53 protein-coding genes and 2 pseudogenes (1 of these 55 only partly in view) are annotated in these 57,033 nt (G+C 64.1%); 15 read left to right on the top strand and 40 right to left on the bottom strand.

All coding sequences use genetic code 11. The features are described from left to right. Together G520_RS23720 and G520_RS0120765 are read left to right on the top strand one after the other, a co-directional pair. Positions 1–2 carry a 2-nt sliver of a molybdopterin-dependent oxidoreductase gene (locus G520_RS23720; RefSeq protein ID WP_051229563.1) on the top strand. Its footprint begins 2,422 nt before the window's first position, so just 2 of its 2,424 coding nucleotides fall inside the window; its start codon lies beyond the left edge, outside the window; its stop codon straddles the left edge of the window (only 2 of its three bases are visible, at positions 1–2). A gap of 137 nt (positions 3–139) precedes the next feature. Beyond that, positions 140–712 (top strand): LOG family protein, encoded by a 573-nt coding sequence (locus tag G520_RS0120765; protein WP_028537336.1) that lies wholly within the window; start codon positions 140–142, stop codon positions 710–712. Here G520_RS0120765 and G520_RS23715 read toward each other — a convergent pair whose 3' ends face one another. Then, positions 713–1,678 (bottom strand): Gfo/Idh/MocA family protein, encoded by a 966-nt coding sequence (locus G520_RS23715; RefSeq protein WP_169449868.1) that lies wholly within the window; start codon positions 1,676–1,678, stop codon positions 713–715. A gap of 81 nt (positions 1,679–1,759) precedes the next feature. Continuing rightward, positions 1,760–3,175 carry a sugar porter family MFS transporter gene (locus G520_RS0120755; RefSeq protein ID WP_084637737.1) on the bottom strand — a complete coding sequence of 472 codons (1,416 nt, stop codon included), beginning with the start codon at positions 3,173–3,175 and terminating at the stop codon, positions 1,760–1,762. Between the two features lie 235 nt (positions 3,176–3,410). Here G520_RS0120755 and G520_RS23710 point away from each other — a divergent pair, with 235 nt between their 5' ends. Beyond that, positions 3,411–4,217 carry a TatD family hydrolase gene (locus G520_RS23710; protein ID WP_051229561.1) on the top strand — a complete coding sequence of 269 codons (807 nt, stop codon included), beginning with the start codon at positions 3,411–3,413 and terminating at the stop codon, positions 4,215–4,217. Positions 4,218–4,275: 58 nt separating this feature from the next. Continuing rightward, entirely contained in the window at positions 4,276–5,901 is a 1,626-nt protein-coding gene (locus G520_RS24180; protein WP_051229560.1) for a methyl-accepting chemotaxis protein, read from the top strand. Here the strand turns inward: G520_RS24180 and G520_RS23700 are convergent. Beyond that, positions 5,891–7,339, bottom strand: a complete 1,449-nt coding sequence (locus tag G520_RS23700) for a TolC family outer membrane protein (protein ID WP_051229559.1) — start codon at positions 7,337–7,339, stop codon at positions 5,891–5,893. The genes G520_RS24180 and G520_RS23700 overlap by 11 nt on opposite strands. A gap of 137 nt (positions 7,340–7,476) precedes the next feature. Between G520_RS23700 and G520_RS23695 the strand changes: the two genes are divergently transcribed. Together G520_RS23695 and G520_RS0120730 are read left to right on the top strand one after the other, a co-directional pair. After that, complete coding sequence (locus G520_RS23695) at positions 7,477–8,178, top strand: transglutaminase-like cysteine peptidase (protein WP_084637736.1); 702 nt, start codon at positions 7,477–7,479, stop codon at positions 8,176–8,178. A gap of 11 nt (positions 8,179–8,189) precedes the next feature. After that, the gene (locus tag G520_RS0120730; RefSeq protein WP_028537334.1) at positions 8,190–10,085 is read left to right on the top strand and encodes a bifunctional diguanylate cyclase/phosphodiesterase; all 1,896 of its coding nucleotides are present in this window, start codon (positions 8,190–8,192) and stop codon (positions 10,083–10,085) included. Between the two features lie 37 nt (positions 10,086–10,122). Here the strand turns inward: G520_RS0120730 and G520_RS0120725 are convergent, their stop codons facing one another. From G520_RS0120725 to G520_RS0120710, 4 genes are all read right to left on the bottom strand, one after another. Continuing rightward, positions 10,123–12,810, bottom strand: coding sequence for a VCBS domain-containing protein (locus tag G520_RS0120725; RefSeq protein ID WP_028537333.1), 2,688 nt, complete (start codon positions 12,808–12,810; stop codon positions 10,123–10,125). Between the two features lie 88 nt (positions 12,811–12,898). Next, on the bottom strand, positions 12,899–13,471 hold the full coding sequence (locus G520_RS23690; protein WP_051229558.1) for a response regulator transcription factor: 573 nt from the start codon (positions 13,469–13,471) through the stop codon (positions 12,899–12,901). Between the two features lie 4 nt (positions 13,472–13,475). Next, complete coding sequence (locus G520_RS0120715) at positions 13,476–14,852, bottom strand: HlyD family type I secretion periplasmic adaptor subunit (RefSeq protein ID WP_036666730.1); 1,377 nt, start codon at positions 14,850–14,852, stop codon at positions 13,476–13,478. Further along, a complete protein-coding gene (locus G520_RS0120710; RefSeq protein WP_246542714.1) occupies positions 14,852–17,053 on the bottom strand; it encodes a type I secretion system permease/ATPase in 2,202 nt (733 codons plus the stop codon). Before G520_RS0120710 ends, G520_RS0120715 begins: the two co-directional genes overlap by 1 nt. A gap of 125 nt (positions 17,054–17,178) precedes the next feature. Here G520_RS0120710 and G520_RS23685 point away from each other — a divergent pair, with 125 nt between their 5' ends. Then, complete coding sequence (locus tag G520_RS23685) at positions 17,179–17,688, top strand: hypothetical protein (protein WP_036666727.1); 510 nt, start codon at positions 17,179–17,181, stop codon at positions 17,686–17,688. Positions 17,689–17,786: 98 nt separating this feature from the next. On the opposite strand, the gene G520_RS23680 is transcribed toward G520_RS23685, so the two are convergent. The 17 genes from G520_RS23680 to bioD form a co-directional block, all read right to left on the bottom strand. After that, positions 17,787–18,176, bottom strand: a complete 390-nt coding sequence (locus tag G520_RS23680) for a DUF2069 domain-containing protein (protein WP_036666725.1) — start codon at positions 18,174–18,176, stop codon at positions 17,787–17,789. Further along, entirely contained in the window at positions 18,160–18,897 is a 738-nt protein-coding gene (gene tatC / locus G520_RS0120695; protein WP_028537330.1) for a twin-arginine translocase subunit TatC, read from the bottom strand. Before tatC ends, G520_RS23680 begins: the two co-directional genes overlap by 17 nt. Then, positions 18,894–19,445 carry a twin-arginine translocase TatA/TatE family subunit gene (locus tag G520_RS25770; protein WP_051229557.1) on the bottom strand — a complete coding sequence of 184 codons (552 nt, stop codon included), beginning with the start codon at positions 19,443–19,445 and terminating at the stop codon, positions 18,894–18,896. Before G520_RS25770 ends, tatC begins: the two co-directional genes overlap by 4 nt. 14 nt (positions 19,446–19,459) lie before the next feature. Beyond that, on the bottom strand, positions 19,460–19,660 hold the full coding sequence (tatA, locus tag G520_RS0120685; protein ID WP_028537329.1) for a Sec-independent protein translocase subunit TatA: 201 nt from the start codon (positions 19,658–19,660) through the stop codon (positions 19,460–19,462). Between the two features lie 27 nt (positions 19,661–19,687). After that, positions 19,688–20,017 carry a histidine triad nucleotide-binding protein gene (locus G520_RS0120680; RefSeq protein WP_028537328.1) on the bottom strand — a complete coding sequence of 110 codons (330 nt, stop codon included), beginning with the start codon at positions 20,015–20,017 and terminating at the stop codon, positions 19,688–19,690. A gap of 12 nt (positions 20,018–20,029) precedes the next feature. Continuing rightward, complete coding sequence (locus tag G520_RS0120675) at positions 20,030–20,356, bottom strand: phosphoribosyl-ATP diphosphatase (RefSeq protein WP_028537327.1); 327 nt, start codon at positions 20,354–20,356, stop codon at positions 20,030–20,032. An 85-nt stretch (positions 20,357–20,441) separates the two neighbouring features. Then, a complete protein-coding gene (gene hisI, locus G520_RS0120670) occupies positions 20,442–20,825 on the bottom strand; it encodes a phosphoribosyl-AMP cyclohydrolase (RefSeq protein WP_028537326.1) in 384 nt (127 codons plus the stop codon). A gap of 17 nt (positions 20,826–20,842) precedes the next feature. After that, complete coding sequence (gene hisF, locus G520_RS0120665) at positions 20,843–21,610, bottom strand: imidazole glycerol phosphate synthase subunit HisF (RefSeq protein WP_028537325.1); 768 nt, start codon at positions 21,608–21,610, stop codon at positions 20,843–20,845. Positions 21,611–21,766: 156 nt separating this feature from the next. Next, positions 21,767–22,510, bottom strand: coding sequence for a 1-(5-phosphoribosyl)-5-[(5-phosphoribosylamino)methylideneamino]imidazole-4-carboxamide isomerase (hisA, locus tag G520_RS0120660; protein ID WP_028537324.1), 744 nt, complete (start codon positions 22,508–22,510; stop codon positions 21,767–21,769). Positions 22,511–22,533: 23 nt separating this feature from the next. After that, positions 22,534–23,175 (bottom strand): imidazole glycerol phosphate synthase subunit HisH, encoded by a 642-nt coding sequence (hisH, locus tag G520_RS0120655; RefSeq protein ID WP_028537323.1) that lies wholly within the window; start codon positions 23,173–23,175, stop codon positions 22,534–22,536. Then, a complete protein-coding gene (hisB, locus tag G520_RS0120650; RefSeq protein WP_028537322.1) occupies positions 23,172–23,765 on the bottom strand; it encodes an imidazoleglycerol-phosphate dehydratase HisB in 594 nt (197 codons plus the stop codon). Before hisB ends, hisH begins: the two co-directional genes overlap by 4 nt. A 43-nt stretch (positions 23,766–23,808) precedes the next feature. After that, positions 23,809–25,107, bottom strand: coding sequence for a histidinol dehydrogenase (hisD, locus tag G520_RS0120645; RefSeq protein WP_028537321.1), 1,299 nt, complete (start codon positions 25,105–25,107; stop codon positions 23,809–23,811). Positions 25,108–25,127: 20 nt separating this feature from the next. Then, a complete protein-coding gene (gene hisG / locus G520_RS0120640) occupies positions 25,128–25,769 on the bottom strand; it encodes an ATP phosphoribosyltransferase (RefSeq protein ID WP_028537320.1) in 642 nt (213 codons plus the stop codon). Between the two features lie 182 nt (positions 25,770–25,951). Next, complete coding sequence (locus G520_RS0120635; RefSeq protein ID WP_028537319.1) at positions 25,952–26,716, bottom strand: flagellar brake protein; 765 nt, start codon at positions 26,714–26,716, stop codon at positions 25,952–25,954. Positions 26,717–26,759: 43 nt separating this feature from the next. Beyond that, positions 26,760–27,350 (bottom strand): SCO family protein, encoded by a 591-nt coding sequence (locus G520_RS0120630; RefSeq protein WP_028537318.1) that lies wholly within the window; start codon positions 27,348–27,350, stop codon positions 26,760–26,762. Between the two features lie 16 nt (positions 27,351–27,366). Further along, entirely contained in the window at positions 27,367–27,939 is a 573-nt protein-coding gene (locus tag G520_RS0120625) for a xanthine phosphoribosyltransferase (protein ID WP_028537317.1), read from the bottom strand. A 34-nt stretch (positions 27,940–27,973) separates the two neighbouring features. Next, positions 27,974–28,624, bottom strand: coding sequence for a dethiobiotin synthase (gene bioD, locus G520_RS0120620; RefSeq protein ID WP_028537316.1), 651 nt, complete (start codon positions 28,622–28,624; stop codon positions 27,974–27,976). Between the two features lie 117 nt (positions 28,625–28,741). Between bioD and G520_RS0120615 the strand changes: the two genes are divergently transcribed. After that, positions 28,742–29,191 (top strand): hypothetical protein, encoded by a 450-nt coding sequence (locus G520_RS0120615; protein WP_156877026.1) that lies wholly within the window; start codon positions 28,742–28,744, stop codon positions 29,189–29,191. A gap of 252 nt (positions 29,192–29,443) precedes the next feature. Here G520_RS0120615 and G520_RS0120610 read toward each other — a convergent pair whose 3' ends face one another. From G520_RS0120610 to ilvB, 6 genes and pseudogenes are all read right to left on the bottom strand, one after another. Next, entirely contained in the window at positions 29,444–31,234 is a 1,791-nt protein-coding gene (locus tag G520_RS0120610) for a 2-isopropylmalate synthase (protein ID WP_028537314.1), read from the bottom strand. A gap of 523 nt (positions 31,235–31,757) precedes the next feature. Further along, entirely contained in the window at positions 31,758–32,513 is a 756-nt protein-coding gene (gene pssA, locus G520_RS0120605) for a CDP-diacylglycerol--serine O-phosphatidyltransferase (protein WP_036666720.1), read from the bottom strand. A gap of 50 nt (positions 32,514–32,563) precedes the next feature. Beyond that, positions 32,564–33,202: pseudogene (locus tag G520_RS0120600) on the bottom strand (phosphatidylserine decarboxylase); the annotation flags it as partial. A gap of 110 nt (positions 33,203–33,312) precedes the next feature. After that, positions 33,313–34,329 (bottom strand): ketol-acid reductoisomerase, encoded by a 1,017-nt coding sequence (gene ilvC, locus G520_RS0120595; RefSeq protein ID WP_028537311.1) that lies wholly within the window; start codon positions 34,327–34,329, stop codon positions 33,313–33,315. Positions 34,330–34,382: 53 nt separating this feature from the next. Next, positions 34,383–34,874: an acetolactate synthase small subunit gene (ilvN, locus tag G520_RS0120590; protein WP_028537310.1), complete on the bottom strand. Its 492-nt coding sequence runs from the start codon at positions 34,872–34,874 to the stop codon at positions 34,383–34,385. A gap of 9 nt (positions 34,875–34,883) precedes the next feature. Beyond that, positions 34,884–36,644, bottom strand: a complete 1,761-nt coding sequence (gene ilvB / locus G520_RS0120585; protein ID WP_028537309.1) for a biosynthetic-type acetolactate synthase large subunit — start codon at positions 36,642–36,644, stop codon at positions 34,884–34,886. A gap of 193 nt (positions 36,645–36,837) precedes the next feature. On the opposite strand from ilvB, the gene G520_RS0120580 reads away from it, so the two are divergent. After that, complete coding sequence (locus G520_RS0120580; RefSeq protein WP_246542713.1) at positions 36,838–37,407, top strand: RDD family protein; 570 nt, start codon at positions 36,838–36,840, stop codon at positions 37,405–37,407. On the opposite strand, the gene guaD is transcribed toward G520_RS0120580, so the two are convergent. Beyond that, entirely contained in the window at positions 37,386–38,696 is a 1,311-nt protein-coding gene (guaD, locus tag G520_RS0120575) for a guanine deaminase (protein ID WP_028537307.1), read from the bottom strand. The two genes, G520_RS0120580 and guaD, sit on opposite strands and share 22 nt — an antisense overlap. 223 nt (positions 38,697–38,919) lie before the next feature. On the opposite strand from guaD, the gene G520_RS0120570 reads away from it, so the two are divergent. After that, positions 38,920–39,417: a MarR family winged helix-turn-helix transcriptional regulator gene (locus G520_RS0120570; protein ID WP_028537306.1), complete on the top strand. Its 498-nt coding sequence runs from the start codon at positions 38,920–38,922 to the stop codon at positions 39,415–39,417. A 15-nt stretch (positions 39,418–39,432) separates the two neighbouring features. Here G520_RS0120570 and G520_RS0120565 read toward each other — a convergent pair whose 3' ends face one another. Both G520_RS0120565 and G520_RS0120560 read right to left on the bottom strand, forming a co-directional pair. After that, positions 39,433–40,050, bottom strand: coding sequence for a lytic transglycosylase domain-containing protein (locus G520_RS0120565; protein ID WP_156877027.1), 618 nt, complete (start codon positions 40,048–40,050; stop codon positions 39,433–39,435). After that, on the bottom strand, positions 40,010–41,719 hold the full coding sequence (locus tag G520_RS0120560) for a proline--tRNA ligase (protein WP_028537304.1): 1,710 nt from the start codon (positions 41,717–41,719) through the stop codon (positions 40,010–40,012). The genes G520_RS0120565 and G520_RS0120560 overlap by 41 nt, the downstream gene beginning before the upstream one ends. Positions 41,720–41,999: 280 nt before the next feature. Between G520_RS0120560 and kup the strand changes: the two genes are divergently transcribed. Beyond that, positions 42,000–43,862 (top strand): low affinity potassium transporter Kup, encoded by a 1,863-nt coding sequence (gene kup / locus G520_RS0120555; RefSeq protein WP_028537303.1) that lies wholly within the window; start codon positions 42,000–42,002, stop codon positions 43,860–43,862. Between the two features lie 22 nt (positions 43,863–43,884). Here kup and ampD read toward each other — a convergent pair whose 3' ends face one another. The 3 genes and pseudogenes from ampD to G520_RS23665 all read right to left on the bottom strand — a co-directional run bounded on the left by ampD (position 43,885) and on the right by G520_RS23665 (position 45,272). Beyond that, positions 43,885–44,460 (bottom strand): 1,6-anhydro-N-acetylmuramyl-L-alanine amidase AmpD, encoded by a 576-nt coding sequence (gene ampD / locus G520_RS25610; RefSeq protein WP_425516763.1) that lies wholly within the window; start codon positions 44,458–44,460, stop codon positions 43,885–43,887. A gap of 21 nt (positions 44,461–44,481) precedes the next feature. Beyond that, positions 44,482–44,898: pseudogene (locus G520_RS25605) on the bottom strand (GNAT family N-acetyltransferase); the annotation flags it as partial. A 104-nt stretch (positions 44,899–45,002) separates the two neighbouring features. After that, positions 45,003–45,272 (bottom strand): hypothetical protein, encoded by a 270-nt coding sequence (locus tag G520_RS23665; protein WP_036666717.1) that lies wholly within the window; start codon positions 45,270–45,272, stop codon positions 45,003–45,005. Positions 45,273–45,415: 143 nt separating this feature from the next. On the opposite strand from G520_RS23665, the gene G520_RS0120540 reads away from it, so the two are divergent. The 3 genes from G520_RS0120540 to G520_RS0120530 all read left to right on the top strand — a co-directional run bounded on the left by G520_RS0120540 (position 45,416) and on the right by G520_RS0120530 (position 48,177). Beyond that, on the top strand, positions 45,416–46,864 hold the full coding sequence (locus G520_RS0120540) for an ATP-binding protein (protein WP_028537301.1): 1,449 nt from the start codon (positions 45,416–45,418) through the stop codon (positions 46,862–46,864). Next, positions 46,861–47,529: a response regulator gene (locus G520_RS0120535; RefSeq protein ID WP_028537300.1), complete on the top strand. Its 669-nt coding sequence runs from the start codon at positions 46,861–46,863 to the stop codon at positions 47,527–47,529. The genes G520_RS0120540 and G520_RS0120535 overlap by 4 nt, the downstream gene beginning before the upstream one ends. Positions 47,530–47,646: 117 nt before the next feature. Further along, positions 47,647–48,177: a hemerythrin domain-containing protein gene (locus tag G520_RS0120530; protein WP_028537299.1), complete on the top strand. Its 531-nt coding sequence runs from the start codon at positions 47,647–47,649 to the stop codon at positions 48,175–48,177. A 34-nt stretch (positions 48,178–48,211) separates the two neighbouring features. On the opposite strand, the gene tal is transcribed toward G520_RS0120530, so the two are convergent. From tal to phoB, 3 genes are all read right to left on the bottom strand, one after another. After that, complete coding sequence (gene tal / locus G520_RS0120525; RefSeq protein ID WP_028537298.1) at positions 48,212–49,270, bottom strand: transaldolase; 1,059 nt, start codon at positions 49,268–49,270, stop codon at positions 48,212–48,214. Between the two features lie 143 nt (positions 49,271–49,413). Continuing rightward, the gene (gene phoR, locus G520_RS0120520) at positions 49,414–50,724 is read right to left on the bottom strand and encodes a phosphate regulon sensor histidine kinase PhoR (RefSeq protein WP_028537297.1); all 1,311 of its coding nucleotides are present in this window, start codon (positions 50,722–50,724) and stop codon (positions 49,414–49,416) included. A gap of 9 nt (positions 50,725–50,733) precedes the next feature. Beyond that, positions 50,734–51,423, bottom strand: a complete 690-nt coding sequence (phoB, locus tag G520_RS0120515) for a phosphate regulon transcriptional regulator PhoB (protein ID WP_028537296.1) — start codon at positions 51,421–51,423, stop codon at positions 50,734–50,736. Between the two features lie 422 nt (positions 51,424–51,845). On the opposite strand from phoB, the gene G520_RS0120510 reads away from it, so the two are divergent. Next, positions 51,846–52,289 (top strand): Lrp/AsnC family transcriptional regulator, encoded by a 444-nt coding sequence (locus G520_RS0120510; RefSeq protein WP_028537295.1) that lies wholly within the window; start codon positions 51,846–51,848, stop codon positions 52,287–52,289. A gap of 20 nt (positions 52,290–52,309) precedes the next feature. On the opposite strand, the gene G520_RS24175 is transcribed toward G520_RS0120510, so the two are convergent. After that, positions 52,310–57,033, bottom strand: a 4,724-nt coding sequence (locus G520_RS24175; RefSeq protein WP_169449867.1) for an AIDA repeat-containing protein, incomplete at its 5' end; no start/stop codon positions are given.

Below are 57,033 nucleotides of genomic sequence, written 5' to 3'. Positions count from 1 at the left end.
GAGTCCGGGGCCGGGCATCGTACCGCCGCCCCCTCCGGCCCGACCCCCGACACGGCGCCGCGTTTCGCGCCGACCGCTTTTCCGCGACAATAGCGGATCGCGACAATGAGGCTTTGCCTCCACACAGATTGGGGAATGTATGAAAATCGCCGTTTTTTGCGGGTCCAGCTCCGGCAATAATCCCGAATTCACGACCGCCGCACAGGCGCTCGGGCGCACGCTGGCGGCGCGCGACATCGAACTGGTCTACGGCGGCGGCAAGGTCGGACTCATGGGCACGATAGCCGACGCGGTGCTGGCGGCCGGCGGCAAGGTCACCGGCGTGATTCCGCGCGCGCTCGAGGCGCGCGAGGTCGCCCACACCTCGCTGAGCGCCTTGCATGTGGTGGGGGATATGCACGAGCGCAAGGCGCTGATGGCGCAGATGGCGGACGGTTTCATCGCCATGCCGGGCGGCGCCGGCACGCTGGAAGAAATATTCGAGGCCTGGACCTGGGCCCAGCTCGGCTACCATCGCAAGCCCTGTGGCTTTCTCAATGTCGCCCGCTACTACGACAAGCTCATCGCGTTCATGGACGATATGGTCGACCACGGTTTCATGAAGTCGCCGTACCGGGAGATGGTCAGGGTCGAGCATGCGCCCGAGCCCCTGCTCGACGCGCTGCTCACCTACACCCCGCCGCTGGAAAAATGGGCGACGGCCCGTCCCTGATCAGCGTCCGTAGATCCGCAGGATCAGTTCAACGGTGCGCCGTGCCGATTCGGCGTCGGCCAGCGGCGCCCGGCCGTCGCGCACCGCGGCCTCGAAATCCCGCAGGATGGCCTGGTGGCGAGCGCTGTCGCCGAGGGTCGCCACATTGGGAGCCGCGGCGATGGCCGCGCCCTGTCCCGGATTGGCGACTCCGTCGATGTCCCAGTTGACGATGCGATCGTCGAGAGTGACGACGATGCCTTTTTCGCACACGACTTCCAGACGCGCCGGCAAACCGGGCCGGGCCGCCGTCGAAGCGACGATGGTGCCGATCATTCCGTTTGCGTGGCGCAGCAGTACGGCGCCGTGATCCTCGGCCTCGATACGGTGCGCAAAGGTCGCACGGTGGGCGACAAGTTCGTCCGGCAGGCCAAAGAACCACTGATACAAATCGATGTTGTGGCAGGCTTGCTGCATGAACGGCCCGCCGCCGTCGATGTCCAGCCCCCCGCGATAGGGGGCGCTGTCGTAATACGCCTGGTCGCGCCAGAACTTGCATGACAGATCCGCGGCATAGATACGCCCGAGCGCTCCCGCCTCGAGCAGGCGCTTGAGCGCGAGGACATCCGGATGGGTGCGGTGCTGAAAGGCGACGGCCAGGGTGACGCCCGCGCGAGCGCAGGCCTCGATCATGGCGCTCATTGCGGGGCGGGTGATGGCAAGCGGCTTTTCGGTCAACACATGCTTGCCGAGGCGTGCGGCGGCCAGCGCGCCGTCCTGATGCAAACCGTTGGGGGTCGTGATGATGACCGCATCGAAAGGAGCGGCGACGGCATCCAGCGAACGGCAGCACTCGATGCCGGGAGCGGCCGACGGGCGGCGCCCGGAGCGCGAGACGCAGGCGACCAGCTTGCTGCCCTCCAGGCCGGACAGCGCCGCCACATAGGTGTTCGAGATGGAACCCGTACCGATCAGAACATAGCGCATCGCGCCTTCTCCCCGCCAGACCATGCCGTACAGCATAGCGCTGGCCGAACTTGAGGTCTAGCGGCCTGATGGTCTGACCTGTCAGCGACCGATGTCGACCAGCGCCTTGCCGGCCATCAGCTTGCCTTCGATCTGTTCCAGCGAGACGCCGCGCGTTTCCGGGATGAAGTAGCGGGTGACCACGATGAATGCGGCATTGAATCCGGCATAGAGCCAGAAAGTATGCGCGCCGCCCAGGCCGTGCAGCAGGCTGAGGAAGCTCGCACCGACGATCATGTTGGCGATCCAGTTGGTGAACGTCGAGCAGGTGATGCCGAAGTCGCGCCCCTGCAGCGGCTGGATTTCCGAGCACAGCACCCAGATCAGCGGGCCGGCCGACATGGCAAAGCCGAGGATGAACAGCAGCAGCATGGCGACGGTAAAATATTGCTCGCCCACGCTCAGTTGCGTTTGCCCGAGCATCATGGCAACCGCCCCCATGCCCGCCGCCATGATGAAAAACCCGGCGTACAAGATAGGCTTGCGCCCCCAGCGGTCGACAAAGCCGATGGCGATGAAGGTCGACAGGACATTGACCAGTCCGACGATCACCGTGCACCACATCTGGTCTCGGGTCGAATGGAAGCCGGCCTCTGCGAAGATGCGGGGGGCGTAGTACATGATGACGTTGATGCCGGTCAGCTGCTGCATGACCTGCAGCGCCAGGCCGAGGCCGACCGAGCGCCGGAAATTCGCGTTTTCGCGGAATAACTGAAAACCGCGCTGTTTCACTTGCAGCGAGGATTCGATTTCGGCCAGCTCCGCTTCCACCTGTTCGTCGGAACCGCGCAAGCGCTGCAGGACATGGCGCGCTTCCGCCTTGCGCTGGCGGATGACCAGCCAGCGCGGACTGTCGGGCAGGCACAACACCCCCAGCAGGAACAGCACGGCCGACACGGCAACCACCCCCACCATCGCGCGCCAGTTTCCGCTGGCGCTGAGCTGCGTATTGCTCAGGTAGACCACCAGAATGCCAATGGTGATCATCAGCTGATAGACCGAGATCATCGCTCCGCGAATGCGCTGCGGCGCGATCTCGGACAAATACAGCGGGGCGGTATAGGAGGCGATGCCGACAGCCAGACCGAGCACCACCCGTCCGGCGATCATGATGTTCGCCGACCACGCGAGCGCGCACAGCGCCGAGCCGGCGACAAACAGCACGGCGCCCAGCAACAGCGATTTCTTGCGCCCGAGACGGAAAGACAGCCAGCCGCTGCCGACAGCCCCCAGCGCCGCGCCGAACATCATCGAGCTGACTATCCACTCCTGCATCACATCGCCGAGACGGAAGGTCGCGGCGATGAACGGCAAAGCGCCCGAGATCACGCCGATGTCGAGGCCGAACAGCAGCCCGGCCAGGGCCGCCAGGATGCCGACACAGGCGACCTGAAAATTGACGGAGGATGGCGCGCGCGTCAACGGCAGCGCCGTGCTCGATGTATTGGGTGTAACCATCGTGTTCACCAAAGAAAACCGGCGCTTTCGCGGCGGCGATTGTGAGCTGCTGGCCGGCGGCTCGCGACCGCCCCGAATTGGCCGCTATGCTACACCATTTGCTCGTAGCTAAGTACATTTACGTAGTCGCTGCGCTCGGCGGGGGCGGGTATCATCCGGTCATGACACATTTCGCCTGGCCGAGGACCCACGGCCCGACCATACTGCAAGGATGGTTTTGCCGGATTTCCCGCCGATGAAGACAGCCGCCTTCGCCCATTGCCCGCCGACGCCCACCCTTGTCGACACGCATTGCCATCTCGATGCCCCCGAGTTCGACGCCGATCGCGACGAGGTGGTCGCGGAGGCACAGGCGCTCGGCCTCGGGCAGATTCTCGTTCCGGCGGTGGATGTCTCCCGTTTCGAGAGCGTGCTCGAACAACGCAGACGCTATGGCTGCTGGATCGCTTTCGGCCTGCACCCGCTCTATCTTTCCAGTCATCTGGACGATCATCTGGCCGTTCTGGAGCAGGCATTGACGCGGCATGCGCCGGTGGCGCTCGGCGAGATCGGTCTCGATTTCCATGTCACCGGCCTCGATCCCGCACGGCAGCAGGCGCTGTTTATCGAACAACTGAAGCTCGCGCGCCGCTACGATCTGCCGGTGCTGCTGCACGTGCGCCGCGCCCAGGATAAAGTGCTGCGTTTTCTGCGCGAGCAACGCATCGAACGCGGCATCGCCCACGCTTTCAACGGCAGCGAGCAGCAAGCGCGTGCGTATATCCGGCAGGGGATGCTGCTGGGATTCGGTGGATCGATGACATACGACGGATCGTTGCGAATCCGCCGCCTGGCGGCCAGCCTGCCTTTGGACAGTATCGTGCTGGAAACCGATGCGCCCGACATCCGCCCCGCTTGGGCACAGCAAACGCCCAACCGGCCGGCGCAACTCGCGCGCTATGCGCAGTTGCTGGCCGCGCTGCGCGGCGTGAGCCATGACATCGTCACTAAAACAGTATTTAATAATATTATTAATACATTGAAATTCAGCGGTATCCTATAAGGCTTGACTATTTAACAGCGCCTGCGCGCGTTTAAAATCACTGTCGGAGTAGATACGCATGAAGAACATGACGGTTGCACTGCGCATCAGCGCAGGGTTCAGCATGCTCATCATATTGATGATCATGATCGGAGCGACCGGACTCATCGGTCTCGGTCGCATGTCGGACACGGTGCACACCATGACGTCGCGCGACGTCAGCTTCTACCAGCATATTTCCGAAGTCCGCTACCACATGGGCAATTTGCGGCGCTTCGAAAAAGACTATTTCATCAATATCGCCGTCCCCAAGACCCGCGCAGACTACCTGAGCAAATGGCGCGACTCGATGGGCAAGACCGAATCCGAGCTCAAGGCCTGCGCCGACGCCGACCCGGCGCAAAGCGCGAGCCTGGCCGCGCTCGACGCGAAGCTCAAACAGTATGGCGACGGGCTGCTCTCCGTTTCCGCCCGTATCGAGGCCGGCGCCATCGCCGGCACGGCCGACGCCAATGGCGCGATGGGGCAATTCAAGGACAGTGTCCATGCCATGGAAGATGCGCTCAAACAGATCGCAGGGCGTTCGCATGACACGATAGACGGGCTCGGCGCGGCAATCGATACCACCCGCCTCACGGTGCGCACCGAATTGATCGCCTTGCTGATTGTCACCTCGTGCGCCGCCGCCGGCTTGTCGCTGCTGATCATTCGCTCGATTGCGGGGCCGCTGCGCCAGATGGCGGCAAACAGCCATACCCTCGCCGCGCGGTGCGACCTGACCCTGCCGTGGCCGGACTATGGCCGCAACGAGGTCGGCGCGGTCTCCCGCTCCTTGCGCGAACTCGTCGAGAGTGTGCGCTCCGTGATCCGCGATTCGCACCGGCATTCATCGCAGCTCCTCGCGGCCGCGGAAAACCTGAGCACGGTCAGCCGCAAAGTCGCCACCGACTCGCTCGCGCAGGCCGAGGCCGCCTCTTCCGGCGCGGCGACGCTCGAACAGATATCGGCCAGTGTCAATGTGGTCGCCGAGCATGCGGCCGAGGCCAGGGAAAAGGCCAGTCAAGCGACCGATGCGGCCCTGCGCGGCAGCGAGCTCGCCCAGCGCGCCACGCACGAAATCCAGCAAGTCGCCGGCAACATCGAAACCACGTCGGCGGTGATTGCCGGACTCAATCTGCGCTCGGGCGAGATCGGCAACATCGTCCAGGTCATTCGCGAAATTGCCGAGCAAACCAATCTGCTGGCTCTGAACGCCGCCATCGAAGCGGCCCGCGCGGGCGAAGCCGGGCGCGGGTTCGCCGTGGTCGCGGATGAAGTGCGCAAACTCGCGGAACGGACGAGCCAGTCGACAGCCGAGATCGCGGCACTGATCACGGCGGTGCAGAACGATACCCATAACGCGGACCAAAGCATGCGCGAAGCCGGCGCGCTGATCGATGCCGGCGTCAGCAGCGCATCGAGCGTGGCCGGGGCACTGGAAGCGATACGGCAGGGCACGGCCGATGCGACCCGGCGCATTCACGACATCGCAGGCGAAATCAAGGAACAGGGTGCGGCCGGGCACCAGGTCGCGCAGAACATCGCCCACATCGCCGACAAGAACGAAAGCACCAGCCAGGCAATACAGCAGGCCACGGCTCTCGCCGATGATCTGCATCGCCTGGTCGATGCCTTGGATGCGACGCTGAACCGCTTTACTGCGTGATGCTGGGCGGTGCGTCGTTGCCGGCCGGGATATAGGGCTGAGCGATGATCGCGTTCTTGTCCACGACCGGGGTCTGCGGATATTCGGTGTTGCAGCTGGCCAGGTCGTCGGCCGACGGACCCGCGTAATCGGCCGTATAGTCCTCGGCCGCCTTCAGATGCAGGGCTTGCAGCAAATCGCCGTCACCGGCCAGCACCCGCAGATACGCGAGCTTCTGGTCGTTTTCGGCATTGGCTATCGCGCGTTTCGCTTCTAGCAGTTCGTTCTCGCTATCGAGTACGTCCAGCAGCGTGCGCTGGCCGATATCGAACTGCTTGCGGTAAGCGTCGCGCGCTTTTTCGGTCGAGAGCGCGTGCTGGCGCAGATAGGTCAGTTGTTCATCCAGCTTGGCCGTGTCGTTGTAGGCGATGCGGACCGTCTGACGCATATCCCGGCAGGCTTTGTCGCGCAGATCGAGCGCGCCGTTCAAGCCTTCGGCCGCCATGCCGAGCCGGGCACGGTCGGCGCCGCCGCGCGACAGATTGATGTTGAACACCACCTCGGCCATTTTTTCGCTATAGGCGCCGGTGGTCCCGTTGATGCCGTTGCCCTGATCCTGGCGCAGATGCAGATCCAGCGTCGGCGAAAAGGCCCCGCGCCGCACCGCCACTTCGCTTCGCGCCGCCAGCACGTTTTCCAGCGCCGACAAGTAGGCCGGGTTGGCGTGGGTGGCGCGACCGAGCACATCGCGATCCAGCGGCAATTGCGCCTTGAGCGAAGGCACGTCGGCCATGTCGGCGGGCGGCTCGACGCCGACCACGCGCTCATAGCGCACCGACACGTCATGCAGGTTGCTGCTCTCGGTCAGCAAATTGGATTCGGCCAGCGCCAGGCGACCGGCCGCCTGTTCGAGATCGACGCGGCGGCCGACGCCGGCGCCGACTTTTTGCTGGATCTGGCTGTAGATGCCCTTATGTGTCGCATAGTTGGCCTTGGCCACCTCCAGCAATTGCCGGTAGCGCAACACGTCGATGTAGGCGCGCACGGCTTCCAGCGCCTGAGTCTGGGAACTGTCCAGAAAATCGAAGTACTTGGCGCGCATGGTGTGGTCGAGCTGATGCAGCGAGTACGTGGTCTGCATGCCGTCGAACAGATTCTGCGTCAGCGTGACAGACCAGCCATGTCGCTGGAAATTCTCGTACTGCGCCGGCCCGTTATAAACGCCGGGCAGAACATTGTGCTCGTGTCCCTGGGTGTAGCTCGCATCAACGGTCGGAAAATAGCCCGCGCGCGCGACGCCCTTCTCCTCCATCGCCGCCTTGAATTCGTGCAGCTTGAAGCGGACTTCGGGATTGTGCAGCAGTGTCTGTTCTACAGCCTGTCCCAAATCGACTGCCTGCGCCGGACCGACAAGCAGTGCGGTGCAAACAGCAACAGACAGTTTCGCAACAACATTCATGGTGATCCCCCAAGCAATCAGTCTGACCGCATAGATTGTGATAACAATTTCTGTTAATACTTTACAATATCTCGAAACACTATGTGAATAAACTGTTTTACGTAAATAATTTAAGAACGATGCAATAATGTGCATTGATGCCGACTTTTCTCTCCTCTCTCGCGACCCTGTGCCGTGCCGTGCGGCGGCAAGGTCGAATCGGCCGGTTACTCGCCGGAGGGGTGGTGCTTGCCTTGAGCGGCATGCTGTTCGCCGTCGCGCGCGACCTGCCCGCGCCACAGGTGGCGGTGCGCTACGGGCCACAGGCCGTGCGGCTGTATCAGGACTGGACGGTCTTGCTCAATCGTTTGCACGACAGTCCCGATCCGGTGCGCCTCGCCGCGGTCAACCAGTTCATCAACCGGCGCATCCGGTATGCCGATGACGAGTCGATCTGGCATCAGCCCGATTATTGGCCGACGCCGCTGGAGACCTTCGGCAAGGCCGCCGCGAACTGTCAGGGCTTCACCATTGCCAAGTATTTTTCGCTGCGCCTGGCCGGCATGGCGCCGGACAAACTGCGGCTCACCTACGTCAAGGCCCGCATCGGCGGGCCGGACAGCACGCTGAGCCAGGCGCATATGGTGCTGGCCTATTACCCGACGCCGACGGCCGAGCCGCTGATTCTGGACAGCCTGATCACGAGCATCCTGCCGGCCTCGCAGCGACCGGATCTGACGCCGGTGTTCTCTTTTGACGCGGAAAGGTTGTGGGTGGGTTCGACGCGGACCACGATCGATAAATTGACCCGTTGGCGCCAGGTGATGGACAAAATGCGCGCCGAAGGCTTTACCTTCTAGTGGCTTAACTTATGAACAGACTCTCTCTGGTACAACGGCTGTGGATATTGCTGTCGGTGGCGATGCTGGCCGTGGCCGGCGCGCTGGCCACGGATCTGCTCGCCGCACGCCACTATATCGAGCAGCAGCTCGGCGCCCAGAACACCGATACGGCGAACGGCCTGGCCTTGATGATCACGCAGTACAAGGCCGAACCGGCGATGGCCGAGACGCTGATCAACGCCGCCTTCGATCAGGGCCACTATCACAGCATCCGCTGGCTGGACGCCGATGGAAAACCCCGCATCGAGCGCATCAACCGCGACCAGACCGGGCACACCCCGGGCTGGTTTGCCCGGCTCCTGCCCTTGCAGCCGCCAAGCGGAAACGCCAGCGTCTCCAAGGGCTGGCTGCAGGCCGGCCAGATCAGCGTCGACAGCGATCTGGGCTTCGCCTACGTCTCGCTCTGGGAGGGTGCGGCGCAAACCCTGGCATGGCTGGCCGTGGTCGGACTGTTGAGCGCCACGGTCGGCTCGATCTCGATCCTGCAACTGCGCACCCACCTGAACCGCATGGTCGAGCAGGCGGACGCCATCGCCGAGCAACGCTTCATCCGCATTCCCGAGCCGCCGACCCCCGAGCTGTCCCGCGTCGTCGCGGCCATGAATCGCATGGTCGGCACCCTGCAGCGCCATTTGCAGGCCAGCAGCGCCGAGCTGGAGCGCTTGCGGCGCGAAACACTGACCGATGCCGCCACCGGCCTGCCCAATCGTGTTGCCTTCCTGCAACAGTTGAATGCCCTGCTCGGCAGCCGCGAGCAAACGCAGGCCGGCGAGTTGTTGCTGCTGCGCGTCGCCAATCTGACCGAGCTCAACCAGCGCCTGGGGGGGGCCGCGACCGATGCCCTGCTCGACCGGCTGGCCGCCGATCTGCGTGCGCTCGCCCATCCGCGCAAGGGCTGGCTGGCCGCGCGTCTGCGTGGCGCCGACTTCGCGCTGTTGTGCCCCGAGATCGAGGCCAGCGAAGCGCTGACTCTCGCCCAGTCGCTGTGCAATCAGCTGGCCAGCTATCAGCAGATGGGGTTGGTCGACTGCGCCGGGCTCGGGCATATCGGGCTCAGCTGCTACCACAGCGGCGACAGCGCCGACGCCTTGCTGCTGCGCGTGAATCAGGCGCTGGCCGAAGCCGGGACACAGCCGGCGAATCATTTCCGGCGCAGCGACCGCGATCTGCCGCAGCAAAGCGAGCACGACTGGCTGCAGTTGATCGTGGGGGCCAGCAAGGAGAAGCGCTTGCGCCTCGACTGGTATCCGGTCAACAGCCCGGCAGGCGTCACCTTGTGGCGCGAGGGCATGCTGTATCTACCGGATGGCGACGGCAAGATCAACGCCTTGCGCCTGGTGTCGCACGCGCTCCGCCTCGGCATTTCGGCGCAGCTCGATCTGGCCGCGCTCCACCAGGCCGTGCTGGAATCCGGGCGCGGGCTCTACGCGATCAACGTCTCGCCGGCCTCGCTGGCCGATGGCGACTTCCTGCCCGCCATCGAACAGGCTATCCGCCATCTGGCGCGGCAGTCGCTGACCTTCGAATTTCATGAAACCGGGCTCGCCGAGCACTGGGACGCCTTCACCTCTTTCTGCGACGCGGTACGCCGGCGCGGCCAGCGCGTCGCGGTCGAGATCGCCGGCAACGACCTCGAGCTGGTCGCCCGTCTGTACGAAATCGGCATCGCCTATCTGGTGATTGATAGCGGACTGACGCTAGGCATCCACCACGACCCGGGGCGGCAAGCGCTGCTGCGCGGTTTGTTGCGCATGTCGGGACTGATGAATATCGCGCTGGTCGCCAAGGGGGTGCAGAACGCGGACGATGCGGCCAGCCTGGTAGAGCTGGGCATCGATGCCATGACCGGTACGGCCATCCACTGACAAGGCTCCCCGCCCCGCAGGGGGCGGGGGAAGCCCGCTAGGGGTGGACGACGATCTGGTGCTGCGCGAGCAGGGCATCCAGGATCTGGTGATCGCTGAGCGCGGCCCCGTTGTTCGTCACCGCCACGCCGGGCAGCAGAATCTGCTTGGTGTCGAGCATCGCGTCCTGGGCGGCCGAATCGCCGGCATTGTACTGGCCGGTCGCACTGACATGAACCAGCAGACCGTTGGCCGTGTTTTCGAAGTGCAGATATTTTTCGAGCGAGGCATCGGTGTTGTGCTCGCCGGAGAGCAGATTGCGCAGGTCCAGGGTGTCCTTGTTGCCGCTCGTTTCCTGAAAACCGTACAGCACATCGTAGGTCGGATGACCGGCGCTGCCCGGATCGCCGCTCTGCCAGGTGAAGGTGCCGTCGCCGCTGCTGTCGAAGGTCTCGGTAAAGATGCCGCCGAAGCCGGTGCTCACCGTCGGCTGCTGGGCGCTGTGATCGACGCCGTTGATGGTGATGCTGACCACCTGCGTGGTGTAGCCGTCGATCGCGGTCAGCACGAAGGAGTCGGACAACGACTGCCCGCCCTGCAGGCTCTGGATCTGGGCGAGCGAATTATTGACCTGATAGCTCCAGTGGCCGGTCGCATCGACGGTCAGCGCCCCGAGGTGGGTCTGCCCGCTCTGGCTCGCCAACTGCCAGGTATCCATCTTGTCGCGTACGGCCAGTGCGCTGTCGGGCTCGGTAAACGTCAGCGTGCCGCTCGCAACGAGATAGCCCGAGCTGTCCACGGCCGTGTTCTCGGTCACCGTGGCGTGGGTATCCCCGCCCAGGACCAGCGGCTGCCCGAGGTCGACGGTAATGATATGCGGCACATTGTCGGCCGTGGTCACGACAAAGCTGTCGACATGAATCTGCCCGGCCGCCAGCGCCGCGACCTTGGCCGGATCGACGCTGTAGCTCCACGCCCCCTGGCTGTCGATGGTCAGGCTGCCCCAATCCTGCGCCGTGGAGATCACCGTGGTGCTGAAGTCGGTCTCGCCGTGATTGCCCTGGCTTTTCTCGGCCCATACCTGCCCGCTGGTGGTCAGGTAATTGGCGGCGTCGTGCGGTGCGGCGCTCGAGACGAAGCCGGTGTCGGTCAGCGGCCGGCCCGCGCTGTCGAAGCCGCTGGCGAGCACGACCGAGGGGTGGGCGACACCGTCGATTTCCATCGTCAGGGTATGGGTGGTGCCGTCGACGCCGCGGACCAGATAGGTTTCGGTCAGCGATTCGCCGGCCGTCAGCGCCTGTACCTGGCTCTCGGCATTGTTGACGCTATAGCTCCAGCTGCCGTCGTCGTTGACGGTCAGCGTGCCGAGGGCAGTCCCGCCGCCGAGCAGGGTCACGCTCGTGGTGTCGATATGGTTGCGGCCGATATGGTCGGGGTCGAGCAGCACCATCTGTCCGCTGGTCACCAGCATGCCGGCCGAATTGACATTCGTATCCTCGACCACGGTGCCGCCGGTGCCGGTGATGCTGACCGCGTGATTGATGCCGTCGATCTCGATGGTCACCGTATGCACGCTGCCGTCGACGCTATGCACGAGATAGGTTTCGATCGCATCCTGCCCGGCGCGCAGGTCCTGCACCGCGCTGTCGGCCACGGTGTAAGTCCAGTGCCCGGCGGCGTCTATCGTCAGGACCCCGCGCGCGCCGTCGGGAGCCGTCACCGAGCCCGGCACAAAGGCGGACTGGCCGGCATCGGCATCGCTGATGCTCAACGTTCCGCTGGTCACCAGCGTACCTTGCGCCGTGACGTTCTGGTCTTCGGTCACCAGCCCGTGGTCGTTGCCGCCGATCGCCGCGACGGAATTGGTGCCGGTGATATTGATATCGACCGTGGTCTGCCAGCCATTGGCCAGAGTCACGGTGAAATTGTCCGTCGCCGCCTGGTTCTGCGCGAGCGCCAGCGAACGATCGTCCAGGGTGTAACTCCAGTTGCCCTGTGCATCCAGCGTCAGGCTGCCATAGGCGCCCTGCAGCACTCCCGCATCGAACGGCAAGGCGTGGCTCGCGCTGTCGACCGCGACCAGATGGCCCGAGGTCGAGACTTGCGTCTGCTCGACCACGGAACCGCTGCCATTGTCCACCCGGGCACCGTGGTTGGGATTGTCGTTGCCGGCGGAGAAAGCCCGCGGCTCGATGGCTTGCGCGTTTTGCAAGCCGGTCCCCGTGCTCAGCGGACTCAGGTTTTCGCTGATGCGCAACAAGCGGACAAAGCTGTGGCTGCCTTCTTCCGCCTGCTGTCCGGCATCGAGACCCGCTTCGGCCGGCGCAAGGCCGGCGGTCGGATCGAGCCCCGCCTGCAGGTTGGCCAGCACGCGCGCGGCATCGGTGCCGGGCCCGGCATTGCCTATGCTCTGCCCGACGACGGGGTCCAGCCCCGCCTGCAGATTGGCCAGCACGTGTGCGGCATCGGCATTGAGCTGGGCGGCGTCATGCGAACTCGCGTCGGTCGGGTCGACCGCCTGCGGCGCCAGCGTATCCTCCGACAGCAAAATGTCGCGCGGCCCGTCTATGGTCACCGTCTGGCCGTCGGCCCTCAGCAATTGGACTTCGGCCCCGTTGGCCAGGATGAGATGCGAACCCGGAGGCACCGTCCCGCCTGCGGCGATGACATGGATATGTCCGTGCGCATCGACGATTTTGACGTCGCCATGCAGTCCGACGATACGACCCAGGTTTTGCTCGCTCATAACATTTCCTTATGACATATATTACTTGTTTTGTCATAGTAGCGACGGCAATGGGCGCTGACCATTGTACTGAAGTCCACCTGTGCCCTCAGCGCGTGAGCCGCAGCAGCAATTGTAGACGATCCGCGACATCGAACTTCTGGAAAATCGAAGTCAGGTGCGCTTTGACCGTGCGTTCGGTGATGGCCAGCACCTGTGCGATTTCTTTATTCGAGCGGCCAAGGCGCAAAGCGTCGACCACCTGCAGCTCGCGCGCCGACAGGTCCGCCGGCAGCGGCGCACTGGCGCCGATCGCGCCGAGCTGCCGGCACAGCCGCTGCATGATGCTGACGCCGAACCAGATGCCGCCGGACTCGACCGCGGCCAGGGCCTGCCGCAGCAGCTCGGCGCTGCTGTAGGCATGCAGGTAGGCGACCGCCCCATGCTGGAGCCACCGCAGCCCCTCCTCATCGCCGGGTACGCTACTCAATGCCAGCACACGATGCGTCGCGCAGAGCGACAACGGCGGCCCGCCTCCCAGGTCCAGCAGCAAGGGCAGCTCGCGGCAGTCCGCATCCAGCGCGGCGACCGAGCCCGCACACACGCGCGGGCTGCGCTGCAGCGATTCGCGCCAGTACGCGGCCAGAGCGGGACTGGCGGTCAGAAAGGCGATGTCGGGCATGATCTCAGCGCTCGGTCATCGCTTCGGCCTTGGCCCGCAACACGGGCTTGAGCAGATAGGACAAAATGCTCTTTTTGCCAGTCATGATATCGACTTGCGCGACCATGCCGGGAATGATGGGCAGGTGCCCGCTTCCCAGCGCACGCCGGTTGGTGCGCACTTTGACGATATAGAACGCGTTGCCCTTGTCATCGGCGACGGTGTCGGCGCCGATATCCTGCAGCACCGCCTCCATGCCGCCATAGATGGTGTAGTCGTAGGCGCTGAAACGCACAAAGGCATGCTGGCCCGGATGCAGGAAGGCGATATCGCGCGGCGAAATGCGCGTCTCCAGCAGCAGGGACTCTTCCGAAGGGACCAGCTCGATGATGTCCTTGCCCGGCTGCACCACGCTGCCGACGGTATTGACATACATCCGCTTGACCTCGCCGGCGGCGGGCGCGCGGACTTCGGTCAGCCTGACCTTGTCCTTCAGGGCGACGCTGCCCTCGGACAGGCTGTTGAGTTTGGAAAGGGTATCCGACAATTCGACGCTGGCCGCATTGCGGAACGTCAGTTCGACTTCTTGTATCTTGCGGCTCGCTTCGGAGATCGCCGCGTGCAGCTTGGCGATCTGGGCAGTCGACTGCCCGAGTTCGCCCCTGGCCTGCGCCACATCGCGATCGAGCCGCAGCAGGTCGACGTCGGACACGGCGCCGGTTTCTTTCAGCGGCCGGGTCACCGCCAGTTCGCGCGAGGTCAGCTCGAACGTGCGCTTCGCCCCTTCCTGCCGCGCCTGCGCCTCGCTCAGCTCATGCGAGCGCTGCTCGAGCTCCTGCCGCGCGATCGCCACCGTCGCCTCCAGCTCCTGGCGCTTGGAGGTATACAGTGCGAGCTCGTGGGTCGCGATGTCGGGCGCAAGCTGCATCACTTGCGCGGGGGGCACATAACTGGCGCCGGAGGTCAGCGCGCGCAGGCGCGCCGCCTTGGCCAGCAGGGAGAGATACTGCGCCTGGTTTTCCCGCAGCGAAGACACGGCGCGGGTATTGTCTATCTTCAGCAAGAGTTGATCGCGGCGCACGCGGTCGCCTTCGCGCACCATGATCTGGGCGACGATACCGCCGTCCAGGCTCTGGATATGCTGGTTCTGCAGATAGGGCACGACCTTGCCGTCGCCACGGGTGACTTCATCCACATGGGCCAGCGCGGCCCACAGCAGCGCCACCAGGAAAAAACCGACGATACTCCACACCAGCAGGCGCGGGCGGGCGGGGTTCTGCTCCAGCATCGCCCATTCGGCATCGGTGGCAAAATCGATCCGTTCGTTCAGATCGCGCGCCGCCGCCCAGTCCATCAGCCATTCCAGCGCGCGCCCCGATTTTTCTTTCCAGCGTCTCCACATCAGCCCTTCCTCCCCACGGTCCCCTGCTGCAGCGCGCGCATCACATCCGCCTTCGGGCCATCGGCCACGATATGCCCGCGATCAACAACGATCAGTCTGTCGACCAGGGTCAACAGCGCCTGGTTGTGCGTGACCAGCACGACGGTGCGCCCGGGAAGCAGGGACAGCAGGGTCTGGCGTATATGCGCCTCGCTGGTCTGATCCATCTGCCCGGTCGGCTCGTCGAGCAGCAGCATGGGCGGCGTTTCCAGCAGCGCACGCGCGATCGTGACCGCCTGTCTCTGTCCGCCGGACAAAGTTTCGCCGCGCTCGCCTATCACCATGTCGAAGCCGAGCGGATGGCCGTTGATAAAGCCGGACAGGCCGGCCGCCTCGGCGGCCGCCGCAATGCTCGCATCGTGGGCATGCGGCGAGCGCATGGCGATGTTCTGGCGCATCGAACCGTAGAACAGAACCGGGTCCTGCGGCACATAGCCGATATGGCGCCGCAATTCGGCCGGGTCGATCTGCTGGATATCGATGCCATCGATGCGGATGGAGCCGCTGCCGGGCCGGTACAGACCCATGATCATTTTTTGCAGCGTCGTCTTGCCCGAGCCGACCTTGCCGACGATGGCGACACGCTCGCCTGCGCGCAGTTTGAAGCTCACATGCTCGAGCACCGGCACCGGATTGCCCGGGTAGGCGAACGTCACGTCCTTGAATTCGATATCGCCGCTGAAGCCGGTGCGATGAAAAAAGGCGGCATCGGCTTCACGCTCGACCGGCAAGCGCATCAGGCTCTCCAGCGAGCTGAGCGAACTCTTGGCATTGTGATATTGGGTCATCAGCCCGACCACTTGCGCAAGCGGCGCCATGCAACGTCCGGACAGCATCACGGCGGCGATCACCCCGCCTTGCGAGACATCGGTCGCGATGATCAGATACACGCCGACGACCAGCATGGACACATAGACCGTCTGCTGGATGAAGCCGGTCACGCTGGCGGTCGATGCGGCCAGCATCTTGAGGCGGGCGCCGACCTGAGCCAGATAGAGCGTCGACTGTTCCCACGCGCGCTGCTGCTGGCCTTCTGCACCGAGAATCTTGATCGTTTCCATCGCGCCGAGGTTTTCGATCAGCAGCGCGTTGCGCTGGGCGGCCGCGCGCAACGTGGTATCGGATAGATCCTTCATTTTCTCCTGCACGACCCAGGCATAGCCGAGTGTCAGGGCCGATCCGAGCAGCACCGGCAGCGTCAGCCACGGCGACACCCACAGAATGACCAGCAGAAAGATGAGCAAGAACGGTAAATCGATCAGGGCCGCCACCGAGGCCGAAGCGATGAAATCGCGTATCGACTCGAATGCGCGCAGATTGGCGGCAAAAGCGCCGACCGAGCTCGGGCGCCCTTCCATGCGCAGCCCGAGCACACGTTCCATGATCAGCGCCGACAGGCTGATATCGACGCGCTTGCTGGCCAGATCGAGCAGGTAGGCCCGCGTCATGCGCAGCAGAAAGTCGAACACCAGAACCACCATGGCGCCGACCGCGAGCACCCACAGCGTCTCGGTCGCCATATTCGGCACCACGCGGTCGTAGACGTTCATCGACAGCAGCGGCAGGGCCAGCGCAAAGATATTGATCATGAATGCGGCCGCCATCGCATCGCGATACAGCGGCCAGCCTTGAAACAGGGTCTGCCAGAACCAATGGCGGGAACGAATCTGCGAGAGTTCGGGCGCGCGGCGTTCGAAGCGGTATCGCGGCCGGACAAACAGGGCGAGCCCGCCGTACCGCGTCGCCAGCTCGCTCAGGGGCATGGACACTTCGGATTCGATCAGTTCGGGAAAACTCACCCGCGCACTTCCGCTCGCAGCATCGATGGAGCGCAAGATGCAGGCCTCGTCGCCATCGAGCAGGAGCACGGCCGGCAGCAGGCTGTCGCGCACCCGCTCGAGCGGCAGGCGCAGCAGACGCGACGCCAGCCCGATCCGCCGCGCCGAGCGTCCGAACAGGGACGGGGTCAGGCGATTGTCGCGCAAGGGAATCCCGGCGGTCAGCGACTCGCGCGTGGCGTGGATGCCGTAACCGCGCGCCAATGCAAACAGACAGTCGAGCAAGGGATCGAGGTGCGTGGCATGCGATGGAATATCGTCGTTGCCGCCGGCTGCCGCGGCCGTCATCGCTGCGGCGGGGGCACGGGTTTGTAGTGGGTCCATTGTCATGGTCGCGGATGTTTTACAGAACTGAACAATCGAATTGGCTATTCTAGACTAATAAAATAATACGTGTAGTGTTTGTGCAAAGTCTTACCACTTTTTGTTAACAATAGGGGCTGCACTGTATGCCATACGCACTTATCGACGCCAACGGACACGTTGATGCCTTGCTCGGTCATGCGGTTGCGCAAGGGGTCTTTCTTCCGGCGACAGACCCACGCGTACTCGATCTGCTGCTGGCCGGCGATCGCGGCGCCGAGCAGCGCCTGCTTGATGCCAGCGATAACGCGCAGCATTTCCTGCTCGACAGCCTGCTGCTCGCGCTGGCCGAGAGCAGGCTCCTGGCGCCGGATGATATCGAGAGCCTGGCGGATTCACACCCGGGAGTGCGGCCGATGCGCTTGCATAATCTGCGGGAAAGGGTGGAGAGCGATGAAGACGCCGCGCGTCAGAGTCTGCGCGAATCGGATCCCGGCGCGGTGCGCCTGATCGAAGACGTGATCGATGTGCTGGAAAAAAAGGGCTTGCTGCACCAGACCGACTTGCCGCAAGGCGCGCAGACCCTGCTGCGGCTACGCCGCGAACTGCGCGCCTATCTCAGCGACGACGAAGCCGACGAGAGCGGGCCGGACTAGCGACGACGAAACCGATGTGCGCGGGCCGGACTAGCGACGACGAACCCGATGTGCGCGGGCCGGACTAGCGACGACGAAACCGACGAGAGCGGGCCGGACTAGCGACGACGAAGCCGATGTGCGCGGGCCGGACTGACGCCGATCGGCTTGAAATGGTGGGCATAGGCGACCGCGGCGGCAAAATAGGCGACGCTCAGCACGATTTCGACTCCGGCCAGGCCGCGCGACAAACCATGGTCGGCCCAGCTGCGCATCACGCCTTCGGCGAAAAACAGCAAGATGAACATCGACGACCACTGAAAAGTGTAGAGGTGGCCGCGCAGGATGCCGCGCAGCGGCAACAGCAGCAGCACCGCCTTGAGCACCAGCAGCGAGCCGCCCGGCCGCAGCGGTGCGAGCCAGCGTTCCCAGAGCAGCGACAACAGCGTCAGGGCGACGAGGCTGGAGATAGCCAGCCATTGCAGCGTACGGTCAGGACGTAGCGGCATGTTTCCGTTTCCTCCATGCCATGAACAGGGCGGCCCAGATCCCCGCCTCGTACAGCAGGCACAAGGGCAGCGCGAGCATCAGTTGCGACAGCATGTCCGGCGGGGTGATCATCGCCGCCACCACGAAAGCCGCCACGATGATATAGGGCCGCGCGCGCTTGAGCTGGGGGATGTCGACCACCCCCATCCGTGCGAGGACCACGACCAATACCGGCACTTCGAAGGTGACGCCGAAGGACACGAACATGCCGAGCACGAAGGACAGATATTTGTCGATATCGGTCATCATCGCCACGCCATGCGGCGTCACCGCCGCCATGAAGCCGAAGACCACCGGAAACACGAGGAAGTAGGCAAATGCCATCCCGGTGAAAAACAACAGCAGACTGGACAGCAACAGCGGCAAAACCAGCTTTTTTTCGTGGGCATACAAGCCGGGGGCGATAAAGGCCCACAGCTGGTACAGCGTATTGGGCAGCGATAACAGCATGGCCACCAGCATGGTGACTTTGACCGGCACGAAGAACGGTGCGGTCACCTCGATGGCAATCATCGTCGAGCCGGCAGGCAAATGCTGCAGCAAGGGCCGAGCCAGAAGGTGATAGATGTCGCCCGACCAGTGGAACAGGGCGAGGAAGACGATGAAAAAACCGGCCAGTGCACGCACCAGGCGCTGGCGCAGCTCGATCAGATGCGCAAGCAGGGGGAGTTCTTCGGTCATTGCGCGGAGTTATCGCTGGGCAAGTGGGGAGAAGGCGGCAGCAGCTCTTCGAACAGGTCGAGCTGGTTTTCATCGCGTGCCGGCGGCGATAGTTCGCCGGGAGCGGCCAGCACCGTCGCCGTTCCGGGCATGGGCGCGGCCGCGTCGGCGCAGGCGAGCACTTCGCCGTGGGCGCTGGCATCGGCTTCGCCTGCCGCCGGCAGCGGGTCGACCGCGACGCGCGCATCGTCCGCCGGCGGGGCGACCACGGCGGGTTCGATGCCCACCGCCGCCACCGTCCCGGCCAGGGCCGCGTTCACGCCGTGCAACTCGTTTTCGAATCGCTCCTGCAACGCGAACGCCGTCTCGCGGACGTCCTGCTGCAAGCCGGCGAGGCCGGCGCGGTCGGCCTCGCGCCGGATGTCGGATTTGACGCTGGCGGCAAAACGCTGCATCCGTGCGAGCAGGGCGCCCAGCGTGCGCGCCACGACCGGCAAACGCTCCGGCCCCAGCACCACGAGTGCCACCACGCCGATCAGCAGGATCTCGCCCAGGCTGAAATCAAACACGATGCGCTACCGCGTCAACGCTTGTTGTCATCGCCGTCGATGACTCGACCGGCGGGTTTTTCGGCGGGCTTTTCTTCCTCGCCTTTCATTCCTTCCTTGAAGCCCTTGATGGCATTGCCAAGATCCTTGCCAATGCTGGGCAGGCGCTTGGTACCGAACACCAGCACCACGATCAGCAGCACGATGAGCCAGTGGACGAGACTAAAAGATCCCATATCGACTTCCTTGCTTCCCGAATTCGGTTATGCCCGGGCCGGATGCCCGAACACGTGCACATGCAAATGGAACACTTCCTGGCCACCGGCCGGGCCGGTGTTGACGCCGACCTTGAATCCCTGCTCCAGCCCGTGCTCGGCGGCGAGGCGCGGAACCAGCAGCATGATGCGGCCCAGCACGTCCTGATGCTCGGGGCCGCATTCGGCCAGCGAGGCAACGTGGCGCTTGGGGATGATCATGAAATGCACGGGCGCGATCGGCCGGATATCATGAAACGCGAACACATCGTCGTCTTCGTAAATTTTCTTCGACGGGACATCGCCCGCCGCGATCTTGCAGAAAATACAATCGCTCATGCCTGCCTCGTCTCAATCCTGCGGACGCGCCGCTTTTTCGTCCAGTCCGGAAATGCCTTCCCGGCGCTTGAGTTCCATCAATACATCTTCCGGGCGCAGCCCGTGCCAGGTCAGCAGCACCATGCTGTGGAACCACAGGTCGGCCACTTCGCGCACCAGATGCAATTTATCGCCATCCTTGGACGCCATCAGCGTCTCGGCGGCCTCTTCGGCCACTTTTTTCAGGATCGCATCTTCGCCCTTGTGGAACAGCGATGCCACATAGGACGACTGCGGGCTCGCCTCGCGGCGGGCCTCCAGCGTATCCGCGATCGTTGTCAGTACCTCTGGCGCTATCATGATGCCCCCATGCAAATCCGTACGATGATGTGTCCGCCTGCGCGGCGGCACCTGCGCCATTGTAGCGCCGTCAGCCGGGCCGCGCTCATTCCTTGTGGTAGATGGCCGTCGGGTCTTTCAACACCGGATCGACCGCCCGCCATTGCCCGTCCTGCAGCACGCGGTAGAAACAGCTTTCGCGTCCGGTATGGCAGGCGATGCCGCCGGCCTGCTCTATCTGCAGCACCACCACATCGCCGTCGCAATCGAGCCGCAGCTCGTGCACAAGCTGGCTATGCCCCGACTCTTCGCCCTTCTTCCACAAGCGCTGGCGCGAGCGGCTGAAATAGTGGGCGATGCCGGTTTCGGCGGTCAACTGCAGCGCGGTGCGATCCATCCATGCCATCATCAGGATGCGCCCGCTCGCCGCATCCTGCGCAATGGCCGGCACCAGACCGGCCTCGTCCCACTTCACGTCATCAAGCCACATAAACTACCATCCGTTGGTTACAGCCTCACTTCGATTCCGGCGCGCTGCATCGCCAGCTTGGCATCGCGCACGCTATATTCGCCGAAGTGGAAAATACTGGCCGCCAGCACGGCATCGGCCCGCCCCTCGCGAACGCCTTCGACCAGATGTTCGAGCGTCCCCACCCCGCCTGAAGCGATGACGGGGATCGACACCGCATCCGACACCGCGCGCGTCAGCGCAAGATTGAAGCCCGAGCGCGTGCCGTCGCGGTCCATGCTGGTCAGCAGGATCTCGCCGGCGCCGAGCTTCTGCATATGACAGGCCCATTCGACGGCATCCAGCCCGGTCGGCGTGCGCCCGCCGTGGGTAAAGATCTCCCAGCGATCATTATCGGGCGTGACCGCCTTCGCGTCGACCGCCACCACGATGCACTGCGAGCCGAAACGGTCGGCCGACTCGGCCACCAGCTCCGGCCGCGTCACCGCCGCCGTATTGATGCTGACCTTGTCGGCGCCGGAATTGAGCAGGCGGCGGATATCGGCAACCTGCCGCACGCCGCCGCCCACGGTCAGCGGGATGAATACCTGCTCCGCCACCGCTTCGATCACCGGCAAAATCAGGTCGCGCGCATCCGAGCTGGCCGTGATATCGAGAAAGGTGAGTTCATCGGCGCCCTGCTCGTTATAGCGGCGAGCCACTTCCACCGGATCGCCCGCATCGCGCAGACCGACGAAATTGACGCCCTTGACCACACGCCCCGCGCTGACGTCGAGACAGGGGATGATTCGTTTTGCTAAAGCCATGTCGTGAGCACGCCTGAGAATGGCCGATACGGCCGGGAGTCCGTCGCGGCGACTCGCCGCATGGCTCCGGGCCGCACCCTGCCCGTGCGCTCCCCGCGCCGGCGGGAAGCGAAAATGGCGTGCGCGCCGCACCCCGCGGGCGCGATGCGCACGGCGTCAGTTGCCGGACAACTCGTCGGCCAGCCCCTGGGCGGCAGCGAACTCGATGCTGCCCTCGTAGATGGCGCGTCCGGTGATGGCGGCTTCGATGCCTTCGCCTTCGACCTCGACCAGCTTCTTCACGTCGTCGAGATTGGTCAATCCCCCGGAGGCGATGACCGGAATCTTCAGCGCGCGCGCCAGCGCGACCGTCGCATCGATGTTCACGCCGTTCATCATGCCGTCGCGGCCGATGTCGGTGTAGATCACGGAAACGACGCCGTAATCCTCGAAACGGCGCGCGAGATCGATGACGTTGTGCGAGGTAATCTTCGACCAGCCGTCGATCGCGACCATGCCGTCCTTGGCATCGAGACCGACGATCACCTGGCCCGGAAAGGCATCGCAGGCATCGCGCAGGAAGCCGGGCGTCTTGACCGCGGCCGTGCCGATGATCACGTATTCCAGCCCCATGTCGAGGTAGCGTTCGATGGTGTCCAGATCGCGGATGCCGCCGCCGAGCTGAACCGGCATATCGTCGCCGACTTCAGCCAGGATAGCGCGGATTACAGCGAGGTTTTTCGGCTTGCCGGCGAAAGCGCCGTTAAGGTCAACCAGATGCAGGCGACGCGCGCCCTGGTCGCGCCAATGACGCGCTACTTGCACCGGGTCTTCCGAAAACACAGTGGCGTCGTCCATCACGCCTTGCTTAAGGCGTACGCACTGACCATCCTTGAGGTCGATAGCAGGTATGAGCAGCATGCTGAGTCTTGAATGGGAAAAAGTTAAACGGTGCCATCCCAGGCCAGGAAATTCTTCATCATCTGAAGCCCCGCCAAGTGGCTTTTCTCAGTGTGGAACTGTGTTGCAAACACATTGTCTTGCCCGACGATACAGGAGAAACGCGCCGGGTACTCGCTCTCGGCCAGCGTCAAGCCCGCATCCTGCGGCGCAAAATAATAACTGTGCACGAAATAAAACCGCTCGCCATCGGGAATTCGTGCGAAAAGCGGGTGGGGCCGCGACTGGAATACGCGATTCCAGCCCATATGCGGCACTTTCAAGCGCGCCCCCGCCGCGTCGTGCAGACCGTCGGCGAAACGCCTGACCTGGCCGGCGAACAGCCCGAGTCCCGGCGTGTCGCCTTCCTCGCTGCGGTCGAACAACAGCTGCGCGCCGACGCAGATTCCGAAAAACGGTTTCTCGCGCGTGCTCTCGAGCACGGCCTCGGCCATGCCGCAGGCTTTCAGCTCGCGCATGCAATCGCGCATCGCGCCCTGTCCCGGAAAAATCACCTTGTCGGCACGCCGCACGAGATCGGGATCGCGCGTCAATACGATCTGCGCCCCGCCGTCGTTTACCGATTCGACCGACTTGAGAACCGAGTGCAGATTACCCATGCCATAGTCAATGACGGCGACCTTCATGCGCTCAGCGTCCCTTTGGTGGACGGGGTGATGCCCGCCATGCGTTCGTCATGCTCAACGGCCATGCGCAGCGCCCGGCCGAAAGCCTTGAAAATCGTTTCAGCCTGATGGTGCGCATTCAGACCGCGCAGATTGTCGATATGCAGCGTCACCATCGCATGGTTGACGAATCCGTGGAAAAACTCGGAAAACAGATCGACATCGAACTGGCCGATCGCGGCACGGCTATATTCGACGTTATAGCTGAGTCCGGGCCGTCCGGAGAGATCGATTACCACCCGCGACAGCGCTTCGTCGAGCGGAACATAGGCATGGCCATAGCGGCGGATGCCGGTTTTGGCGCCGATGGCCTGTGCGAAAGCCTGACCCAGCGTGATGCCGATATCTTCGACCGTATGGTGGGCGTCGATGTGCAGATCGCCGTTGGCCACGATATCGAGGTCGACCAGACCATGCCGCGCGATCTGGTCGAGCATATGATCGAGGAAAGGCACCCCGGTGGCGAGGCTGGCCGCGCCGGTCCCATCCAGATTGAGGGAGACGGTGATCTGGGTTTCCAGCGTGTTACGGGTGACGGTAGCAGTTCGCATGATGATTCAATATACGCTCTCTGAGGGTGCGGCGTGACCCGCCTTAGTCGGGGGCGTCCAGTCTCAATTCGGCCGAGCGCGCGTGTGCGGTCAGCCCTTCGCCGTGAGCGAGCACCGAGGCGATGCGCCCCAGCTGCTGCGCGCCCGCGCGCGAAACGCGAATCAGACTGGTGCGCTTCTGGAAATCGTACACCCCGAGCGGGCTGGCGAAACGCGCGGTGCGCGAAGTCGGCAGCACATGGTTGGGGCCGGCGCAGTAATCGCCGAGGCTTTCCGAGGTATAGCGTCCCATGAAGATGGCGCCCGCATGACGCAGCCGCGGCAACCAGGCTTCGGGGTCGGCCACCGACAACTCGAGGTGCTCGGGCGCGATGGTGTTCGCGATCGCGCAGGCTTCGTCCAGATCGCGCACCGCGATCAACGCGCCGCGCCCGCCGAGCGAGGCGGAAATGATGTCGCGACGCGGCATGGTCGGCAACAGCCTCTCGATGCTGGCTGCCACCCGGTCGAGATACTCGCTGGACGGACACAGCAGGATGGCCTGCGCGATTTCGTCGTGCTCGGCCTGGCTGAACAGATCCATAGCGATCCAGTCGGGATCGGTGCTGCCGTCGCACACCACCAGGATTTCGGAGGGTCCGGCCACCATGTCGATGCCGACCACGCCGAACACGCGGCGCTTGGCCGCCGCCACCCAGGCATTGCCGGGCCCCGTGATCTTGTCGACCTGGGGTACGCTGTCCGTGCCATAGGCCAGGGCGGCCACGGCCTGCGCGCCGCCGATGGTGAATACCTTGTCCACGCCCGATATATAGGCAGCCGCCAGCACCAGATCGTTGCGCTCGCCGCCCGGGGTCGGGACGACCATGATGATCTCGCCGACGCCGGCCACGCGGGCCGGCACCGCATTCATCAACACCGAGCTCGGGTAGGCGGCCTTGCCGCCGGGCACGTAGATGCCGACGCGGTCGATCGCGGTCACCTGCTGTCCGAGCAGCGTGCCGTCGTCTTCTTCGTAGCTCCACGACGTCATCAGCTGCTTTTCATGGTAGCGCCGCACGCGGGCTTCCGCCTGCAACAGCGCGGACGACAAATCGGCCGGCAGGCGCTCGAAGGCGGCCTGCAACGCGTCGCGGCCCAGCGTGAGATCGGCCATGGAGGCAGCCGGCAGACGGTCGAAGCGCGCGGTGTATTCCAGCACGGCGGCATCGCCGCGTGTCTTGACCCCGGCGCAGATGTCGGCCACCGCCTGATCGACGGCGGGGTCCTGCGCGGTTTCGAACGCCAGCAGCGCGGTCAGGCGCTCGGTAAAATCGGACTGAGTGGAATCGAGACGTAGCATGGGTTTCCTCCGGCCTGCCGTCAGGCGGTCACGGCGCGGGCAAAAGCGTCCAGCACCGGCTGGATGCTGTCGTATTTGAGTTTCAGCGCGGCCTGGTTGACCACCAGCCGCGAGCTGATATCGAGAATATGTTCGACCGCGACCAGATTGTTGGCGCGCAAGGTGCCGCCGGTCGAGACCAGATCGACGATGGCATCGGCGAGGCCGACCAGCGGGGCCAGCTCCATCGAGCCGTACAATTTGATGATATCGACGTGGACGCCCTTGCGCGCGAAGTGCTCGCGCGCGATCTGCGGATACTTGGTCGCCACCTGCAGGCGCGCGCCCTTCTTCACCGCCGCCTCGTAGTCGTATTCACCGGCCACCGCCACCATCATGCGGCATTTGGCGATATTCAGATCCAGCGGCTGGTACAGACCGGCCCCGCCGTGTTCGATCAGGACGTCGCGACCGGCAATCCCCAGGTCGGCGGCGCCGTACTGGACATAGGTCGGGACGTCGGAGGCGCGCACGATCACCAGACGCACGTCCGGATGGTTGGTGCCTATGATCAGTTTGCGCGAGGATTCGGGATCTTCTGCGGGGGAAATGCCGGCGGCCGCCAGCAGCGGCAGGGTTTCTTCAAAGATGCGCCCTTTGGAGAGGGCAATGGTCAGCGTCATGGCGATGAGGGGATCGTATCAATCGAGCGCAGCGTGGCGAGCCGGAAAACCCAAGACTCGGGCATTGTGATTCAACGACGTGCCGCCGCCCGCAATTACAAAGGTAGGCATTGCCCTGGTTGGGTCAAGCATACCCGAAAACCCGGGCCCTGCAAAATGGGGCGCCGCCCGCGGCGGGGGCTTCAACGCACCAGTGCACGCCGCTCGCGCTCCAGCTGCCCGATATAGCGCTGGATCTGGCTTTCCATCGCGGTCGGCAGATTGATGAACGTGCATCCGATGCGCACGGCATCCACCCCGTTGCGCAGCTGCACCGGCAGACGGTGACGGACTTCGAGCGCGACGCGCAGAATGCCGAACGGTTTGAGTTCGAGCGCGCAATCGTAATAGCACTGCCCGATTTCGAAACCTGGGGTATTGAGTTCGGGCAGCCACAGGGACAGGCCGCCAAGGCTGATGTCGAAAGTCTGCAGGTCGAGCGCTTCTTCCGGGTAATCGCCGAAATGGCACAGCAGCGGATTGCCGACCGGGGTGCGGATACGGAAAAACTCGCGCCGCTGCAATTTGATGATCTGCACCGGAATGTCGACCTGGAACGCAGGCTGTCCCTCGTAGTCGACCTTGCGCGCCTGGCCGGTGATGAACTGGGTCTTGACGCCTTCCGGCGAGCAGACGAACACATTGCGCTCGCTGGCGAGCAGATGGGTATTGGTGTCTTCGTCCGAGCCCCAGTCGAAGGTCAGGGTGCCGGCCTTGCCGTCCACAGCCAGCAGGCGCGTCAGAATGAAGGTTTTGCCGCGATTGGAAAAAACCGTAACCATATGCCCCTGCGCGGCGATGGTCTTGAGATGATGGACAATCTCGACCGTCGACGTCAGCGTGTATTTGGCCAGGTCCAGCGGCGAGCTGGCCGAGCCGGAGGCGCCGGGGCGGTGTTCTTCACTCACGGTAGAAGGCTTTCACAAGTTTGAGGGTGGCCACAGGCCCATTCTAGCGTAACAACTGTCTTATATCATGGGCCAAAGCCGACGCCTCGCTGGCATAGGGTTCATACACTCTGACTTTTCCCTCGCGGTCGAGCAGGTAGGACCCGGCGCTATGATCCATACTATAGCCGCCGCCCTGGGCCGGAACCCGCTGCGCCACGATCTTGTACTGGCGCAGAACCCGGGCGATGTCGCCCGCGCCGCCGGTCAGGCCGACGAAGCGCGGATCGAAATGCGGCACATAGGACGCGAGCACGGCCGGCGTATCGCGCTCGGGATCGACGCTCACGAACACCACCTGTACTTTATCGGCCGCATTTCCCAAAGCTTTCATCGCACGGGCATATTCAAGCATAGTCGTCGGACACACATCCGGGCAGTGCGTGTAGCCAAAAAAAAGCGCCACCACCTTGCCCCGGAACGAGGACAAGGTCCGCGGACGACCGCTCGCGTCGAGCAAGGTGAAGTCGCCGCCGATTCCCGGCGCCGCGCCGAGGTCGCTGCCTTTCACCGCCAGCGCCGCCGGCTCCGGCCCCGAGCAGGCGCCCAGGGCGAGCATCAGCACGGCCAGAGCGGCGGCCAAAGCGCGTTTCACGCGGTTTCCTCCGGACTCAACGGAAGCGCACCTGGCCATCTTCGATGGAATCGAGAATGGCCAGCGATTCGATGCGCACCCCGGAATCGGCCAGAACGTCGCGCCCGCCCTGGAACCCCTTCTCGATCACGATGCCGAGGCCGACCGGTATCGCCCCGGCGGCGCGGGTCAGCGAAATCAGCCCGCGTGCGGCATGGCCGTGCGCAAGAAAATCGTCGATGATCAGCACGCGCTCGCCTTCGAGCAGGTAGCGTTTTGACACGCGAACACGCGATACCTTCTGCTTGGTGAAGGAAAAGACATCCGCTTCGTAGGCTTCGGCATCGAGATTCAGACTTTCCGTCTTCTTGGCGAACACGACCGGCACATTGCCGAAGTAACGTGCCGCCATCACCGCCACCGCGATGCCGGAGGCTTCGATGGTCAGGATCTTGTCGACCTTCTCGCCGGCGAAGCGCTCGGCAAACGCCTGCCCCATTTCGTCGAGCAGCTCGACATCGAGCTGGTGGTTGAGAAAGTTGTCGACTTTCAGTACATAACCGTTCAATACGCGGCCGTCGGAAAGAATTTTCTGTTTCAGGCGTTCCATGGTCATTCACATCAAAGAGCGATAGATCGCCATCTTACACGTTGAGCCCGTTTTTCGTCCCGTCCTCGTACGGCAATTCCAATAATAAGGGTGCTCGCAGCCGGCGGCGCAGCGTATCCAGGTTTTCCTCATAAGCCGCCTGTCGCGGCACGATGCGGTTGGCGACCCAGCCGGCCAGCTCCATTCCATCGGCGGCAATGGCGGCGGCCGTCAACAAGGCATGGTTGATGGCGCCGAGTTTCATGCCGACCACGAGAATCACGGGCAGTTCGAGCGCGCGGGCCAGATCGGACATCGAGCCCGTGTCGGACAACGGGGCGTACCAGCCGCCCGCTCCTTCCACCACGACGGTATCGCACGCGGCGGCCAGTTCGCGGTAGCAGGTCCGGATATGGTCGAAATCGATGACGACGCCGGCCTGCCGCGCCGCGATATGCGGCGACAGCGGAGGCAGGAAGCGATAGGGATTCATCACCGCGTCTCCCGCCTGGCCGGTGGCGGCGGCCAGCCGCGCCACATCGTCGTTGAGCCAGCTGCCATCCGGCAGGACCTCGCAACCGGAGGCGATCGGCTTCATCGCGAGGATCCGTTGCCCGTCCTGCTGCCAGTGGCGAATCAGTTTCACCGCGCTATGCGTTTTTCCGATTTCCGTATCGGTGCCGGTAATGAAATAGCCTTTTCCCATCTCGTTTTCGTCCCGTCGAGGCGTTATCATACAAGGTCGCACACGTCTGCCGTGCCACACGGCGGCGAGCCGGCGACAGCCCGCCGCCCACCATTATCCCTTACAGGTCGTCGTTTCATGAACCCAGCCGAAGTCTTCAACCATTTGTCCGCAACCGGAAGCATGGTCTTTTTTGCGGTTGTGGCGGTGTTTTTCGTCGCCAATCTGCTCTACTACCGGACGTTGCAGCGCGCGATGAAGACCGTTTCCCCCGAGTTGCGGCCGTTCCCGCCGGCACTGGTCTGGCTGGCGCTGGTCCCGCTGATCGGCTTGTTCTGGTATATGGCCTATATCGTCTGGCTGTCCGTCGGCCTGCGCCGCGAATTGCGCAAGCGGACCCTGCCCGGCGACGGCGCCTTGTTCCTCAGCGTGATCACGGCGGCATTGTTCCTGCTGTGCCTGGTGCCCTACGGCAATGCGGCGGCGCTCGCTGCGCTGCCCGCTCTCGGCTGCTGGACCCTGCACTGGGTCAGGATGGCGACGCTGGCCAGACAGCTGTCCGAGCCGGACTATCTGCTGGTCGATTGAGGCCGCAAGGGAAGAGAAGAACTCCGGCGTTGCAACGACGCAACCGACCTCGTGGGTCGGTCGTCTGCCGCTGGGCCTCATGGGCCGGCGGAGAATCGGGTTTGCCTTGTGGGCCGGTCATGCCGGGAGCCAGCGCAGCAGAGTGATCGCCGGGGCCGGTTTGCAGCCTGGCTCTCCTTCTGCTGTGCGGGCTCCGATCCCTGCTCATCGACAACGGGACGGGGAAAACGATGAGCAGGGACGAGAAGCGCTTTACACCAGAAGTTGCGGGTTGACCCTTTCACTCCGGTTGGTCAGCTTGTTCAAGGCCGACAGATAGGCCTTGGCCGAGGCGACGATGATATCGGTATCGGCCCCCTGACCGTTGACGATGCGCCCGCCGAGAGACAGGCGGACGGTCACTTCGCCCTGCGACTCGGTGCCTTTGGTGATGGCATTGACCGAATACAGTTGCAGCTCGGCTCCGCTTTGCGCCACCGATTCGATAGCCTTGAACGCGGCGTCGACCGGGCCGGAACCGCTGCTTTCGACGTGCCGCTCGAGGCCGTCTTCGGAAAACACCAGCTCGGCATGCGGGGCTTCGCCGGTTTCGGTCTGGATCTTGAGCGAGATGAACTTGAAGTCTTCGCGCTCGTCGCCAACCCCCTCGCCATTGAGCAGGGCCTGCAGGTCTTCATCGAAAATTTCGCGCTTCTTGTCGGCCAGATCCTTGAAGCGGGCGAAGGCGGCGTTCAACGCTTCCTCGCCCTGCAACACGATCCCGAGTTCGGACAGCTTGCTGCGGAAGGCGTTTCGGCCGGACAACTTGCCCAGCGTCAGGCGGTTGTTAGACCAGCCGACGCTCTCGGCCGACATGATTTCATAGGTTTCGCGATGCTTGAGCACGCCATCCTGATGGATGCCGGACTCGTGCGAGAAGGCGTTCGCCCCGACGATGGCCTTGTTCGGCTGCACCGGGTAGCCGGTGATGGTCGACACCAGCTTCGAGGTCGGCACGATCTGGGTCGCGTCGATGCCGGTTTCCAGCCCGAACAGATCCTTGCGCGTCCTGACGGCCATCACGACTTCTTCCAGGCTGGCGTTGCCGGCGCGCTCGCCGAGGCCGTTGATCGTGCACTCGACCTGGCGCGCGCCCGCCTCGACCGCGGCCAGCGAATTGGCCACCGCCATGCCCAGATCGTTGTGGCAGTGCGTGGACCAGATGACCTTGTCGCTGTCCTGCACCCGCTCGATCAGGCTCGCCATGCGGCGGCCCCATTGCGACGGGGTCGAATAGCCGACGGTGTCGGGAACATTGATGGTACGCGCTCCGGCCTTGATGACGGCATCGAACACGCGAACCAGGAAATCCATATCGGAGCGTACGGCATCTTCGGCCGAAAACTCGACGTCGTCGGTATATTCGCGCGCCAGCGTCACCGCCTGCACGGCCGCCTCGACCACCTGGTCCGGCGTCATGCGCAGTTTTTTCTCCATGTGGATCGGGCTGGTCGCGATAAAGGTGTGGATGCGGCCGCGGGCCGCATTGCGGATCGCCTCGCCCGCCGCCCGGACATCGCGTTCGTTGGCGCGTGCCAGCGAACAGATGGTCGATTCTTTCACCACCTCGGCGATCGCCGCGATGGCCTCGGCATCTCCCGGACTGGCAGCGGCGAAACCGGCCTCGATGATGTCGACACCCAGCCGCTCCAGCTGACGCGCGATGCGGATTTTTTCATCGCGGGTCATGGAAGCGCCCGGACTTTGCTCTCCATCGCGCAAGGTCGTGTCGAAAATGAACAAGCGATCGCCCATAGTGATGCCTTTCCCTGTTGCCGACGCCGTCGACGCCGTCAGATAGTCGCCAAAATCGAACCGTCTTCCCTGTCCGGCCGCCAACTGCGCCAGCTTGTTGAGCTGAATCAGGGGCAGGCTGCCGCGCTCGCGCCACTTGTAGATGGCGGCACGCGACACAGGGTCTTCGGGGAAGGCGCGGTTGAGCGACTCGGCCAGCCGGCCGGGGCCGCCGAAATCGTCGATAAGTCGTTCGATGTCCAATTGCATGCCTGTCTCCGCCTTCTCGTTGATACCAGACTACCCATTTTCACAGCCAAGCGTCAAACACTATGTCTATTTAATTCTAAAAAATACTCAAAATCCGTGTCAGATTTCTCACAAACAGACATTTTGTCTAATTTGCACATAAAAATACCCGCCGACCAGGGGCGTTGCGACTGCGACTGCGACTGCGACTGCGACTGCGACTGCGACTGCGACTGCGACTGCGACTGCGACTGCGACTGCGACTGCGACTGCGACTGCGACTGCGGGCTTGCGGGGACCAGGGGTTTGTTGTCCGAGGGCGGTTGCTACGTCCGGTTAGCGGGAGTGTGTTGTCCGCGGGAGACTGCGGCATCGGTTCGTGGGGGGGGGGGACGTCCGCGGCCCGATGGCGAGGCGGCCTCCCCTTACACCAGGCGTGCGTCGGCATGGGCCCGCGACACGGGGGTGTGCCCGTGCATGAGCAGGAAGCGGGGGAGGACTCGTCGCCCGAGCGGCAGCCGCGGACATGGCCCGCGGCCGGCGATCAGAGCGGTTCGGACGGGGCCGCCGGGCGACGGCGGCGCAGCAGGGACACCAGGGCGCCGATATAGCCGGACAGGCTGTAACAGAGAAAGAAAGCGAACATGACCAGGGGCGGGGTCGACACCAGCAGCAGGATCGCCAGCAACAGCAGCAATAGCGCAAAAAACGGCACCTTGCGCCGGACATGCAGCTCCTTGAAGCTCCAGAAGCGCACATTGGTGACCATCGAAATCCCGGCCAGCGCCGTCAACAGCAGCGCCACCAGATTGATGTGCGCGAGTTCGGCATAGCCATAGGCGTGGCAGACCCAGACCAGTCCGGCCACGACCGCGGCGGCGGCCGGGCTCGGCAGCCCGGTGAACCAGCGCTTGTCGGCGCTGCCGAGCATGGTATTGAAGCGCGCGAGCCGCAGCGCCGCGCCCGCACAATAGATGAAGGCAATCATCCAGCCGAGCTTGCCGAAGGAGCGCAACTGCCACTCATACGCGACCAGGGCCGGCGCCACGCCGAAACTGACCATATCGGAAAGGCTGTCGAACTCGGCGCCGAATGCGCTCTGGCTATGCGTGATGCGCGCCACGCGGCCATCGAGGCCATCCAGCACCATGGCGACGAAAATGGCTTCGGCCGCCAGTTCGAAATTCAGGTTCATCGCCTGGACGATGGCATAGAAACCGGCAAACAGCGCCGCCAGGGTGAACAGATTGGGCAGCAGATAGATACTTTGCCGTGCAAGCGGCGTCCTGGAACTCGGCATCGGTAGGGCCCGTAAATGCCGGGGCGAAACCGCCCCGGACCGGATCAGGCCAGCGCGGCCAGGACGGTTTCGGTCGCGCGGACCTTGTCGCCGATGGCGACGCGGACCTGGGCGTCAAGCGGCAGATAGACATCGACGCGGGAACCGAAGCGGATGAAGCCGTACCGCTGGCCGCGCGTCAATTGCTCGCCCGGCCTGGCATAGCACAAGATGCGCCGTGCGACGAGACCGGCGATCTGGACGAAAGTGATCGCCACGCCTTCGGGGGTCTTGAGCAGCACCGCATTGCGCTCGTTCTCCAGCGAAGCCTTGGCCATGGCGGCGTTGAGGAAGCTGCCGGAGTGATATTCGACTTTTTCGACCACGCCATCGACCGGGCTGCGGTTGGAATGGACATTGAACACATTCATGAACACGCTGATCTTGAGCGCTTCGCAGTGGCGGTAGGGATCGGTCGCCTTTTCGATGACCACGATGCGGCCGTCGGCCGGCGACAACACGGCACGGGCATCGCTCGGCACCGTACGGCCCGGGTCGCGGAAAAACTGCAGCACGAACAGGGCGATGATCCACAGCGGCACCGACCACCAGCCGGCCAGCCACGTTGCTGCAAGGGCCACGGCCAGCGAGAGAAACAGGAACGGCCAGCCTTCGCGGGCAATGACGGGGTGCGGATAGTGAGAGGACATGCCTTCTCCAGTATTGGACAGGGAACCGTGCAGTATACCTGCGAGCTGCGCGAATTGAAAAAAAACGGGCGCGCGCCGGCTGGCGCACGCCCGTCTGACACGCATGGGGCTCAGTTCTTGGACTGGTCGACCAGCTTGTTCTTGGCGATCCACGGCATCATCGCGCGCAGCTCGGCGCCGACCGTTTCGATCGGGTGCAGGGCGTTCAGACGACGGCGGGCGGTCATGGCCGGGTAGTTGGTCTTGCCTTCCAGGATGAACATCTTCGCGTATTCGCCGGTCTGGATGCGCTTGAGCGCGTTCTTCATCGCCGCCTTGCTGGCGTCGGTGATGACTTCCGGGCCGGTCACATACTCGCCGTACTCGGCGTTATTGGACACCGAGTAGTTCATGTTCGCGATGCCGCCTTCGTAGATCAGGTCCACGATCAGCTTCATTTCGTGCAGGCACTCGAAGTAGGCCATTTCCGGCGCATAGCCGCCTTCGACCAGGGTTTCGAAGCCGGCCTTGATCAGTTCGACCACGCCGCCACACAGCACGGCCTGCTCGCCGAACAGGTCGGTTTCGGTCTCTTCGCCGAAGCTGGTCTCGATCACGCCGCCCTTGGTGCCGCCATTGGCCGCCGCATAGGACAGCGCGATATCGCGCGCCTTGCCCGATTTGTCCTGATGCACCGCGATCAGGGACGGCACGCCGCCGCCCTTGACGAACTCGGAACGCACGGTGTGGCCCGGGCCTTTCGGCGCAACCATGATCACGTCCAGGTCTTCGCGCGGAACGATCTGGTTGTAGTGGACGTTGAAGCCGTGGGCGAAGGCCAGCGCAGCGCCCTTCTTGATGTTCGGCGCGATCTCGTTGTTGTAGACGTCAGGCTGCGACTCGTCCGGCAGCAGGATCATCACCACGTCGGCCTTTTTCACCGCTTCGGCGACTTCCTTGACCTTGTGGCCGGCCGCTTCGGCCTTTTTCCACGATGCGCCGTCGCGACGCAGGCCGACGACGACTTCGACGCCCGAATCCTTCAGGTTCTGCGCATGGGCATGCCCTTGCGAACCATAGCCGATGATGGCGACTTTCTTGTCTTTGATGATCGAAAGGTCAGCGTCTTTATCGTAATAAACTTTCATTTGAATCCTCTTTTCTCCGGACCGGCGCCACGCCGGTCCGATGATGTTTCGTCTTAAATTTTCAGAACCCGTTCACCCCGACCGATGCCGGATGCGCCAGTACGGACCGTTTCCAGGATCACTGCACGGTCGATTGCCTCGATAAAGGCATTCAGCTTGTCGCTCGTTCCAGTCAGCTCGATGGTGTAAGTCTTTTCCGTCACGTCGATGATGCGGCCGCGGAAGATATCGGCCATGCGCTTCATCTCCTCGCGATCCTTGCCGGTGGCACGCACCTTGATCAACATCATCTCGCGCTCGATGTGCTCGGATTCGTTGAGGTCAATCACCTTGACCACCTCGATCAGCTTGTTGAGCTGCTTGGTGATCTGTTCCACGACGTCGTCCGAACCGTGAGTGACGATCGTCATGCGCGACAGCGTCGAGTCCTCGGTCGTCGCCACTGTCAGTGAATCGATGTTGTAAGCCCGGGCCGAAAACAGGCCCACCACGCGGGACAGCGCGCCCGCTTCGTTTTCAAGTAGGATGGATAGGATATGTCGCATGGTCCGGCCTCAGCACATGTTTCCGTAATCACGGTTGTTCTCGAGCGGAGCCTGCTGGATATCGCTCATGTGCGCGGGCAAGTCCATCTGATCCAGCCCTTTTCCATTCTGCACCATCGGGAATACATTTTCCGATTGGTCGGTAATGAAATCCATGAACACCAGCCGTTCCTTCTGCGCGAACGCTTCCCGCAACGCGGGCTCCACATCGGCCGGACGCTCGATGCGCATGCCGACATGGCCGTAGGCTTCCGCCAGCTTGACGAAATCCGGCAAGGCGTCCATATACGACTCGGAGTAGCGGTTTCCGTAGAAGAACTCCTGCCACTGCCGCACCATGCCCAGATACCGGTTGTTCAAGGTCACAATCTTGACCGGAATGTGGTACTGCTTGCAAGTCGACAATTCCTGGATATTCATCTGGATCGACGCTTCACCGGTGATGCAGGCCACGGTCGCACCCGGATTCGCCAGTTGCACGCCCATCGCCGCCGGCAGACCGAAGCCCATCGTGCCGAGCCCGCCCGAATTGATCCAGCGGCGCGGTTCGTTGAATCCGTAGTACTGCGCAGCCCACATCTGATGCTGCCCGACGTCGGACGTCACGAAGGCGTCGCCACCGGTGACCTTGTGCAGCTGCTGCACGACGAACTGCGGCTTGATCAGCTCGTCGGACGGCTTGTACAACAGCGAATTGTACGAACGCCATTTATCGATCTGCTGCCACCAGCCGGCCAGGCCGTCGGGGGCGGGACGCGCACCAGACTGCCCGATCAGATCGAGCATATCGTGCAACACGTGCTTGGCATCGCCGACAATAGGGACATCGACTTTCACCCGCTTGGCGATGGACGACGGATCGACATCGATGTGGATGATTTTCTTGGGCTGCGACAGGAAGTGGGACGGAATGCTGATCACACGGTCGTCGAAACGCGCGCCGACGGCGATCAGCACATCACAGTACTGCATCGCCATATTGGCTTCGTAGGTGCCGTGCATGCCGAGCATGCCCAGACACTTGTCGCCGCTGCCCGGATAGGCGCCGAGCCCCATCAGCGTGTTGGTACACGGCAGACCGAGCCCGTCGACCAGCGCGCGCACCTCGTTCTCGGCATTGCCCTGCACCGCACCGCCGCCGATATAGACCAGCGGACGCCGCGCCTCCTTCAGCAAGGCCACCGCCTTGCGGATCTGCCCCGGGTGACCGCGCTTGACCGGCACGTAAGAGCGGATCGCCATTTCGGCCGGGTAGTCGAACTCGGTCAGCTGCTGGGTCACATCCTTGGGGATATCCACCACGACCGGGCCGGGACGACCGGATTGGGCAATGTAAAATGCTTTTTTGATGGTTACGGCAAGATCTTTGACGTCTTTTACCAAAAAATTATGCTTTACGCATGGACGGGTAATCCCGACCATGTCCACTTCCTGAAATGCATCGAGCCCGATCGCCGGGGTCGACACCTGGCCGGACAGCACCACCATCGGAATGGAATCCATATAGGCGGTAGCGATGCCGGTTACGGCATTGGTCGCTCCCGGCCCGGATGTCACTAGAGCCACGCCAACCTTGTGGCTGGAGCGTGAATAGCCATCGGCGGCATGAACCGCCGCCTGCTCGTGCCGAACCAGAACATGCTTGAAATGGCTCTGCTTGAAGATGGCATCGTATATTTCGAGAACCGCGCCGCCGGGGTAGCCGAATACAAACTCGACTCCTTCCTCCTGCAGGCAGCGGACCACTATCTCCGCGCCCGATCTCTGCATCTTTGCCTCTTTATCCGTTGTAATAACATTTTCATCCCGTTGTATTAGAACAACTTAGCGTATCCGGGGAAACATGGTCAAGACCTTTGTGCACTTGCAAAAACCTGGGTAAACCGCCGGAAAAAGAGGGAAAAACCCGGCACTGGCCGATATGGCTGCGCTCTGCTACCATCTAGCGTCAAGTCGGGTCGTCATGGCCCGTACCAGCCCGGTTCAAGCCATCATGTCCACCGCCCCGAACACCCGCCCCGGCCTCGCCCGCTGTGCCGCCTGCCTGTGCTACGAATCCCTGCTGCTCATCGCGCTGCTGCTGGTCGCGACGGCGCTGTTCACCGCCCTGGCGCACGCGCTCGGGCCGCTGCCCTGGCAACTGCCGATCCTGCGGCTGCTGCTGCTGGGGGTCGTGTTCGCCTATTTCGGACTGTCATGGGTGAAGAACGGGCAGACCGTGGCGATGAAAGCCTGGGGCATACGGCTGGTTGGCGCGGACGGCGCGCCGCTCGGCTGGCGCCAGGCCGGCTTGCGTTTCGCCATCGCCGTCTGTCTGGTGGTCGGCCTGCCGGCGCTGGCCTACGCCGGCAGCCTGCGCGGCCATGGCCACGCCTCGGCGCCCCTGGCCCTGCTATGGGGGCTGGCCACCTTCGTTTTCGGCGGATTGGACCCGCAACGGCGATTTCTGCACGACCGCCTGGCCGGCACGCGCTTGCAATTGGTTCCCAAGCGCACGCGCGGCGTGCCGGATCAGGCCTCGGGCCTGCGGTAGACTTCGCGGCCGGCGACCCAGGTCGCGGCCACGGTGCGGTCGTCTCCGAGCGTCATCAGCACGAACAGCATTTCGGCGAGGCTCTCGGCATGGCGCAGGCGGAATTCGAGCAGGGCTGTCGCCTTGAGGTCGAGAACGACCAGATCGGCCTCCAGCCCGGCGGCGATCCCCCCGACCCGCCGCTCCAGCCCGAGCGCCTCGGCCGCGCCGCGCGTGGCGAGGTAGAAGGCTTGCGCGCTCGACAGGGCGAAACCGCAGGCTTGAGCGGCCTTGTAAGCCTCGTTCAGTGTCACCAGCGGCGACAGGCTGGTGCCGGCTCCCACGTCGCTCGACAGCCCGACTCGCACCGGCCGCCGGGCCGCGCGCGCGCGGCGCAGATTGAACACGCCCGAGCCGAGAAAGAAATTCGACGTCGGGCAATGTGCGATGGCGCTGCCGCTGTCGTACAGGCGCTCGAGTTCATCCTCGCCCAGATGGATCCCGTGTCCATAGATCGCGCGCTCGCGCAGCAGGCCGAAGTGTTCGTAGACCGCGGTATAACTGGCATGCTCGTGAAACAGCCGCCGGACCCACTCGACTTCGGCCATGTTCTCGGCCAGGTGCGACTGGATCGGTACATCGGGAAATTCGCGCGCCAGCGCCCCCAGCGCTTCGAGTTGCTCCGGCGACGAGGTCGGTGCGAAACGCGGCGTCAGGGCGTATTCGGCGCGGCCGCGTCCGTGCCATTTTTCCATCAGCGCCCGCGACTCGTCATAGGCACGCTGCGGGGTGTCGAGCAGGGCCGGTGGCGCATGGCGGTCCATGCACACCTTGCCGGCGATCATGCGCATATCGAAGGCGGCGGCGGCATCGAGCAGCGCATCGACAGAATGCGGATGGACGGTCGCGAAGACCGCCGCCGTGGTCACTCCGTTCTGCAGCAGCTGCCGCACAAACAGAGAGGCGACGTCATCGGCATGGCGACGATCGGCGAAGCCCTGCTCGACCGGGAAGGTGTAGGTGTTCAACCAGTCGATCAACTGCTCGCCGAAAGCCCCCATCATCTCCAGTTGCGGATAATGGGTGTGGCAATCGATAAAACCGGGAAGGATCAGGCTATCGCGGTAATGATGCACATCGGCGTCCGCGGGCAGCGTCGGCAGCAGGTCGGCGGCGGCGCCGACAGCCTGGATGCGGCCATCGGCGAAGATGGCCAGGCCATCGGGCCGGTAGTCGAGGCAATCGTCGCCTTCGTTCAGAAAGGGATCCCCCCTGAAGCTGAGCATGGCGCCACGCATGGCTGTTGTCATCGACCTCTCCGATCTGCTGTGTCCCGCCCGCCGCACGGCATGGCTTCTCTCAAGTAACTTCAAGTCAAATTACTTTATATGAAGATACTCAGTCAATAAATTCTTCACGTGGTAAAAAGAAAACGTCATCTCGTGATAGGCTTGAGCCTCGCCAGGAGCCCGCACGCCGGCATCGCTTGCCGCGCAAGAGGGCTCCCAGTCCCTTTACCTGCAAAGAATCGCCATGCAAGACACATTCGACAAAATCGACCTCATCGTTGAACGCTGGCGCACGGTGCGCCCGGATCTCGACCCGGCCTCGACCGAAGTCATCGGTCGTATCGTACGGATGGAATATTTCATTACCCGGCGCGTCTTGCAAGATCTGGCCCGTCATGGCATCAACGTCGGCGAATTCGACGTCCTCGCCGCGCTGCGACGTTGCGGCGAACCGTTCCAGCTGTCGCCCAACCAGCTGCAGAATATGGTCCTGATTTCTTCCGGAGCGCTGACCAACCGCATCAACCGCCTGGAAATGGCCGGACTGGTGCGACGGACGCCGGATCCGACCGACCGGCGCGGCGTCATCGTCACGCTGACCGCGCGCGGTTTCGAAGTCATCGAGGACGCGGCCGGGCATCATCTGGCCGCCGAGGCGGAATTGCTCGAGCCGCTGAATGCGGAAGAACGCGTCCAGATGGCGCACCTGCTGAAAAAACTGCTGCAGGTGCAGGAGGATTAACGCCTGCGCGCGCGGCTAGGGCCACTTCCAGCGGCCATGCCAGGCGGCGAACACGCGCTCGGGATAGTCGCGCTCGCCCAGGCTGCCGTTATAGCGCCCTAGCGCGCGATACAGATCGCCGTTTTCGCGGTCCAGATAGTAGCGCAGGATCGTGCAGCCATAACGCAGATTGGTCGTCAGATCGAACAGATTGTGGCTGGCGTCGCCGATGCTGCGCACCCAGAACGGCATCACCTGCATCAGTCCGCGCGCCCCCGCCGTCGACACCGCGTATTTGTGAAACCCGCTTTCCACCTCGATCAGGCCGAGCACCAGTTGCGGGTCGAGTCCGGCCCGCTTCGCCTCATACTGGATCGTCGTCAACACGCGCAACCGCATCCACTCGTCGGGAACCCGCGTCGCAAGCCGGCGCGACATTGCGCCCAACCACGCCTGCCCGCTCGCGGCATCGTCGAAAACCAGACGCGGCGCATTGACCGCGTCGATAGAGCGGTGCAGGCCGCTGGCCACGCTGAAAGACAGGGCTTCCTCGCGTTGCGCACCGGCCAGGGCCGCCTCTGCGGCCAGCAGAAGCAGGCCGCAGAGCGCCGCCTTAGCGACCGAGACGGTCCAGGAGATGCGCACGCACCGCATCATAGGCGATACCGGTGGCGGCGCTGTCGCGGCGGTTCTGGTACTCGACCTGGCCTTCCTTCAGGCCGCGATCGCCGATCACCACCCGATGCGGAATGCCCATCAGCTCGGAATCGGCCAATAGCACGCCCGGACGTTCTTCGCGATCATCGAGCAGCACGTCGACGCCGGCCGCGCGCAACTCGGCGTACAGGCGGTCGGCCGCATCGCGCACCGCGTCGCTGCGCGCGTACCCCATCGGCACGATGACCACGGTAAACGGCGCCATCGCATCGGTGAAGATGATGCCACGCTCATCGAAGCTCTGCTCGATGGCGGCGGCGACGATGCGCGATACGCCGATGCCGTAGCACCCCATTTCCATCACCTGCAACTTGCCGTCGCGGTTGAGGAAGGTGCAGCCCATCGGTTCGGCGTACTTGGTGCGCAGCTGGAAGACATGGCCGACTTCGATGCCGCGGCACAACTGCAGCAGGCCCTTGCCGCACGGCGACGGATCGCCGGCAACGACATTGCGGATGTCGAGGACTTCGGGCTCGGGGCAATCGCGGCCGAAGTTGACGCCGCCGAGGTGGTACTCGTCCTCGTTTGCGCCGACGATCATGTCGGCCATCGCCGCCACGGTGCGGTCGGCGATCACGCGGCCCTTGAAGCCGACGGGGCCGAGCGAACCCGGGTTCGCGCCGAAGGCCGCGCGGATGCTGTCGGGCGTGGCCATGGTCAGCGGCGAGCGGATGCCCGCGATTTTCTCGGCCTTGACTTCATTGAGTTCATGGTCGCCCCGTACCAGCATCAGGACGGCTTCGCCCTCTTCGCCTTCGACCACCACCGCCTTGACGGTGCGGGTGGCATCGACGCCGAGGAAAGCCGCCAGATCGGCGATGGTCTTGACTCCCGGCGTGTGGATGCGGCTCATGGCGCCGGCCGCGGCCGGACGCGCAGCGGTCGGCGCGAGCGCTTCGGCCAGTTCGATATTGGCGGCGTAGTCAGAATCGGGGCAGAAGGCGATCAGGTCTTCGCCCGAATCGGCCAGTACCTGGAATTCATGCGAACCGGTACCGCCGATGGAACCGGTATCGGCGGCGACGGCACGGAACTGGAGCCCGAGGCGGGTGAAGATCCGGCAGTACGCGTCATACATGCAATGGTAGGTCTGCAACAGACTGTCAAAGTCAGCATGGAAAGAATAAGCATCTTTCATGATGAATTCGCGCGCGCGCATCACGCCAAAACGCGGGCGGACCTCGTCGCGGAACTTGGTCTGGATCTGGAACAGATTCTTGGGCAATTGCTTGTAGCTGTTGATTTCCTTGCGCACGATATCGGTCACCACTTCTTCGTGCGTCGGCCCGACGCAGAATTCGCGCTCGTGCCTATCCTTGATACGCAACAGTTCCTTGCCGTAGAACTCCCAACGGCCGGATTCCTGCCACAGCTCGGCCGGCTGCACCGCCGGCATCAGCAGTTCGACCGAGCCGGCCGCGTTCATTTCTTCGCGCACGATGGCTTCGACCTTGCGCAATACGCGCAGGCCCAGCGGCATCCAGGAATAGAGGCCCGACGCCAGGCGCTTGATCAGCCCGGCGCGCAGCATCAGCTTATGACTGGGAAGTTCGGCCTCGGAAGGGGCTTCCTTGAGGGTAGACAGGAAAAACTGCGAAGCACGCATGAAGGGACGTCCTTGGAAAATCGGCTAGATGACCCGGATTGTAACGTTTCGCGGAGAGCCGGGGAACTGTCGCGCCAACGGCGCACTTGACCGGCATCAGAATACGCACAAGCGGCGGCGACTACACTGACTGGCTTTTCCGGGCGAGTCTGCCACACTTTACCTTTCGTCTACGACAACAAAACCGGCATCGGCCGGCGTTTCGTGCTAGCTTTGCGTCAAGCGCAGCGACACAAGACATGCGTGGCGGAACCCATCTCAACAACTCATTCAGACATTCATGCAGGCTCATAAAAAACATAACATGACGGCGCTGACCGTGGCCGCCATGGGCGTGGTATACGGTGACATTGGTACCAGCCCGCTCTATACGCTGAAAGAGTGCTTCTCGGCAGCACACTTACCGCTGACGCAAGGCAATGTCCTCGGCATTCTGTCGCTGATTTTCTGGTCCATCCTGCTGGTGGTCACGGTCAAATACGTGGCTTTCGTGCTGCGCGCCGACAACAAGGGCGAAGGCGGCATCATGGTGCTGATGGCACTCGCGCGGCGCTTTCTGACCGGCCGCGCACGCATGTACATCATCATGCTGGGCCTGTTCGGCGCCGCGCTGTTCTACGGCGATGCGATCATCACGCCCGCGGTGTCGGTGCTGTCGGCCTGCGAAGGGCTGGAGGTCATCAGCGACGGGCTGGCCCGTTTCGTGTTGCCGATGGCGATCACCGTGCTGGTCGGACTGTTCCTGTTGCAGCGCTTCGGCACAGCCAGCGTCGGCAAGATGTTCGGCCCGGTGATGATGGTCTGGTTTCTGACCCTGGCGGTGCTCGGGCTGCACAATATCGTGCAGGCGCCGCAGGTGCTGCAGGCGATCAACCCCTGGCACGGTGTCGCCTTCATCCTCGAACACCGCTTCGGCGCCTTCCTGACGCTTGGCGCGGTCGTGCTCGCGCTGACCGGGGGCGAGGCGCTGTACGCCGACATGGGCCATTTCGGACGCAAACCCATCCAGCACGCCTGGTTCGTCGTGGTGCTGCCGGCCCTGATCCTCAATTACTTCGGCCAGGGCGCGCTGTTGCTGAGCCGGCCCGAGACACTGGAAAATCCGTTCTTCATGATGGCCCCGGCCTGGGCGCTGCTGCCCTTGCTGATCCTGGCCACGCTGGCGACCGTCATCGCCTCGCAGGCCGTGATTTCCGGCGCCTACTCGCTCACGCGCCAGGCCGTCCAGCTCGGCTACTGCCCGCGCCTCGTCATCGCGCACACATCGGAGCGCGAAATCGGCCAGATCTATCTGCCTTTCGTCAACTGGGCGCTGCTGGTCGCGGTTCTGATCGTCATCGTGACCTTCCGCTCGTCCGACAGCCTGGCCGCGGCCTACGGCATCGCCGTCACCGGCACCATGGCCATCACCTCGGTATTGTTCTTCGTGGTCGCCCGCATCAACTGGCGCTGGCCGCTGCCGCTGGCGCTCGGCCTGACGGCTTTGTTCCTGCTCATCGACCTGGTCTTTTTCAGCGCCAACATGCTCAAGATCACGCACGGCGGCTGGCTGCCGCTGATGATAGGACTGGTCGTATTCGCCTTGATGACGACCTGGAAACGCGGGCGCGAGCTGCTGTTCGAACGCATCCGCGAACATGCGCTGCCGCTGGAAAGCTTTATCGAAAACCTCGAGCACTATCCGCCGACCCGCGTACCCGGCACCGCCGTCTTCCTGACCGGAACCATCCACGGCGTACCGCACGCGCTGCTGCACAACCTGAAGCACAACAAGGTTCTGCACGAGCGGGTGGCGCTGATGACCATCAACACCGAAGATGTGCCTTATGTCGACCAGGGCTGCGTGACGGTCGAGCGGCTGTCGGACAGCTTCTGGCGCATCGTCGCGCGCTACGGCTTCATGGAAACGCCGGACCTGAACGACATCATGGCGCACTGCGAGCAGGCCGGACTGACGCTCGAACTGATGGATACCTCGTTCTTCCTGTCGCGCGAAACCCTGATCCCGACCAACAATTCGGGCCTCGCCCGCTGGCGCGAACGCCTGTTCCTGTGGATGAGCAAGAACGCCCTGCGCGCGACCGACTTCTTCAATATTCCGACCAACCGCGTCGTCGAACTCGGCGCACAGATCGAACTGTGACCGCGGCGGTCCGGCGGGCGACTCAGCCCGCCAGACCGCGCCGCAACCGCGACCAGTCGAAATACGGACCCGGATCGGTCTTGCGTCCGGGCGCGATATCGCTGTGCCCCGCCAGCTCGAGCGGCCCGGCCTGCGACAGCCCCTTCGCCAGCGCGATCAGCGTACGGTACTGTGCGTCGGTGAACGGTTCGTAGTCGCAGCCCTCCAGCTCCACCCCCAGCGAAAAATCGTTGCACCCCTCGCGGCCGCGCCAGCTCGAGACGCCGGCGTGCCACGCGCGCTTGCCGACCGGCACGAACTGCACCAGCTCGCCGTCGCGCCGGATGAAGAAATGCGCGGACACCCGCAGCGCATGGATATCGGCAAAATACGGGTCGGCAGCCGGGTCCAGGGTGTTGGTAAACAGCCGTTCGACCGCGTCACCGCCATAGCGGCACGGCGGCAGGCTGATGTTGTGCACCACCAGCAAGCCGGGCGGCGGCCCGGGCGGGTAATCGTTGCAGTTGGGCGAGGGCACATAGCGCACGCCGGCGACCAGGCCGTCGGCCCCCGGCACCCGGAGCGGCGCAGAGCCGTCGTCGCCGCGCTGGTAGACCAGCCGCCACAGGGCGAGACCATCCGCACCCTGCCAGCGCTTTTCGAGAATGAAACCGGCCTTGTGATAGAGCGCGATCGCCGGCGCATTGGCCTCGGCCGTCTCCACCGTCACCCGCGGCTCGCGCGCGAGCAGATCGTTGAGCAGGCGCAGGCCCCAGCCGCGCTGATGCACGTCGGGATCGACGACGATGCGTTCGATATGAACGCGCCCGTGCTCGCGGCTCACCGCCAGCAGACCGCGCAGGCATTCCCCTTCGAAGGCCCCGCTCACCTCAAGTTCGGACGCGAGCACGTCTTCGGGCGACGTCCACAGCCAGGGCAGGGCCGGGTAATCCAGCCACGCGGCCTCCAGTTCATGGGCACGGCATTGCAGGCGGTACGCTTCGCGCGCGAGCGCCTCCTCGTTCAGATCCAGGGCAAGGACAGTAAACGGAAGCATGGGCAGTCATTCTCAAATGACACGATGTTCCGATTCTAACGCGCGACCGCGGTCGGCGGCCATGCGCGTGCGCGGCGGCCGACCGGGCGACCGCCGCGCTCGTCCTAGTGGCCGCTTTCCGGCGGCGGCGCGTCCAGCGGATGCTCGGGAACGAAAGCAAGCAGGCAATGCCCGTTCAACACTTTGCCGTCCGGTGCCGTCCAGTGCACAGCCGCACCGCTTGCCTTGCCCTGACACAGCGCGACCGCTTGCGGCGGCGACATCATCATGGGGGGATGAGCGTGCCCGGGCATGGGCGGAGGCGCTTCATCGGCATGGGCGGCGGCGGACAGCAAGCCGACGAGTAAAGCACCGAGCAGCGGGAGGGTTTTCATGGTCAGTCTCCTGAATGGCGACGAACATCTCGTCGAACAGGAACGAGCTTAGGATGAAATAATGGAGGAATATTGGATCGGGACAGGATTGCATTTCCCCACGCGCCATCGCATGATGAACCGCCTTCAAACGGATCGCTACCTTGAAATTTCCTATCGCCCTGCGCCTGTTCTGCACCGTCCTGCTGACCTGCATGCTGGTGGCCGCCTGCGGCTTGTGGATGGTGCAGACCCGGCTCGAACAAGGTTTCGCAGGCTATGTGACCGAGGTCGAGCTGTCGCGTCTCGATGCCATGGTCAACCGCCTGCAGGGCGTCTACAGCGCCCGCCACGACTGGAGCGCCATTCCGCCAGCGGCACGCACGAACTGGCTGCCGTCGCAGTTCATGCGCATGCTCATCGATTCCGGCGGCATTCCGCCGGATGAACCGGCCGCGGCCGGACTGCCGTGGCCCGTGAAGCCGAAACCGTTCTCCCCGCCTCCGATACCGATGCCGATGGATCGTCTCGCCCTGCATGTGCGCGCGAGCCTGCTCGACGCCGACGGCCACTATCTGAGCGGGGCACAGACCACGGCGGACGATCCGCGCCGGGCGCTCCGGGTCGATGGCAAAGTGGTCGGTTACCTGGTACTGCGGCGGCAGGCCGACCCGCGCGACGTGCTGGTGCAAACTTTTCTGCGCGAGCAGAGTCGCGAATTGCTGCTGATCGGACTGGCCTGCATCGCCTTGAGCGCGCTGGCGGCGGCCATTCTCGCCACGCAGTTCCGCGCTCCCATCCAGCGCCTGGTCGGCGCGGCGCGGCAACTGACCGAGGGCCATTTCGACACCCGCATCGCGAGTCGGCGCAGCGATGAACTGGGCGAGCTCGCACATGCCTTCGACCGTCTCGCCGGCATGCTGGAACAGCATGAAGCGATGCGGCGACAATGGATAGCCGATACTTCGCACGAATTGCGGACTCCGCTGGCGGTCCTGCGCGCCCAGGTCGAGGCGCTGCAGGATGGCATCCGCCTGGCCGGACCCGAACAGTTCGCAGCCATGCACCGCCAGATTCTGACCCTGAGCAAGCTGGTCGAAGACCTCAATGCGCTGGCCAGCGCCGACGTCGGGCAGTTGGTATTGCGTGCGACTCTGCTCGACCCCTGGGAACTGGCCGTCGCCGAGGCGCAAGCCTCGAGTGACCGTTTCGCGCGCCAGCAACTGAAGCTGGAGTGGCAGGATCCCGCGCAGCGACCGCTGGTGATGGCCGATGCCGACCGCTTGCGCCAGGTCTGCGCCAATCTGCTGGAAAACTCCCTGCGCTATACCCACCCCGGCGGCAGCGTGCGGCTGAGCGCCTTCAGCGGCGAGCAGCACTGGACGCTGGTGGTGGAAGACAGCGCGCCCAAGGTGCCGGAAGAGGCCCTGCCGCATCTGACCGAGCGCTTCTTCCGGGTCGAATCCTCGCGCAGCAGGGCGCTCGGCGGCAGCGGTCTCGGCCTCTCCGTGTGCGAACGCATCGCACTCGCGCACGGTGGCGGACTGCGCTTCGGCGCTTCGGAACTGGGCGGCTTGCGCGTGGAATTCTTTATAGACAGGAGACCTTCATGAACGCACGTATCGCGATCGTCGAAGACGAACCCGAGCTGGCAGAACTGATGGCCGATTACGCGCGCCAGGCAGGCTTCGAGGTGCAATGCTTCGCCGACGGGCGCGCGGCCTGGCTGGCGCTGGCCGACGATGTCCCCGATCTGCTGGTGCTCGATCTGATGCTGCCCGGCATGGACGGGCTCAGTTTATGCCGGGCGCTGCGCGAACGCAGCGAGGTACCCATCATCATGGTCACCGCCCGCGGCGAGGAAACGGATCGTCTGACCGGGCTCGAGATCGGCGCCGACGATTATCTGTGCAAACCGTTCAGCCCGCGCGAACTGATCGCGCGCATCAAAGTCATCCTGCGCCGCAGCGGCAACGTGCGCGATGGCACGGGCAGCCTGGTATTCGACGACTCGCGCCATCTGGCGCTGTGCAACAACGTCGCGCTCGACCTCACGCCGACCGAGTACCGCATCCTGCAGGTCTTGTACCGCCACCCTGGCCACGTCTATTCGCGTGCGCAATTGCTCGACACGGTCAAGCCGGAGGGGCTGGACGTCACCGATCGCGCGATAGACAGTCATATAAAGAACCTGCGCCGCAAGCTCGCGCCGTTTCCTCCTTGCGACGAAGCGATCCAGTCGGTATACGGCGTCGGCTATCGTTGGCAGAGCGCTTGACGTCATCATGACAAGGGCAGGTTCGGGGCTTAGAATGGGGTCTCTGTCTTACTCGTGGCGCCGTCGCAGCTCGCGGCGCCGAACCGGCCTCAGCCATGCTTGCAGGAGAGTTCACCCATGCCGAAGCTCGATCCGTTCCCCCCCCTGGCCCCTGGCCTCGACGAGCCGATACAGATTCTGCTCGCCTGTCACGACAAGATCCGCCGCTTCTGCGATCAACTCGACCGCCTGCTGCCGTATATCGATGAGCATGGCGTCGACGACGCGGTAAAAAACAGCATCGATAACGTAGTGCGCTACTTCGACGTAGCCGGGCCGTCGCATCACAGCGACGAAGAAGACGAACTGTTTCCGATTCTGCGCGAGCGTATTGCATCGGCCGCGCCGAGGCTGGAACAACTGTCGGCCGAGCACGGCTACCTGCACTCGAGCTGGAACGCGATTCGCGACGATCTGATCGCCTTGCGCAAAGGCGAGATCACCGAGCTGAGCAGAGTCGAAGTCCAGGAGTTCGTGCGCCAGTACCGCGAGCATGCGGCCCTGGAAGAGGCATGGCTGATTCCGACCGCCGAAGCCACGATGACGGCGGAAGAAAAAAGGCTGGCCGGCCAACATATGGCCGCCAGCCGTCACAACGTCGAAATCTGAGCGCCGGGGCGTCGCCGCCCCGGGCGAGCGCCGCTCAGGCGGTCAGCGCCAGCAGATCCTCGAACGAGCGCACGAACAACTTCAGCCCGTCCTGTTGCAACTGCTCTCCCACCGCATCCAGATCGACGCCCGCTTCGCCCGCAAGGCGCAGCAGGCCGCGCGCCGCTTCGGCCTCCTGCACCAGCGTGGCGGCCGCTTCGCCGTGATCGCGGAACTTGTCGAGCGTCGCATCGGGCACCGTATTGATGGTTTCCGGTCCGATCAGGCTCTCGACGTACAGCACGTCGCGATAGGCGGGGTTCTTGGTGCCGGTCGACGCCCACAGCAGATACTGCGGACGGGCGCCGGCCTGCGCGAGTTTCGCGAACTCGGCGCCATGGAAACGTTCCTGGTAGCGCAGATACGCGGCCTTCGACAGGGCGACGGCAACCTTGCCGCGCAGGCTTTCCGGCAGTTGGCCGTCGACCAGGCTGTCCACACGCGACAGGAAGAAGCTGGCCACCGCCTTGATGCCGTCCAGCGCTTGCCCATCGGCCAGGCGCTGGCGCAGACCGTCGATATACGCGTCCCAGACTTTCTCGACCTGGGGCAGGCTGAACAGCAGCGTGATATTGACGTTGATGCCGTCGCGCGTGAGTTTGCGGAAGGCGATGACGCCGGCCGGCGTGGCCGGGATCTTGATCATCAGGTTCGGGCGTCCGACCGCCTGCCACAGGCGGCGCGCGGCGGCCAGGGTGCCGTCGGCATCGTTGGCCAGCAGCGGCGACACTTCGAGGCTGACATAGCCATCGTCGCGACCGCTTTCCTGATAGACGGGCAACATCAGATCGCATGCCATGCGCACATCGGGAATGACCAGCTCTTCGTAGGTACGCTCCGCATCGAGGCCGCGGCTCTTGAGCGCGGCGAGATCCTCGCGATAGCGTGCATCGGTGCTGATGGCCTTGTGGAAGATGGTGGGGTTGGAAGTCACCCCGGCGATGCCGTCTTGCTGGATCAGGCGGGCAAGTTCGCCACCCAGCAACAGTTCACGCGACAGATTGTCCAGCCAGATACGCTGGCCGAAAGGGCGAATGGCTTGTAAGCGGTTCATAACGTAGCGTCCAGGGATGAAGAATTATTATGACTACAGAATTGCCATCCTAACGCTACGCGCGGCGCAAGCCAAGCTCAAGCTCGCAGCACGCAGACAAATCCGCCACGGCGCGGGCCTGGGCCCGCCGCCGCCGCAGGGCACTAGACTTTGGCGTCGGGTTCCGCGATCCGATCGCGATTGAACACCACGCTGAAGGTACTGCCCTTGTCCGGCTCGCTGACGATCTCGAGGCGCGCCTGATGCCGCGCGATCACATGCTTGACGATGGCCAGGCCGAGGCCGGTGCCGCCGTTATTGCGCGAACGGCCGCGATCGACGCGGTAGAAGCGCTCGGTCAGGCGCGGGATATGTTCGCGCGGAATGCCGATGCCGTCGTCGCGGACCGAAAACGTCGCTTTCTCGCCGTCGTCGGCCCAGCTCAGGCGAATGCTGCCGCCGTCCGGGGTATAGCGCACCGCATTGGAGACCAGATTGCCGAAGGCCGAGTGCAGCTCTTGCGCACTGCCCCATAGCCAGGAGCCGCTGACCTGATCGAGACGGATATGATGCCGACCTTGCGACAAGCCTTCCGCTTCGACCATCAGCGTATCCAGCAACTCGCCCATATTGACCTTCTCGGTACCGAGCACCTTGGGACTGTTTTCCAGCCGCGACAAGGCCAGCAGGTCCTCGACCAGCGTCTGCATGCGCCGCGACTGCTCCATCATCATCGGCAGAAACTGGCGCAGGGCCGACGGATCGCTATCCGGCATATCGCTCAGCGTTTCGAGGAAGCCCCCGATCACCGTCAGCGGCGTGCGCAGTTCATGCGACACATTGGCGACGAAATCGCGGTGTACGGTCTGCACCCGCTCAAGCTGGGTAATATCGCGGCTCAACAACAGTTTGCGGGTCGAATCGAAAGGCACCAGCTGAATCGCCAGCACCAGCTCGCGCGGCTGCACCATTTTCAGGATGTGCGGCTGGCTGAAGCTGTCGGCCTTGATATAGGAATGGAAACCCGGCTGCCGGATCAGATTGAGCAGCAAATTGCCGACATCGCGCTTGCGGTCGAGACCGAAGTGCTCGACCGCCATCGGATTGAGCCACTCGATGCGATCGAATTCGTCGAGGACGACCACGCCATCCGGCATTGCCTCGCCGGCGTTGATGAAGCGCTCCAGCACGTTGGTCAACTTGCGCTTGCTCTGGCTTTGCGTGCGCACCAGCCGGTACAGGGTCATGAATACGTTATGCCAGACGCCGAAACCGTCCGGCACCCGCTCCGCCACCGGGTGCGTGAGCCAACGCAACAACATCGCCAGATGATAGAGGTGGAAAGCCAGGGTGAAACCCAGCCAGACCGCCACCGCGAGCACGCCATCCAGCGGACTGCCGCCCAGCCAGAACCCGATGCCGAGCGCGAAGGTCAGGGCCAGCCATACCAGCATGCGCCTCAGAAAATCTCGCAAGAGAACCCCTTATTGTTGCGTGGAAAAACGGTAGCCGGTACCGCGCACCGTCTGGATCAGATCGTCGTGCCGCGTCGCTTCCAGCGCGCTGCGCAGACGGCGGATATGCACATCGACCGTGCGCTCTTCGACAAAGACATGATCGCCCCACACCTGGTCGAGCAGCTGCGAACGCGAATGCACGCGCTCCGGATGTGTCATGAAAAAATGCAGCAACCTGAATTCGGTCGGACCGAGATCGATGGGCTGGCCGAGGCTCGTCACCCGGTGCGTGATCGGATCGAGCCGCAGGCCCTGCACTTCGACCGCATCGTCGGTCATCTGCGGCGCGCGACGGCGCAGCACCGCCTTGATCCGGGCGAGGAGCTCGCGCGGCGAAAACGGTTTGGTGATGTAGTCGTCCGCCCCGCTCTCCAGCCCCACGATCTTGTCCTGCTCGTCGGAGCGCGCGGTCAGCATGATGATGGGAATCGCACGCGTCCTCTCGTCGGCGCGCAGCTTCTTGGCGATGTCGATGCCGGATGCGCCCGGCAGCATCCAGTCGAGCAGAATCAGGTCCGGCAACGCGTTCTTGACCAGGGTCAGCGCCGCTTCGGCGGTACTCGCGCGCAGTACGTGGTGTCCTGCCTGCGTCAGGTTGAAGGCGATGAGTTCCTGAATGGCGGGTTCGTCTTCAACGAGCAGTATATTAGCGGCCATGGCGATCCAATGAGGGATTGAGCAATTATGGCAAGGATAGGAACTAACGATTACAGAAATATGACATTTCTTGGAAAATGAGACAGCAAATTCCCGCTTGTCGCCGCCGGGGCGAGGGCATGGACAAAAAAAACGGGCCTGTCAGATGGACAAGCCCGGAAAGGTCGTCGTCAACAATCCAGACAATGACTTGAGACCAGGGACAAAGAGATCACCAGGACAGTCGGTCCGCGCCACAACGGGAACAAAGGCACGGGCCGAGCGAATCCGGCAGCGAACGATTCGGCGCAAGCGCTTTGCCGTCCACTCGCTGCGTATTGTACGGCTGCGCCGATGCATGTTTAATGGTGTTCAGTCGTATTTTCGCAGCACTTGCTTTGGATTATAATTTTATCTGGCCAATTTTCCTTTTTTTCCAAACCATGGATCGCTTTGACAAGAAAATTCTCGCGGCTCTGCATGAAAATGCCCGGATTCGCTTCACCGAACTCGCGCGCCATGTGAATCTGTCTGCACCGGCAGTCGCCGACCGCGTGGAAAAGCTCGAACGCGCAGGCGTCATCCGCGGTTATCACGCCACGATCGATCTCGGCAAGCTCGGCTACCCGATCCAGTGCCTGATCGAACTGACGGTCAAGCACCTCGACTACTTTTCCGTGGTCGAGCAGGTGAGAGGCATGCCGGAGATCGTCGAGTGCTTCTCGGTCACCGGCACCAGCGGCCTGACGATCAAGGCGGCGGTCGACACCATGGCCACCTTGCAGGAGCTGATCGCCCGGCTGATGCAGTTCGGCGACACCAAAACCTCGATCGTGATCGACGTCCCGGTCGCGCCGCGCATCCCCGAAATCCACGCCGAAGACTGAAGCGCAGGCTGCGCGGCCCCCTACCAGGCCAGGCGCAGGCCGAGTTTGAGCTGCCAGGCCTGCTGCAGCGGCCCGTGCGCATCGTTCAAGACGAGGTCGCCGTATAGCCAGCGCGCACCCGGCCCCCATTGCATCTTGAATCCCGCCCCATAGCTCATCCAGCTGCCCCCCATATCGCCGGGGATGGCGAGTCCGTTCAGGTCGACAGTCATCGTGCCATTATATTGATGCCACCAGGACGCCTTCAGATGGACATCCCACGGATGCGCGTCCCCGCTGCGCATCAGGCCGAACACGGCGCCGACCCGCCCCAGCGTCGACGTCGCCCCTCCTCCGCTCACGCGCAGGCCATCGCTGGCGACAAAGCTGTCGCCATCCTGCCGCAGCATCAGCACTTGCAGTTGCGGTTCGATATAGCTGCCATTGCTCTTCGCCCCGAACCGTTGCCCCACTTCGGCGCCGGCCAGGTAGTAGGGCGTCTCCGCACTTGCGTCGACGATCGCGCCGGCCGTATCGCTCACGCTGAATTGATGCTGGGCCCAGCCGGCCATGGCCGTCAGATCGAGGTAGCGCTGCTGCTCGCCCTGCCAGGTGGCGTAAGCGCCCAGATAGCGGGTGTCGAGCGCGGCACTGCCATCGGCCGCCGCCGGCGTGGCATGGGTGACACCGAGGAAGCCGCCGAACACCCAGTCGCCATGCCCGGCATCGGCGCCCATCTGCACGCCGGAATACGGTTCGCTCCAGCTCTCGCCGCCCGGCCCGGCCAGCACCGACACGCCGCCGCCATAGGCGTTGAGCCATACCCCGCGCGCGTCCCGGCCCGCGCGGATCGCGTCCAGCCGCTGCTGCAGCGCCATGCTCTCGAGCAGGGCGAGCGCCAGGCTGGCGTCGAAGGTGCGCACCGCCGTCACCGCGGTGCTGGTCAAGCCGGCCTGACCGTTGTCGAGGCTGGCGCTGCCGGTGTCGGCATTGGTATAGAGATACCAGTTGCCGTCGCTCCCCTGCTTCACATCATATTTGTACGCGCCCACTTCCAGCAGATGGGCGAGCGAGAATCCGGCCGTGCCGGCCGCCAGACTCCGGGCGACGAGCCCGGTGCCGGCCGTCTTCGCCGTTGCCAGCGTGGCCGATGCATCGACCACCTTATGCTGGTAAGTCGGGTCGACGGCGGTGCTGCCGTCGTTGACGATCGCAAGCTGATGCTGACCGCTGTAGCTCCGGGTCAGCACCAATAGATCGCCGCGGCGGGCAGCCAGGTTTTCATGCATGACAAAACTGCCGCCGCTGCCATCCAGCGTTCCCACGGTCAAGGTCTTGTACGCTCCGCCGGGAACAAAGGCCACGCTGCCGCCGTTCAAGGTCAAGTGATCGATAGGCGCCACGCCGTTTTCATACACTTGCACGCTGCCGCCCGTGTTGATCGCGGCCTGCGACACGATGGCGCCGGCATACAGGTTCAGCATGCCGCCGGAATTCACCAGGCTGCCGCTGGCCATCCCGCCGGAACTGACGTTCTGGGCGCCGCCGTTTTCCACCAGCGTCGAGGCGGCGACGCCGCCGGCAAGCAGGTCCTGCCGGCCGCCGGAATGGACGATGGCGGACACCGCCCGGCCGTTGGACGACACCGTCTGCATCCCGCCGGCGGACAGCTGCGTGGCCGACGCCAGGCCGCCATCCAGAATCGTCTGCGTTCCGCCCTCTGCCACCGTACCCGAGGTATCGATCGCGCCGGAGAAGACCCACTGCGCGCCCCCCACGATCTGGCTGCCAGTCGCGCGGGCCCCGGACTCCAGATTTTGCGTGCCGCCACTCGCGACGGTCATCGCCGAGGCTATGCCGCCGGACAACACATCCTGCACGCCGCCGGCGCTGACCCGGCCGCCGGTAGCGAGGCCGCCGGACGACACATACTGCACGCCCCCGCTAGACAGCATGGTCGCCGAAGCCACGCCGCCCGCCAGAATCGTCTGCGTCCCGCCCGCCGCCAGCGAAGCCGAAAGATCGAGCGCACCGCTGGACACATTCTGCACGCCGCCATGAATCAGGGCCGCCTGCGCCACACCGCCCGCCGATACATTCTGTACCCCGCCGCTCGCGACGAGCGTCGCCGACGCCACCCCGCCGCTCAATACATTCTGCGTGCCGCCGTCATCCACCACACTCGAACCGGCGATCGCGCCGGAGGCGACATTCATGCTCCCGCCGCTCAATATCGACGTTTCATTCACGATGCCGCCCGCCATGACGTTCTGCACGCCCCCCGCGGCCAGCGTGGTTCCGGTGGCGATGCCGCCGGAATTCACCGTCTGGGCACCGCCGTCGAGCACCTGCGTACCGCGCGCCGATCCGCCGGAGGACAGGGTTTGCGCACCGCCCGAGGAGAGAATGCTGGAAATCGCCAGACCGCCCGAATCCACCGTCACCACGCCGCCGCTGCTCACCGAGGTCGCCGATGCCACACCGCCGGCACCGACCGCAAGTTGCCCGCCGCCGAGCAGCGTCGTGGCCGAGGCGACACCGGACGATGCGACAGTCAACCCGCCACCGCTGCTGACCGTCGTACTCGTCGCCAGACCGCCGGACAGGTTTACCGCGCCGCCGCCGGCCACCGTGGTATTCAGAACATAACCCTCGGGGTAAACGTTTTGCACACCGCCGCTGGCCACCGTCGCGGAGTAGGCGCTGCCCCCGGCAGAGACGTTCTGCACGCCGCCGCCGAGGATGGCGGTCGCCGACGCCACCCCGCCGGAAACGGTTTGCAGGCCGCCGGCGCTGATCGCCGCCGACACGGCGAGCCCACCGCTAGACACGTTCTGCGCGCCGCCGCTGGATACCGCCGTCATCGATGCGACCCCGCCGGACAGGACGTTCTGTGCGCCACCTGCGTTTACTGCGCCCGATACCACCACCGCGCCGGAATAGAGATTCTGTGCGCCCCCCTGCAGCAAAGTCCCTTGCACCGTCGCCCCCGACGACACGTTCTGCTCACCGCCGCTGTTCACCGTCGTCGCCGATGCGACGCCACCCGCGAGCACATTCTGCGCGCCGCCCGAGCCCACGGCAGCCGACAGGGCGAGCCCGCCAGCGGACACATTCTGCGCGCCACCGCTGTTCACCGTCGTCATAGACGCCACGCCGCCGGAGAGCACATTCTGGGCGCCGCCCGAGTCGACCACGCCCGACGCCACCGCCGCGCCGGAGAATATATTCTGCTCGCCCCCGAGCAGCCGGGTCGCCTGCACCGTCGCCCCGGACGACACATTCTGGGCGCCGCCGCTGCTGATCGTCGCCGCCGACGCCACCCCGCCGGACTGCACATTCTGCACTCCACCCGAGCTGATCGCCGCCGACAGCGCAAGCGCACCGACAGACACATTCTGCGCCCCGCCGTCCGTCACCACCGTCGCCGAGGCCACACCGCCGGACGACAGGTTCTGCACCCCGCCCGAGCCGACGGCGGCCGACAGCGCGAGCCCGCTGGCGAACACATTCTGCGTGCCGCCCTCGATCGCGGTCGCACTGGCGACCCCGCCCGAATTCACATTCTGCGTGCCGCCGTCAGCCACCGTCGTCGCCGACGCCACCCCGCCGTTCTGCAGATACTGCACGCCGCCCGACGCCACCTCTCCCGCCAGCGCGCTCCCCCCGTACACTACATATTGCGTGCCGCCCGCCAGCTCAAAGCCCTGCGCGACGCCGCCGCTGGACACATACTGCACGCCGCCGCCCGACACCGTCGTCGCCGAGGCCAGCCCCCCCGCCGACACCTGCTGCACCCCGCCCGAGCTCACCGTGTCCGCGCTGGCGACGCCACCGGACAGGATACGTTGCACGGCACCCGAGCCCACGGCCGTCGCCGATGCCACCCCGCCGGAACTGACCGTCTGCGCGCCCCCCGCCGCCAGCGTCGCCCCCTGCGCCAGACCGCCCCCGGTGATCACCTGCAGCCCGCCACTATTCACCGCCGTCGCCGACGCGACCCCACCGCTCCACACATACTGCACGCCCACCGAACCGACCGCGGTCGACGTCGCCGCCGCGCCCGAGTACACGTTCTGTATTCCGCCGTCGGTCAGCAAGGTTCCCTGCGTCGCCCCGCCGGCCGAGACGTTCTGGTAACCGAAGCCGCTCACCGTCGTTGCCGACGCCGCCCCGCCGGACAACACCGTTTCGGTGCCGCCGCCGCTGACCACGCTCGCGCTGGCCAAGCCACCGGAAGCGATCGTCTGCTGCCCGCCGTAGAGCACGGTGGTCGCCGATGCCACCCCGCCGTTCGACACGGTTTGCGAAGCGCTCGCCGCGAGCGTGCCCGACAGCCCCAGCCCGCCCGAGCCGATGGCGACCTGCCCACCGCTCGACACCAGGGTCGTCGAAGCCACGCCGCCCGAACCGACGCTGAGCAGGCCGCCGTTATTCACCCATGTCGCACTCGCCTGGCCGCCCGAACCGGCACTGAGCAAGCCACCGCTATTCACCAGCGCTCCGATCGCCTGGCCGCCTTGCAGACTGGCGACGCCGCCGCTGTACACCGTCGTCCCCACGGTCTGGCCCCCGGACGAGACGGTCTGCACACCGGCATTGAACACCAGGGTCTGCGAGGCGACACCGCCGCTCAGCACCGTTTGCGCGCCCGCGCTGGAAACCATCGTCGAGGTCGCCGTCCCGCCGCCCGACACGCTCTGCAAGCCGCCGCCCGATACCGTGGTCAGGCTCGCCACCCCGCCGCCGAACAGATTCTGCACCC

It is taken from the genome of Paludibacterium yongneupense DSM 18731, assembly GCF_000422925.1.
Taxonomy (GTDB): domain Bacteria; phylum Pseudomonadota; class Gammaproteobacteria; order Burkholderiales; family Chromobacteriaceae; genus Paludibacterium; species Paludibacterium yongneupense.
Note: the sequence above shows the minus strand (reverse complement) of the source record. Positions and strands in the feature narration are given on the sequence as shown.

Bases quoted from the DNA above. Each gene is read 5' to 3' on its own strand.
- G520_RS0120765 (WP_028537336.1), top strand. From the start codon at position 140: ATGAAAATCGCCGTTTTTTGCGGGTCCAGCTCCGGCAATAATCCCGAA.
- G520_RS23715 (WP_169449868.1), bottom strand. From the start codon at position 1,678: ATGCGCTATGTTCTGATCGGTACGGGTTCCATCTCGAACACCTATGTG.
- G520_RS0120755 (WP_084637737.1), bottom strand. From the start codon at position 3,175: ATGGTTACACCCAATACATCGAGCACGGCGCTGCCGTTGACGCGCGCG.
- G520_RS23710 (WP_051229561.1), top strand. From the start codon at position 3,411: ATGAAGACAGCCGCCTTCGCCCATTGCCCGCCGACGCCCACCCTTGTC.
- G520_RS24180 (WP_051229560.1), top strand. From the start codon at position 4,276: ATGAAGAACATGACGGTTGCACTGCGCATCAGCGCAGGGTTCAGCATG.
- G520_RS23700 (WP_051229559.1), bottom strand. From the start codon at position 7,339: ATGAATGTTGTTGCGAAACTGTCTGTTGCTGTTTGCACCGCACTGCTT.
- G520_RS23695 (WP_084637736.1), top strand. From the start codon at position 7,477: ATGCCGACTTTTCTCTCCTCTCTCGCGACCCTGTGCCGTGCCGTGCGG.
- G520_RS0120730 (WP_028537334.1), top strand. From the start codon at position 8,190: ATGAACAGACTCTCTCTGGTACAACGGCTGTGGATATTGCTGTCGGTG.
- G520_RS0120725 (WP_028537333.1), bottom strand. From the start codon at position 12,810: ATGAGCGAGCAAAACCTGGGTCGTATCGTCGGACTGCATGGCGACGTC.
- G520_RS23690 (WP_051229558.1), bottom strand. From the start codon at position 13,471: ATGCCCGACATCGCCTTTCTGACCGCCAGTCCCGCTCTGGCCGCGTAC.
- G520_RS0120715 (WP_036666730.1), bottom strand. From the start codon at position 14,852: ATGTGGAGACGCTGGAAAGAAAAATCGGGGCGCGCGCTGGAATGGCTG.
- G520_RS0120710 (WP_246542714.1), bottom strand. From the start codon at position 17,053: ATGGACCCACTACAAACCCGTGCCCCCGCCGCAGCGATGACGGCCGCG.
- G520_RS23685 (WP_036666727.1), top strand. From the start codon at position 17,179: ATGCCATACGCACTTATCGACGCCAACGGACACGTTGATGCCTTGCTC.
- G520_RS23680 (WP_036666725.1), bottom strand. From the start codon at position 18,176: ATGCCGCTACGTCCTGACCGTACGCTGCAATGGCTGGCTATCTCCAGC.
- tatC (WP_028537330.1), bottom strand. From the start codon at position 18,897: ATGACCGAAGAACTCCCCCTGCTTGCGCATCTGATCGAGCTGCGCCAG.
- tatA (WP_028537329.1), bottom strand. From the start codon at position 19,660: ATGGGATCTTTTAGTCTCGTCCACTGGCTCATCGTGCTGCTGATCGTG.
- G520_RS0120680 (WP_028537328.1), bottom strand. From the start codon at position 20,017: ATGAGCGATTGTATTTTCTGCAAGATCGCGGCGGGCGATGTCCCGTCG.
- G520_RS0120675 (WP_028537327.1), bottom strand. From the start codon at position 20,356: ATGATAGCGCCAGAGGTACTGACAACGATCGCGGATACGCTGGAGGCC.
- hisI (WP_028537326.1), bottom strand. From the start codon at position 20,825: ATGTGGCTTGATGACGTGAAGTGGGACGAGGCCGGTCTGGTGCCGGCC.
- hisF (WP_028537325.1), bottom strand. From the start codon at position 21,610: ATGGCTTTAGCAAAACGAATCATCCCCTGTCTCGACGTCAGCGCGGGG.
- hisA (WP_028537324.1), bottom strand. From the start codon at position 22,510: ATGCTGCTCATACCTGCTATCGACCTCAAGGATGGTCAGTGCGTACGC.
- hisH (WP_028537323.1), bottom strand. From the start codon at position 23,175: ATGAAGGTCGCCGTCATTGACTATGGCATGGGTAATCTGCACTCGGTT.
- hisB (WP_028537322.1), bottom strand. From the start codon at position 23,765: ATGCGAACTGCTACCGTCACCCGTAACACGCTGGAAACCCAGATCACC.
- hisD (WP_028537321.1), bottom strand. From the start codon at position 25,107: ATGCTACGTCTCGATTCCACTCAGTCCGATTTTACCGAGCGCCTGACC.
- hisG (WP_028537320.1), bottom strand. From the start codon at position 25,769: ATGACGCTGACCATTGCCCTCTCCAAAGGGCGCATCTTTGAAGAAACC.
- G520_RS0120625 (WP_028537317.1), bottom strand. From the start codon at position 27,939: ATGGAACGCCTGAAACAGAAAATTCTTTCCGACGGCCGCGTATTGAAC.
- bioD (WP_028537316.1), bottom strand. From the start codon at position 28,624: ATGGGAAAAGGCTATTTCATTACCGGCACCGATACGGAAATCGGAAAA.
- G520_RS0120615 (WP_156877026.1), top strand. From the start codon at position 28,742: ATGAACCCAGCCGAAGTCTTCAACCATTTGTCCGCAACCGGAAGCATG.
- G520_RS0120610 (WP_028537314.1), bottom strand. From the start codon at position 31,234: ATGCAATTGGACATCGAACGACTTATCGACGATTTCGGCGGCCCCGGC.
- pssA (WP_036666720.1), bottom strand. From the start codon at position 32,513: ATGCCGAGTTCCAGGACGCCGCTTGCACGGCAAAGTATCTATCTGCTG.
- ilvC (WP_028537311.1), bottom strand. From the start codon at position 34,329: ATGAAAGTTTATTACGATAAAGACGCTGACCTTTCGATCATCAAAGAC.
- ilvN (WP_028537310.1), bottom strand. From the start codon at position 34,874: ATGCGACATATCCTATCCATCCTACTTGAAAACGAAGCGGGCGCGCTG.
- ilvB (WP_028537309.1), bottom strand. From the start codon at position 36,644: ATGCAGAGATCGGGCGCGGAGATAGTGGTCCGCTGCCTGCAGGAGGAA.
- G520_RS0120580 (WP_246542713.1), top strand. From the start codon at position 36,838: ATGGCCCGTACCAGCCCGGTTCAAGCCATCATGTCCACCGCCCCGAAC.
- guaD (WP_028537307.1), bottom strand. From the start codon at position 38,696: ATGACAACAGCCATGCGTGGCGCCATGCTCAGCTTCAGGGGGGATCCC.
- G520_RS0120570 (WP_028537306.1), top strand. From the start codon at position 38,920: ATGCAAGACACATTCGACAAAATCGACCTCATCGTTGAACGCTGGCGC.
- G520_RS0120565 (WP_156877027.1), bottom strand. From the start codon at position 40,050: ATGCGGTGCGTGCGCATCTCCTGGACCGTCTCGGTCGCTAAGGCGGCG.
- G520_RS0120560 (WP_028537304.1), bottom strand. From the start codon at position 41,719: ATGCGTGCTTCGCAGTTTTTCCTGTCTACCCTCAAGGAAGCCCCTTCC.
- kup (WP_028537303.1), top strand. From the start codon at position 42,000: ATGCAGGCTCATAAAAAACATAACATGACGGCGCTGACCGTGGCCGCC.
- G520_RS23665 (WP_036666717.1), bottom strand. From the start codon at position 45,272: ATGAAAACCCTCCCGCTGCTCGGTGCTTTACTCGTCGGCTTGCTGTCC.
- G520_RS0120535 (WP_028537300.1), top strand. From the start codon at position 46,861: ATGAACGCACGTATCGCGATCGTCGAAGACGAACCCGAGCTGGCAGAA.
- G520_RS0120530 (WP_028537299.1), top strand. From the start codon at position 47,647: ATGCCGAAGCTCGATCCGTTCCCCCCCCTGGCCCCTGGCCTCGACGAG.
- tal (WP_028537298.1), bottom strand. From the start codon at position 49,270: ATGAACCGCTTACAAGCCATTCGCCCTTTCGGCCAGCGTATCTGGCTG.
- phoB (WP_028537296.1), bottom strand. From the start codon at position 51,423: ATGGCCGCTAATATACTGCTCGTTGAAGACGAACCCGCCATTCAGGAA.
- G520_RS0120510 (WP_028537295.1), top strand. From the start codon at position 51,846: ATGGATCGCTTTGACAAGAAAATTCTCGCGGCTCTGCATGAAAATGCC.